This is a genomic window from Elusimicrobiota bacterium, assembly GCA_041660185.1.
GTDB lineage: Bacteria > Elusimicrobiota > Elusimicrobia > 2-01-FULL-59-12 > 2-01-FULL-59-12 > JBAZWU01.
This window is the reverse complement of record JBAZWU010000012.1, coordinates 1-53,522: the sequence shown is the minus strand read 5'-3', so window position 1 is coordinate 53,522 and position 53,522 is coordinate 1. Positions and strand designations below refer to the sequence as shown.

Here is a 53,522-nt window from a genome sequence, read left to right as displayed (position 1 = left end):
CTCGTGTCTGCGAGCCACTATCGGACATCTGGCGCGCAAGCACGTGGGTACGTTGATGATGGGGCGTTCGCACGGCATTCACGGCGAACCGATCACCTTCGGCATCAAAGTGGCGGGGTGGTACACCGAGATGACGCGCGCACTGGACCGGCTGAAGCACGCGCGGGATGTGGTGCGGGTGGGAAAACTCTCCGGAGCCATGGGCACTTTTGCTCACCTCGATCCTTCCGTCGAAGCGTATGTGTGCCGTAAACTGGGGCTCAAAACCGAGCCGGTGGCCACGCAAGTCATTCCGCGGGACCGCCATGCGGAGTTCCTCTGCGAGCTGGCGGTGGTGGCGGCCGGGCTTGAGCGGATCGCTACCGAGATTCGTCATCTTCAGCGCACCGAGGTGCTCGAAGCTGAAGAACCCTTTACCAAAGGCCAGAAGGGCAGCTCCGCGATGCCGCACAAGCGCAATCCGATCGCGAGCGAAAACCTCTGCGGCCTGGCGCGGCTCATCCGCAGTTATGCGCAGGCTTCTCTGGAGAGCGTGGCGCTCTGGCATGAGCGGGACATCAGCCACTCTTCCGTGGAACGCGTTAATCTGCCGGATGCGACGATCCTTCTGGATTTCATGATCACCCGGTTGGATAAAGTCTTGTCGGGGCTGCAGGTCTATCCCGAAAATATGAAGCGGAACATGTCCAAAACCGTGGAAATCATCGCGTCTCAACGGATATTGCTCGCGCTCGTGGACAAAGGCTTGCGCCGGGAAGACGCTTACCGGATCGTTCAGGATTATGCGATGCGGGCCTGGCAGAAGGGGTTGCGGTTCCGCCCGCTGATCGAAGCCGATGAGCGGATCACGCGCTATCTGGACCGCCGGGAACTGGATTCTTGCTTTGACGTCCGGCGCTATGTGCGGTACCAGCGGGAACTCCTGAAACGAGCCGGTCTTTAATCTCGGGCGGTTAGCTCAGCACCGTCCCCTGTACTCGCCGCCAGAGGCGGCTTATGGGTCGGTGCAGTCCCGTCGATATAGCTCGCTTCTGGCGAGCCATATAGAGGACGGGACAGCGGTTAGAGCACCGCTCTCATAGCAGACTTTCGGGCGGTTAGCTCAGCGGTTAGAGCACCTCGCTTACACCGAGGGGGTCAGAGGTTCAAATCCTCTACCGCCCAATTTTTTAGGCGACGGGTTCACCCGCCACAAAGCAGGCGGGTGAGCGCTCGAAATGTGGCGCTCAAATCCCTCACCGCCCATATGTCTCTCTATAAAATGCTTCCGGAGAAATGATTTTGACGCGAAGAACAAACGGTTTTACGTTGATCGAGTTGATGATCGTTGTGGCGATCATCGGAATCCTGGCCGCTGTCGCGATCCCGCAGTTCGTTAATATGATCGCGAAATCACAAGAAGCCACCGCCAAAGGACACTTAGGAGATCTGCGCAGCGCCATTTCGATCTATTACGCCGATAATGAGGGGCTCTATCCGCCGCCTTCGGCCACCGACACGGCGCTGAAAGACGCTCTCACATCCGGTCAAAAATATCTTTCCGCTCTTCCCACCATCACGCTCCCGGCCACCGCGAGAAATACGGGACACCCCGCCTCCAACAGTGAAGGAAACACGACGCAGGCGGCCTGTCCGCCTGTGGTGACGGATGTTCCAGATCAGATCTTTTATTACGATGCCGCCAATAATAATTGCTGGGGCCATGTCTATATCCACTGCACCCACGCGGATCTCGCAGGAAATGCCTGGTCGGGTTTTTAATTTTAGGAGTCGTATTAACAAAAATCGGGATCAATCATCGGGAGAGGAGATCGCCAACAGCATCAGCCACGGGATAGGCCTTTTGGCCGCTCTGATTGGAATTCCGTTTCTCCTTCAGCAGACCGCGCGAACCGGAGACAGGGTTTTTCTCGTAGCCAACTCCATTTTTCTATCAACGATTGTGCTCTTGTATCTCACCTCTACGCTCTATCACGCGTTGCCCAAGGGAAAAGCGAAACATGTTTTCCGGATTACCGAACACATCGCCATTTTTTATCTGATTGCCGGGACATATACTTCCTTCACGCTGGGCATCCTTCGCGGTCCATGGGGGTGGACGTTCTTTGGCCTCACCTGGGCCCTGGCTCTGATGGGCGTGGTCCTCAAACTGACTAGCGGCGTACGCCACCCTGTTATTTCAACGACGCATTATCTGCTGATGGGCTGGGTCATTGTGATTGCGGTTCGTCCGCTCTGGCTCCGCCTCTCGCACATGGAATTTGTTTGGATTTTTCTGGGAGGCCTGGCCTATACCGGAGGTGTTGTGTTCTACGCGCTCGATTCCCGTATGCGATACAGCCACTTCATCTGGCATTTATTCGTGATGACCGGAACGGTTCTGCATTATTTTGCTGTTTATTGGTACGCGGGGAGGGCCGTTTAGGAAAGGGATCTAATGCTTTTTTGTTCCTTGAAAATCAGCACGATATCAGGCATCCTTGGACTCGACAAGCTGGAAAACCGTTGAGGGAGGGATCATGAAGTCATGCCGGAAGCGTTGCGGGTGGTGGTTCGGATTCGGATTGGGATGCGGCCTGATCGGCTGCACCGCTTCGCAGGAACAGCTGGCCTGGCAGGTCGCGCGGGATTCCAACGCGCCGAGCGACTATGCCAATTACATGCGCCAGTATCCGAGCGGCGCCCACGCGGAGGAGGCCCGCTGGGAAGCGGTGCGGCGGACCGATACCGTCTCCGCCTATCTGGATTTTCTTCGCGCCAATCCCTCCTCATCCCGCAAGTCTGAAGTCGAAGAGCGGATCAGCGCGGCGACCGCAAAGCCCCTTTCCGTTTCCGACAGCACCGCCTACCTGGCTTATGTCCGCACGCAGGTGAAAAATCCATCGAAGAAAACGCTCGAACGCGCCGGGCAGGTTCGGGCGAAATTGGAGCCTTTGGAGTGGGACGCCGCGCGTTCCAGCGGCGACCTTCTCCAGCTGGTTTTCTTTCTGAGGAAATATCCGGCATCGTCTCACGCGGCAGACGCTCAGGCTCTGGTGATGGAGAAGCGTTTCGAGGCTGTGAGCAAAATGAGCCATCCCCTGGCTTATCAAGCCTTCCTGCAGTTTTATCCAAAGGGATCCCGTTCCGATGAGGCTCGCGTGCTTCTGGAGAAATCACAAGAACCTTCCGGTACCGAAGACCCGGGGGCGTTTGATCCGAAAGCCGCTCTCAAAGACGCGGCGGCCAAGGATCCCGCGCTGGAACGGCAGGGATGCTCCGTGATCCTGGCCAGCCGTATCCGGAAAGGGGGGGCGGATTTTGAGATCGATGCCTGGCGGGAGCATATGAATGGTTTGAGAAATAATGATTCCCCCATGCCGCCGGAGTGTGCGGGGCTTCCCGGGCTAACACTGGACGCCGAGAATAAGGCCGCGGCCGCGCGCGCGGCACGCCTGCTCCTTCATGGGCGCGAGGATCTCGAGGCCTTCGCCGGCCGCGTCAAAACGATGCAGGACCGGGCGGATCTCGTCAAGCGGTCGTCCAAAGCCGCCGATCAACTGGCGCAGCAGCTTGAATCCGACGAACTCTCCGAGGGAGTGCTCGGGGGTGGGGCGCTGGGAGGGGTTGACCTGGGCCTGGCGGAGAAGGGTTCGGCCACCGCCATGCGGGCCAAGGAACGTCTGGAGGTTTTGGCCGCTGCGGCGGCCAGCCACGCGGATACCTCCGCGAAGCTCCTCCGGACACAGGCCGGACAGGCCGATGCGGTCCGTTTCTATTTAATGTCGTTGCTGAAGGTTGAATCCTGATGGAGGTCCTGACCATGATTTTTCGACGTCCGATCGCGAGGGTTGTTCTTCTTCTGGCTGCTTCGCTGGTGTGCCCGCCTTTCCCTCTGGCGGCTGAGGAGACTCCTTATTTGACGGCCCCGTCCGGAGGGGATGCTTTGGCCGATCTTCCCGTACTGGATATCCAGGAACTCAAGAAGGAAGCCGACACGCTGCAACGCAAGGCTAACCTTCTGCGCGAAGCGGCGCAGAAGAAATACGCCGAAGCGAATCATTTGCGCCAGCAGGCGGGCGGCTACCGCGCGCAGGCGAACGCCACCACCCAGGCGGTGCAGGCGCGCGCGGCCGCGTCACAGGGGACCAACGAGCTGTTGGGCGGCCTGATGGGCATGCTGGGGGCGGTCAGTCCGATGCCGACGCCCAGCCAGAGCGCGACGCTGGGCCTGACGTCCAAGCTCATGTCGGCCAATCAAAACCTCGATGCCAGCAGTTCCGCCGAATCCCAGATGGCGGCCAGCCAGGGCGAGATGCAGGCGGAAAAAAACGCCGGCCCGCTTGAAATGAAAGCCCAATCCTACGAGGACGACGGCAACCGGCTCACGGCTGCCTACAACAAGCTTCAGAGCCTGGCGAACGCCCGGTTACTGCTTCTGATGTCCGAAGAACTGCGTAAGACCATCCTGCAGGACCGCGAGTATCTCGCTACCGCGAAGAAGCGCCTCTCGTAGTATGCCGCCTTTCCAGCGAGCCGCCGCCCGCCTGACGGGCCTCGTGCTTCTGACGCCGGTCCTCGTATCAGCGGAACCCGCGGGAGGCGAGCATGCCCAGGCCGATGTCCGTTGCGCCGCTGCCAAGCGTGCTGCGACCCAGGCGGCGGAACAGGATCGTCGTGCACGGGAGTTCGACCGGCAGGCGCAGCTCATCGCTCAGGAATCCTCCCGGATGGAACTGCAGATTCGCCAGCTCCGGAACGATCAGCAGCTCAAAGAAACACGGCTGACGAGCCTTCAGAAGCAGCTGCGGGAGTCGGCGCGGCAGACCGAAAGCGCTGTCCAGACCGCCCGGTCCCGCTTTGCCGCTTCGCGCTCGCAGGCCATGGACACCGGTTCCAGCCGCGCGCTGAATTACGTGGAGCGTGTGCTGTCGAGCCTCAGCCAGTTTTCCGGAAGTCTGGCGCGCTGCGCGGATACTCCCCAAAGCTGCAGCGTGCCGGTTTTGAACTGCCCAGCCCCGCCCGATGTGTCGGTCTCTCCGGGCAGCGGCCCCTCGAGTCAATTCATACGGGACGTGAACACCAGCAACAGGCAGTTCGTGAATGAGTATTATCAGTCCTGCGCGCAGGCGGGCCGCGCGGCCGTGCAAACGGTGCAGGAGGTGCGCGCGGCGCAGTCCGATCTTGAATCCGTTCGCCGTCGCCTCACTCAGGAGGAACAACGGAAACAGCAAACAGACCTGAAGCTCCGGCAGGCCCGGAGCCAGAGCGCGGCGGCATTGGCGGAGGCAAAACGTTTTACAGAAGAAGCCAAGCGCGAGTCGCAGGCGGCCGATGCGTTGATGAGCGTCTCGGATTATTGCCGGACGCCGACGGTGGATTACTCCGCGCGGCTCAAAGCCTTGCGCGACGCCGCTGACACGGCCGGCCGGAAGACCGACGAATTAATGAAAGCCCCTGGAAAGGATTCCCGATGATTCAGCGAAAGAGGCAGGTGCTCATGATTTTGGCGGCGGGTATTTTTACAACCGCCGGTGTTCAGGCGGAAAAACGGGGCATGGGCCCGCGAACGACCTACGAAAAATCCAGCGAATCAACCACCGGCGTCATTGATGCCGGCGCCGGATCCTGCCTCACGGCTGCCGAGGCGGGCGACGTCAAGGCCGTGATGGCGGCGTTCAAGCGCCACTCCCGCCAGGCCGAGGAACTCCGGAAAAGCTTTGTCGAAGAGAGCGACGCGCACACGAAACGCCAGGCGCACCTCGCGGAACTCGACCGGCAGCTGGCGGAAGCGTCCGACACCGAACGCGCCATCCTGCAGTCTCAGCCAAAATCGCCTCAAGTGGCGGAGGTCCGCGCGATCCAGTCTCAGCTTCGGAAACAAAAGGAAGAACTCGCGGCGTATGACCGCGCCCAGGAAGCGGCGCAGAATCGCCTCCTCAACGAGATTACAAAGGCGCAGCGCTGCGCCCGGGAGATCGCGACGAAGCGCGACGAAATGCGCCAGGGCGCCCTCGAGGAACAGCGGGGAACCGTTGAATGGCGCCGCAAAGGCAGCGGCAGCGGCTGGGACGTTCCAGCGGGTGAGGTGGTTCTGCACCCGGGAGATTCGATCCGCACACGGGAGGACGGTCACGTGCGGCTCCGTCTGCCGGATGGGAGCCTGATGGAGCTCGGGCCTTCGGCCGGGTTTACGCTTTCGGCGGATCCCGGCATTTTTGGAGAACAGCTCTACGGGAGCATCCTTTATAAGATCCAGCAATACATGAGGAAAATGGAAGTCCGCACCCCCGCCGCGGTCTGCGCGGTGCGCGGAACGGAATTCTCGCTCAAGACCAGTTCCGGGACAGCGACCCAGTTGACGGCGGTGGACGGCCATGTGGAGTTCACGGCGCGGCCCGGAGCGGCGGATGCCGCCCGGCAAACCGCCTGGTGGGCGGGTCTGGCGCCTTCGACAGCAGCGGAGTCGTTACCCGGCGGCACCTTCGCAAAGTTGGGAGAAGGCTCCGCGCGAGTGAAGCACCCCGGGGGTGTTTGGAAAACGGCCCCAACCGGCGAGCTCTTTAAAGCGGATGATCTGGTCCGGGCGGATGCGGCTCCGGTGGCGCTCGAGCTCTCCGGAGGAATCGCGGCCCTGTTGGCGCCGGGATCCGTTCTTCAACTGCGCCAGGATAAGGACGGCCATCCGCTCTACGGCCTGTGGCGCGGCAGACTCTATGGCCGGCGGCCGGCCGGGACCGCAGGCCCCGAACCGACCTTTACGTCTCCGACGGCTGTCTGCGCTGTCCGTGGAACCGAATTCGAGTACCACGTCCCGGAAGCCGAGGCGCCGGAATTCATCATTTATGACGGAGCCATTGATGTGACGGCAGATGAAAAGCGTTTTCAAAACCCGGAGCTCTTCCGGGCTTGGTGGGAGGACTAGTATGAAATGGAAGCCCGTCGTTATTCTAGCCGCTGGCCTGTTGTTGGGAGGCTGCAGCTATGACAAGCAATTCGTCTACAAGCCGAACGCTGCGATCGCGGTCCGGCCGGAGATTCCGCTGAGTGTGGCGGTCTTCCCCTTTGAGGACGGGACGCCGGAGTGGAAACAAAAAAACTTCATGATCCCGATCGGCATCACCGTCTTTCATATGAGGCAAAACTACGCCAAAATGCCCTATATGTACACGGATAAAGAGCCGTTTATTTCACCGGAACGCTGGGCGCGTGATTTTGCCAGGGACCTCGCGGCCTCGGGCGCCTTCGGCTCGGTGCAGTACGCCGAAGGCGGGAAGGATCCCGGCGGGGAGCTGATCATCAAGGGCAAAGTACTGGAGGCCCTGATGGGTACGCGCTGGGTGGGCGTGGAGATCATTCCCTTTTATCTGTCGGCTTACTACCGGTACTCGGCCACGTTCCAGATGATCAGGCGTTCAGACGGGAAGGTCTTGTGGGAGCGCACGATCCGCCGGACCCATAAAAACCTGAGCAGCACGCCGACGGACGTGACCCCGATGCTCTGGCGCAGCATGTTTGGCGAAGCGGTCGCGGACCTCGTCAAAACGCTCCAGGAACGGCGATCGGACTGGTCGGACCTGAAGGTGTCGGCCCCGCCGTCCTCTGCCCCGGCCAACGAATCGGTGGAAGATATCCTGAAGAAACTCGGCAGCCAGTAAACGGAGAAAAGAGGAGAAACACCCATGAATTCATTCACTCATCATGACGCCCGCCGGCTTGTCCTGGCGGCCGCGGCTGCGTTCTTCCTGAATGGCTGCGCGGTGGCGCCGCCCGTGTCGAAACCTCCGGCAGCGGTCCAACCGGTTGAAACGCGCACGGACGAAGGGAAGGGCGGCGCTGCTCCGGCGGCTGATTCCCCATCAGCCAATGATTCCGTCGAACAAATCCTCCGCGAGCTCAAAGCGAAATAATATTCCGCCAGCACCTCGGGCGGGATCATCATCAGTAATCTCTAAAGAAAAAGGGGTCTTCTCTGATACTTTCCCTTTCCGTTGGGAGGCCCTCTTAGGTTATACTGAGCGCATGGCTAAACATCTTTTTTCCTCGATCAAGCTTGGACCTTATTCTCTTCCGAACCGCGTCGCGCTGGCGCCGATGACGCGCTGTCGCGCCGGGGCCGGGAATGTTCCGTCGGAGCTGGCCCCGCTTTACTACGGCCAGCGCGCGTCCGCCGGTCTGGTGATCACCGAAGCGACGCAAGTCGCCCCGCGCGGCGTGGGTTACCCAAACACCCCGGGCATCTACACCGCCGAGCAGGTGGCCGGCTGGGCGCCGGTCGTCGAGTCGGTCCATCATGCCGGGTCGCGGATTTTTCTGCAGCTCTGGCATGTCGGGCGCGTTTCTCACCCGCTCTTCCAGCCGAATGGGGAGCTTCCGGTCGCTCCTTCAGCGGTGGCGCCGAAAGGAGAGGTGCAGACACCGGAAGGCCTGAAGCCCTACGTGACGCCTCGGGCGCTGGAGACCTCCGAAATTCCGGGAATCGTGGAAGACTACCGCGTGGGGGCCCAAAACGCACTTATAGCGGGTTTTGACGGCGTCGAGGTTCACGGCGCCAACGGATATTTGCTGGACCAGTTCCTTCGCGATGGAACCAATCAGCGCGCCGACGCCTACGGCGGTTCTGTCGAGAACCGCGCGCGCTTCCTGCTCGAGGTGACGCAGGCCGTCCTCAACGTCTGGGGTCCTGACCGGGTGGGGGTGCGCCTGTCGCCGAGCGGTACAGCCAACGACATGCACGACTCCGATCCTGAAAAAACATTCGGTTATGTGATCGCGGCGCTGGATGCGCTCGAGATCGTTTATGTGCACCTGCGGGAAGGTTTGGAGGAAGACATCCGCCGTGGGGGGAGAATCATTCCGACCGCAGTTTTTCGGCCTCTCTTTCAAGGCGCCCTCATGGTAAACGGCGGCTACAACCGCGAACGCGCGGATGCCGTGATTGCCAAGGGCGAAGCCGAGCTGGTCTCTTTCGGCACCCCGTTCATTGCCAACCCGGATCTCCCGAGACGTCTCCAGATCGGCGCGGAACTGAGTGACGCTGATCCCGCGACGATTTACGGCGGCGGCGCCAAAGGCTACACCGATTATCCGCCGCTGACGGTCTCCTGACCCAATGGAATAGTGCATGTCACTGGATCATCGCATTCTTTATGGATTTGTCAGCATCGCGCTCCTCACCGGGGTGCTGGCGGCCACCAATACCCACCGGGCTGTCGTGGAGTTCCTCACCGACAAGGTGACCGCCAGGCTCTTGTTCTTTCTGGGGTTTATCCTTCTGATGGGATATCTGATCCTGCATACCGCGTACCGGCTGTTCGATCATGTCCTGACCGCTTCCCAGATGGTGATTTTGGAGTAGGTTGCTGGAGGGGGACTTCTGAGCAACTTGGCGGGGACGGCGGGATTTGAGTGCCACACAACAGGCACTCATCCGCCGGACGTGTGGCGGATGAACCCGTGATCTGGGGACTGTTTTGCGGGGACGGCGGGATTTGAACCCGTGGTCTCTGCCTTGACAGGGCAGCGTGTTAACCGAGCTACACCACGTCCCCGCAAAACAGTCCAAATATGGGATGGAAAGAACTTTTCCGCCACTGAGTCGTTGGCGGACCCGCCAAATTGCCTTACAGAAACGCTATTGTACCAGACTGTCCGGTTGAACGCGAAAAATTTGTTCGCCTTCCTTCGGTTGGCGTTTCCACCGGTTGTGCAGCCAGAGCCACTGTGCCGGATCTTCCCGGACCCATCGTTCCACGGTCTGCGTCATGACCGCGGTATCCTCGGCCACCGCCTGCCTGGAATCGGTTTGCGTGCTTAACTCAAACGGTGCTTCCCAAAAAATGTGAAGTTCCTCTCCGATCCAGCGGTTATGGACAGGGAGAACCGTTGCACCGGTGCGCCGGGCCAGAATGGAAGTAACCGGGACGGTGGCCGCCAGCCGGCCGAAGAAATCCACGAACACGCCTCCGGGTGCATAGTTCTGATCGATGAGAATCCCGAGAATTCCATTCGCCTTCAGAAGCCGGATGCCTTGCCGGAGCAGATGCTGACGGGGAATTAGAAAACCGCCGCGGGAGGATCGTACGTCAGCCACCAGACGGTCCAGCCGCGGGTTATCCAGCGACCGGTAGGCGATGGCCACGTGCGGGAAGCGTTTCAGGACATCATTGGCCATCATTTCCCAACAGCCGAAATGGGCGGTAAAACAGAGCACCCCCTGGCCGCGGGCCAGGGCTTCCTCGAGATAATGAGGGTTATGAGGAATTAACCAGGGGGGATTCAGGTTTTTCCAGCGGGGGATCCGCACAAAAACAGTGATCCCTTTGGCAAGATACCCGAGGGAGTTGTCCAGAAGGTGTTGGCGTTCCAGAAGCGATAGGTCAGGAAAAGAAGCGGCGATGTTCCCGTCAACCAGAGAACGGCGTTTCCGAAGGAAAAACAGCAGGAGTCTTAACATGCGGTGGCACAACACTTCAGCCCAGCAAGACGGCAGTGCCGCGATCAACTGGAATATAGCTTTAACCGGATAATACTCGAGACCAATTTGAAAAGATGATTTCGATCGCGCCATGGGTGAGACGGTATCATTTCGCTCGTCAGACTTCAATAATCGACGGGGAATCGTGTTATATTTGCGGTGTGTGAGGGAGTTTTCTATAATCAATTCCCAACAGACGTATCCTTCGTTCTCATAAAGTCATTAAAGTAATCCCGCGTCGGTTCGGCCCTCAATGATGCCGGTCATGAATTCGCGCAACGCTTTATGATTAGGATCGTGGCCAGTGGTTTCGCTCAGAAACTATAAAAAGGAGATTCATCCATGGGTGGTTTGTCATTTGCGAGTCCGTTTGAAATTAGGGCTATTTGGGTTGTTCTGGGCATCGCCATTACGGGTCTGGCTTATGCGTGGATTCTTCGTTCTCAGATGCTTAAGAAGGATAAGGGAACGGAAAAGATGCAGGAAGTCTGGAATGCCATTCGTACGGGAGCCAACGCCTATCTTCGCCGGCAGCGAAATACCATCATTCCTCTGATTGTTGGTCTAACGGTTGTCCTCTTTCTTTCCGTTTATGTCGTTCCACCCACCACGGAAGCGCTGGAGCGTTTTGCCGGGGTGGATCCGTACCGCGTCAGGATTTATATCGGTATCGGGCGCGCGGTGGCTTTTATTATGGGTGCGGTTTTCTCCTTGCTTGTCGGCCAGTTGGGAATGCGCATGGCGGTTGAAGGCAATGTGCGCGTGGCCTCGGCGGCGCGGCGGAGCTTTAAAGAGGCGCTTCAGATTGCCTACCGCTCCGGCACGATTACCGGCATGCTCACGGATGGTCTGGGCCTTTTCGGCGGCACCATCATCTTTATGATTTTTGGACTGGCGGCGCCGGATGCGCTTCTGGGATTTGGTTTCGGGGGGACGCTGCTCGCGCTCTTCATGCGTGTGGGTGGCGGCATTTATACGAAAGCCGCGGACGTCGGAGCGGATCTCGTCGGCAAAGTGGAGGCCGGTATTCCGGAAGATGATCCGCGCAACGCGGCCGTTGTGGCCGACCTGGTCGGAGACAACGTGGGGGACTGCGCTGGAATGGCCGCGGACATCTTTGAATCCTATGAAGTCACGATTGTGTCCGGGCTGATCCTGGGGCTTGCGCTTGTTTCGATCACCAAAGAGCTGAAGTGGATTATTTTCCCGCTTCTGGTTCGCGGCATCGGCGTGCTTTCCTCGATTATCGGAACCTACCTGGTTCGCGGTGGTTCGGATGACGAAAAAAGCGATGCCTTGTCCGCCATCAATAAAGGCTTTTATTCTTCGGCGGCCATTTCACTCGTGGCCTTCTTTATTCTCGCGAAGTACTACATGCACGAATGGCGGGCCTTCCTATCGGTGGCCGCCGGTATCCTTCTGGCGGTTTCACTCGATGAGTTGACCAAGTATTTCACGCATACGGCGCACAAGCCGGTGAAAGACATCGCCGCCTCTTCCCGCACGGGTTCGGCGACTCTTATTCTGAAAGGTCTGTCGATCGGGTTTGAAGCCGCGGTTTGGCAAACCGTTGTGATCGGTCTGACCGTGATGACGGCCATCCTGATTTACTGGGGCCAGCCGGTCGTCTATGTGCTTTATGGTGTAGCCATGACCGGCATCGGGATGTTGACGCTGACCGGAAACAACGTGGCGATGGATTCGTTTGGTCCCATCGCGGATAACGCCAATGGAATCGGTGAAATGGCTGGTCTGGAGCCCAAGGCGCGCCAGATCATGGCGGATCTGGATGCGGTGGGCAACACCACGAAAGCCATCACCAAGGGTGTGGCCATTGGTTCGGCGGTGATCGCGGCGGTTTCGCTCTTCGGTTCGTTCCTGACGGACGTAACCCAGGTGCAGGCACGGATGGGTGTTCCGGAAGCACTGCGCATGCTGTCTACCGGCATCCGCATATCGGTTCCCTCGGTTTTCATTGGGTTGTTGATCGGTGGTGCGTTGCCGTGGTTGTTCTCGTCACTGACCATTAATGCTGTGGCGCGTGCCGCCGCCCTGATTGTGGACGAAGTTCGCCGGCAGTTCCGCATTCCCGGTCTAATGGAGGGGAAAGTGACGCCGGATTATGCGAAAGTGGTCGGAATCTGTACTGTGGCGGCCCAGGGAGAGCTGATCGGGCTTGCGCTCATCACGGTTCTGACGCCGCTCCTCGTGGGCATGCTTCTGGGTGTTGAAGCGCTGGGTGGATTCCTCGCCGGCGCGATTCTTTCCGGACAGTTGCTGGCGGTATTTATGGCCACAGCCGGCGGGGCGTGGGACAACGCCAAGAAAATGATTGAAGACGGTAACCATGGCGGGAAGGGATCCGATTGTCACAAAGCCGCGGTGGTGGGCGATACGGTGGGAGATCCTCTCAAGGATACCTCCGGCCCGGCGCTTAACCCGATGATCAAAGTCATTAATCTGGTGTCCTTGCTGGCGGCTCCGATTCTGGTCCAGTATACCGGCTTCTCCATCGGCCTGGTCGTGACCTCGGTGGTGTTTGTCGTCGTGATCGGGGTCGCGATTCTGTCGTCTAAACGGGAGGCGACTGTATCTCTATGATGGCCAATCATAAGCTGCCGGTTTCTCCATCCGACGACAAGCGTTGGAAGTTGGTGGACGCCACCATGCGTCGGCATGGATACAAATCGCACGCACTGATCGAGACGCTCCATACGGTGCAGGAGTGTTTTGGCTACCTCGATGATGTCGCGCTGCGTTTCGTGTCCGGCAGCCTGCATGTGCCGCCCAGTCGCGCGTACGGCGTAGTGACCTTCTACCACTTCTTCACAATGAAGCCTCCAGGGGAACATACCTGCGTGGTCTGCATGGGGACGGCTTGCTATATCAAAGGCGCCAAAGCCGTGGTCGATGGCCTTCAGTCTCACTTAGGGGTCCACGCGGGTGAAACCACTCCTGATAAAAAGGTTTCATTTTTGACCGCCCGTTGCTTGGGATCCTGCGGATTGGCCCCGGCCGTTGTATTCGATGGGGTCATGAGCGGCAATGTCACGGCCGAAAAAGCCGTGGAACGAATTGAGAGATGGAAACAATGAAATGACTCCCGAAGAACTGCAAGAACAAGCTGAAAAACGGCGAGCGGAACAAAAGGATACCCCGCACCAGATTCGGGTTTGCGTCGCGGCCGGATGTATCTCGACTCAGAGCGACCAGGTCAAAGAGGCCCTTGTGAAAGGGTTAAGCCCGGAGCTCCAGAAGACCTGCCAGGTGAATGGGGTCGGATGTATGGGGCTCTGTAAGGAAGGTCCGCTCGTTTCCGTTGACGACACGCTGTACAAGGCTGTTTCGGCGGCTGATGCACCGGAACTGATCAACAGCTTGAGTCAGACGCCGGTTCAACGTCTCTTGTGCGATTCGAAGGCGCCGTTCTTTTCCAGGCAGAAGAAGATTGTTCTGGAAAACTCAGGAAAGATTAATCCGGAAGTGATCGAAGATTATATCGCGGCCGATGGTTACGTCGCCCTTCATAAAGCGCTTGCGGAAATGACGCCGCTTCAGGTCAATGAGCAGGTCACGATCAGTGGTTTGCGCGGCCGCGGCGGGGCGGGTTTCCCGACCGGTTTGAAGTGGAGCACCGTCGCTAAAGGGGCGGCCGGGCAGAAGTACGTTATCTGCAATGCGGACGAAGGCGACCCCGGGGCTTTTATGGACCGCAGCGTGTTGGAAAGCGATCCGCACCGGGTTCTAGAAGGGATGGCGATCGCCGGCTATGCGGTGGGGGCCAACCAGGGATACATTTATATCCGTGCGGAATATCCGCTGGCCATCCAGCGATTAAAACTGGCGATCCGCCAAGCAGAGCGGCTGGAACTGCTTGGGAAAAACATTTTTGGAACAACTTTCAGCTTTCATGTGGAGTTGCGAATCGGTGCCGGTGCTTTTGTTTGTGGCGAGGAAACAGCGCTCATCGCTTCTATCGAAGGCAAGCGCGGAACGCCGCGGCCGCGGCCTCCCTTTCCGGCCGAGTCCGGGCTCTGGGGACGTCCCACCCTGATCAATAACGTGGAAACCTTCGCCAATATCGCGCCCATCCTTCGCAACGGAGGGAGTTGGTTTGCCGGCATCGGCACGGAAAAAAGCAAGGGCACCAAGGTGTTTGCCCTGGCCGGAAAGATTACGAACACCGGTCTCATTGAAATCCCGATGGGGATTACGTTGCGCGAGATTATTTTCGATATCGGCGGGGGAATTCCGGATGGCCGGAAATTCAAGGCCGTTCAGACCGGGGGGCCGTCAGGTGGTTGCATCCCCGAACAGTACCTGGACATGCCCATCGATTATGAATCGCTGGCCAAAGCCGGATCGATCATGGGGTCGGGCGGGATGATCGTCATGGACGACACCTCCTGCATGGTGGATGTGGCCAAATTCTTTATGGAGTTCTGCATGACCGAATCCTGCGGGAAGTGCGTCCCCTGCCGGGTCGGCACCGTGCAATTGCATGGGCTCCTCTGCCGGATCACCGATGGAACCGCCACGATGGATGATCTGTCCCAACTGGAAGAGCTGTGTGATATGGTTCGGAGCACCAGTCTCTGCGGTTTGGGTCAAACCGCTCCCAATCCGGTGGTGAGTACGCTCCGGTATTTTAAAGAAGAGTATCTCGCGCATATTCAAGAAAAACGATGCCTAGCCGGGGTCTGTAAAATAACGGTTCCCCATGCCGCAGGAGTAAGCCGATGAGTCCTCTGAGCACCCTCACGCCGCGGGTTAAGACGTTAAAAATAAATGGGTTGGATGTCAGCGCCAGTGAAGGCGAAAAAATTCTCGATGTGGCCCGGCAGAATGGCATTCAAATTCCAACACTCTGTCAGCTGGACGGTTTAACCTCTGTCGGGGCCTGCCGGCTATGTTTGGTTGAAGTGAAGGGCACCCCCAAACTTCTACCGGCCTGCGTGACCTCCGTGGAAGAGGGGATGGAAGTCACAACGACTTCCGAGCGGCTGGTCAAATACCGTCAGATGATCCTGGAGCTCTTGTTTTCCGAGCGCAACCACATTTGCTCGGTCTGTGTCTCGAACGGCCACTGTGACCTCCAAGGGATGGCCCAGGCGCACGGGATGACGCATGTGCGTTTCCCTTATCTGTATCCCCAGCAGGGGGTCGACGCCTCTCATCGCCGTTATGTGATGGACCATAACCGATGCATTCTCTGCGCACGGTGTGTGCGGGTCTGCGATGAAATTGAAGGTGCCCACACCTGGGATATTCAGGGGCGCGGCGGGGACGCTTTCGTGATAACAGATTTTAATCAGCCGTGGGGGGAATCCCAGACCTGTACCAGTTGTGGCAAGTGCGTGCAGGTATGCCCTACCGGCGCGTTATCGGAAAAGGGTAAGTCGGTGGCCGAGATGACGAAAAAGAGAGAATTTGTCCCTTATCTGACGCTGATGCGGGAGGAGTTGTAATGGAACGGGCTCGGATCGCAACGGTTTGGCTGGATGGTTGTTCGGGCTGTCACATGTCCTTTTTGGATTTGGATGAAGCGTTGTTGGTGTTAGCGGACCGGATCGAGCTGGTTTACAGCCCGCTGGTTGACCAGAAGGAGTTCCCTGAGAACGTGGATGTCACGTTGGTGGAAGGGTCCGTAAGCAGCGTGGAGGATGAAGAGAAAATCCGCCGGATCCGCAGCCGGACCAAGATCCTTGTTTCGCTCGGCGACTGTGCGGTGACTTCGAACGTGCCCTCCATGCGTAATCCGCTGAAGCCGGAAGCTATTCTCCGACGGGCTTACATCGAAAACGTGACGGTCCAGGCGCAGATCCCGAATCAGGACGTCCCGCCGCTTTTGCCCGAGGCCCGGCCCGTCCATGAAACGGTCAAAGTGGATGTTTTCGTGCCCGGTTGCCCGCCCTCCGCCGGGCTGATCGGTTCGGTTTTGACGGAACTCTTGGAAGGACGCACCCCGGATCTGGCCGGGCAAGTGCGCTTTGGGTAAAACGATGACCCAAAAAATTGAAATCAATCCGGTTACCCGAATCGAAGGGCACGCTAAAATTACGCTGCATCTGGATGATCGCGGCAACGTGCAAAACGCGCGACTCCACATCACGCAGGTTCGCGGTTTTGAGAAATTCTGCGAAGGCCGGCCTCTTTATGAAATGCCTTCGCTCATGGCCCGGATCTGCGGCATCTGCCCGGTCAGCCATTTGCTGGCCTCCGCGAAAGCGTGTGATGCGCTCATGGCGGTGCAGATCCCGGAAACCGCTGTTAAACTTCGCCGGATTCTGAATCTGGGACAGATTATTCAATCCCATGCGCTGAGCTTCTTTCATTTATCCTCTCCGGATCTTCTCCTGGGAATGGATTCGGATCCAGCCCAGCGCCATATCTTTGGGGTGGCCAAGGTGAATCCCCAACTGGCCAAAGATGGGATTCGACTGCGCCAATTTGGACAGCAAGTCATTGAGACTCTCGGGGGGAAACGAATCCATCCAGCCTGGGTGGTGCCGGGTGGGGTGAATGAACCGCTTTCAGCCGAGAAGCGCGATCTGATCCTGGGGACCATGGCTGAGGTTTTTGGTATTGCCGAGCGGACGTTGGATTGGTTCGAGCCCGTTTTGAAAAAGTTTAAAGAGGAAATCGAGGTTTTTGGCAACTTTCCAACGCTCTTTATGGGGTTGGCCAACGCCGAAGGCACCTGGGAGCATTATGACGGCAAGATTCGCATCATCTATCCGTCAGGACAGGTGGTGGGCGATCAGCTGGATCCGGCGCGCTATCCGGACTATATTGGTGAAGCTGTTGAACCGTGGTCGTATCTAAAGTTCCCGTATTACGAGCCGAAGGGATATCCGGACGGTATCTACCGGGTGGGACCCTTGGCCCGTTTGAACCTCATTCAACAGACCGGTGGGCCGCGCGGAGACCGTGCCTTGGCGGCCTTCCAAGCGCTGCAGCCCGGTCCCGTCAGCAGTTCTTTTCATCAACACTTCGCGCGTCTGGTGGAAATCATCACCTGTCTGGAGGAAATGGAACGGTTATTGCAGGACCCATCCATTTTAAGCCCGCACGTGCGTGCGCATGCCGGTCCGAACGCATTGGAGGGGGTGGGCGTTTCCGAAGCTCCCCGCGGGATTCTTTTCCACCATTATAAAATCAATGAACACGGCCAGATCACCTGGGCCAATCTTATTATCGCCACTGGTCACAATAACCTGGCGATGAACAAGAGCATTCAGCAGGTTGCGCGCCATTTCGTGAAGGGGAAGAAGATGGCCGAAGGCATGCTGAACCGCGTCGAAGCTGTTATTCGTGCTTACGATCCTTGTCTCAGCTGTTCGACGCATGCGCTCGGAAAGATGCCCATCCAAATCCAACTGGTCGAGCCGACCGGAGAAGTGATCCAAACGCTACAGCGGAACCCATGAACGGGGCGCTCGTGATCGGTTATGGGAATCCCCTCAGAACCGATGACGGCCTCGGATGGCAGGCGGCCGCGTGCCTGGCGCAAGCCTGTTCCGAATCCGACGTTCGCATTCTGACCTGCCATCAACTCACTCCTGAATTGGCAGAGACGATCAGCCAGGCGGAACGGGTGGCCTTTATCGACGCTTCGGAAGGCGGTTCACCCGGCGAACTCGTTGTTGAACCCGTTCAGGCATCGCCCACGGAAAACACCATTCTGGATCATGCGGTGAATCCCTCGCGTCTTCTGGCGTACGCACGGCAGCTTTATCACGTGTCTCCTCCGGCTGTTGTGTTTTCCATCCGGTGCCATTCTTTTGAGTTAGGCGAAGGGCTTTCACCGGAGGTCTCGGCGGTCCTGCCGGTCCTGGTTTCGCGTGTTCAGCAGTGGCTGCGGAGTCCTTCAGGAGAATTTTCTCATGCATGAATTCCATTCCGTTAAATTGTTTATCGACGAGGTTGTTAAAAATATAACGCCGGGAAAAAAGGTTAGAGCCATTCACGTCCTCCGGAACGTCACTTTTGTCGAAGAAGCGGCCCGTTTAGCGTTTAACGTTCATTCCAAAGGAACGCCTTTGGAGCAGGCGGATGTCGTCATCGAACCTCTGAAGTCCGTTGCGAGTTGTTCCTGCGGATTCAAGGGCGAGGTTATTGCGGAAGGCGACGGGTCGCCGGTCCTGTGTCCCTCTTGTCAGAATCTTATTCATGTTGATCCGGGTGCGGAGCTGGAACTGGCCCAGATCATTTACGATGTGCGCCCCCGCTAAAAAAATATCCTCTTTTGAGCAACCGGTTGTTCAGCGTTTGCGCGTTTCCGTTCGTGGAGCCGTGCAGGGGGTTGGGTTTCGCCCGTTTGTGTATCGCCTGGCTGAAGAACTGGGGTTATTCGGCTGGGTGAACAACTCCCCTGCGGGTGTTTCGATCGAAGCAGAAGGGCCTCGCCCCGCCCTTCAATCTTTTCTGCTCCGCTTGGAAAAAGAAAAGCCTGTAAATGCCTTTATCCAGGGATTGGAATCCTCGTATCTGGACCCGCACGGGTATTGCGCGTTTCAAATTTTGCCCAGCACCGAAGAAGGCCGGAAGACGGCCATCGCGCTTCCGGATATCGCCACCTGCGCGGAGTGTCTGCGCGAGCTTTTGGATCCCTCCAACCGGCGCTACCGGTATCCCTTTATCAATTGCACGCATTGCGGTCCGCGGTTCTCGATCATTCAGGCGCTTCCCTATGACCGGGCGCGCACAACGATGCGCGCCTTTACGATGTGCCGGCTCTGTCTCGACGAGTATGAGAATCCGTCGGATCGCCGTTTTCATGCGCAACCGAACGCGTGTCCTGAGTGCGGTCCGCATCTCGAAGTCTGGGATGGCAGCGGAAAGAGGCTCGCTGAAAAGGACGTTGCTCTTGAGCGGACGGTTCAGGCACTCCGGGATGGAAAGATCGTTGCGCTTAAGGGCATCGGCGGTTTTCAACTTTTGGTTGATGCACAGGCTCCGGCCGCGATTCAGCGCTTGCGCGAGCGTAAACACCGGGATGATAAGCCCTTGGCAGTCATGTGCCCCACGCTCGAAGAAGCCCGGAAGTACGTCGAGGTTTCTCCTCTCGAGGAACGGGTGCTTAAGTCTGCGGAGTCTCCGATTGTTCTTTTGCATCGCCGATCGCACGCCCTGGAGGGGCCGGTAGCGCCGCACAATCCGAATCTCGGGATTATGTTGCCCTATTCCCCGCTGCATCATCTCTTAATGGCCGAACTGGGATTTCCGATTGTGGCGACGAGCGGCAATGTGTCGGATGAGCCCATTTGCATTTTCGAGCAAGAAGCCGTGGCCAAACTGGGTGGAATCGCCGACTTCTTTCTCGTCCATAACCGGCCCATCGCCCGGTATATCGATGATTCCGTGGTTCGCGTGATGATGGATCGGGAACTCGTCCTCCGGCGCGCGCGGGGCTATGCGCCCATGCCGGTTTCAACCAGGGAAGATTTGCCGCCGCTTTTGGCGGTGGGCGCGCATTTGAAAAATACCGTGGCGATAACCACGGGCCGGTCTGTGGTACTGAGCCCGCATATCGGGGACCTTCAGACCGCGCCGGCGCATGACGCGTTTCGTCAAGTGATTCAAGATCTTGAAGCCCTTTATGACGTTCACCCGGAGGCCGTAGCCTGTGACCTCCATCCGAACTACCTTTCGACGCAGTATGCTGAAAAGACCGGCCTGCCCGTGATCCGAGTGCAGCATCATTATGCGCATGCGCTTTCCTGTATGGTCGAAAATGAGTTGAAGCCGCCGGTCCTGGGAGTGTCTTGGGATGGAACAGGTTATGGGCTGGACAAGAGTATTTGGGGTGGGGAATTCTTACGAATCCTGCCGCAGGGATTCGAGCGCTTCGCCACCTTCCGGAGTTTTCCTCTTCCCGGCGGGGAAAAAGCCATTGAGCAGCCGGCGCGTTGCGCCATTGGGCTGCTGTATGAGATGGAGGGGGACAACGTCTGGAACCGGGGCGATTTGGCTTTTTTGAGGCTCTTTTCTGAATCCGAGAGAACCATTTTTAAGACGATGTTGAAGCAGCAGTTGAACACGCCGCAGACCTCGAGTGTCGGTCGTCTCTTCGATGCGGTCGCGGCGCTCCTGGCATTGCGGCAGGAAGCTTCTTTTGAAGGCCAGGCGGCTATGGATTTGGAGTTTATGGCCGAAGGATACCCTACAGAAGAGGCCTATCCTGTTATAATAGGTGCATCGCCCCTCCTGGTGTTTGATTGGGAACCGATGATCAGGGGAATCCTCGCGGATGTGAAGGCGGTCCATCCTGTCGGCCGGATTGCAGCCAAATTCCATAGCACGCTGGTGGATGTGATTGTCGAGATCGCCAAGCGTTCAGGCGAGGAGCGGATCGTGTTGAGCGGAGGCTGTTTCCAGAACCGGATTCTGACGGAGCAAGCGGTTCGGCGGTTGCGGGAAGCCAACCTTCGCCCCTACTGGCACCAGCGGGTCCCGCCCAATGACGGAGGTCTTGCGGTGGGGCAGGTAGCGGCGGCGGTGGAGTCCAGGAGAGATTCTTTATGTGTCTAGCGGTGCCGGGAAAAATTTTGACGGTTCAAGGCAGCGACCCCTACACGCGAACCGCGCGGGTGAGTTTTGGCGGTGTTGTGAAGGACGTTAACCTGGCGTATACGCCCGAGGCGAGTGTGGGGGATTATGTGATTGTCCATGTCGGGTTTGCCCTCAGCCGGGTGGATGAAAAAGAAGCGCAGGAAGTCTTTTCCTATTTGAAGCAGATTGACGAATTGCAAGAAATCCAAGGACCTGCGGCGGATGCGTTTATCGCCGCTGGTCCCGTCGAAAAAGAATAGCAAACGGGAGGAGTTCAATGAGTTCAGGTTCTCAGGTATCGAAAAAGCGCGATTTTAAAATTCTGGAGGGAAATGAAGCGGTCGCCTCGGTCGCTTACCGGCTGAACGAAGTGATCGTGATTTACCCGATTACGCCTTCCTCTCCCATGGGCGAATGGGCGGATGCCTGGGCCGCTGAGAACAAACCCAATTTGTGGGGAACCGTGCCGTTGGTCTACGAGATGCAAAGCGAAGGCGGCGCCGCCGGTGCGGTTCATGGCGCGCTGCAGACAGGGGCGCTGTCCACGACCTTTACGGCATCGCAGGGGCTCCTCCTGATGATCCCGAACATGTACAAGATCGCGGGCGAACTCTCTCCCGCGGTTTTTCACATCGCGGCCCGCTCACTCGCGGCTCACGCGCTCTCTATTTTCGGCGACCACAGCGATGTCATGGCCACCCGCGCCACCGGTTGGGCCATGATTTGCTCGAACTCGGTTCAGGAGGCGCATGATTTTGCTCTGATTGCGCAGGCGGCGACGCTGGAGTCGCGCGTGCCGTTCCTTCATTTTTTCGACGGGTTTCGGACCTCGCACGAAGTGTCCAAGATCAAAATGCTTTCGGATGACCATCTGCGGGCGATGATCGATGACCAACTGATTCAGGCGCACCGGGAGCGGGCCCTGACCCCTGATCGTCCGGTTCTGCGCGGGACGGCTCAGAATCCAGACGTTTATTTCCAGGCGCGCGAAGCCGTGAATTCGGTTTATGCGGCCTGCCCAGCGATCGTTCAGAAGGCGATGGATAAATTTGCCGCTGTGGTTGGACGCTCCTACAAACTCTATGAGTATTACGGGGCTCCGGATGCCGAACGGGTCGCCATTCTCATGGGGTCCGGCGCAGAAACCGCCCGCGAGACCGTGGACTATCTGACGGCCAAAGGGGAAAAAGTCGGGATCGTCAATATCCGGCTGTATCGTCCTTTCGATGGCCTGCGTTTTGTTCAATCCTTGCCCCGCACCGTCCGCTCGATCGCCGTATTGGATCGAACCAAGGAACCGGGTGCACTCGGCGAGCCGCTGCATCTGGATGTCGTCGCCGCGCTTCAGGAAGCCAAAACCAGCGGTGCGGTTCCGGCCAGCTTTAACCCGTCCATCGTAGGAGGTCGCTACGGATTGTCTTCGAAGGAATTCACCCCCGCCATGGTGAAAGCGGTTTTTGACAACCTCGCCAGAACCAGCCCCAAAAATCACTTTACCGTCGGTATTCAGGATGACGTCACGCATACCTCACTGTCGTATGATCCTGCTTTTTCGATTGAGCCGGATTCGGTGAAGCGGGCGATCTTCTATGGACTCGGTTCCGACGGGACGGTCGGTGCGAACAAGAACTCCATCAAGATCATCGGAGACAACACCCCCAATTACGCGCAAGGCTACTTCGTCTACGACTCCAAGAAATCCGGATCCACCACCATCTCGCATCTTCGTTTCGGTCCGCAGCCGATCCATTCGACGTATCTGGTCACCAGCGCGAATTTTATCGGCTGCCATCACCCGAACTTTCTGGACCGTTATGACATTCTTAAAGACCTTAGCCCCGGGGGGGCGTTCCTTCTGAATACGCCGTATCCCGCCGATCAAATCTGGGATCGTTTGCCGCGTATCGCTCAGGAACATCTCATTCGCCAAAAAGCGCGTTTCTACATCATCGATGCCACCAAGGTGGCGCGCGACAGCGGAATGGGGGGACGCATCAATACCGTGATGCAGACCTGTTTCTTCGGTATTTCTGGTGTTCTTCCGCGTGAAGAAGCCATCCAGCAGGTCAAGGATGCCATCCGGTACGCTTATGGAAAGAAAGGCGATGATGTTGTTGAAATGAACCTTAAGGCGGTGGACAATACGCTTGCGCATCTGCGCGAGGTGAAGATCCCCGCTGGCGTTACGAGCGCGGCCAACCTTGCCCCGGCCGTGCCAGCCGAGGCCCCCGAGTTTGTCCAGAAGGTCCTGGGACCCATCCTGGCCAACCGCGGCGATGAATTGACGGTCAGCCAGATGCCCTTGGACGGGACTTTTCCTACGGCAACCGCTCAGTGGGAAAAGCGGAACGTGGCTCAAGAGATCCCGGTGTGGGACACCGCGGTCTGTATCCAGTGCAACAAATGCGTCATGGTCTGCCCGCACGCGGTCATCCGGGCGAAGGTGTATGACGCCGCCCTGCTCGAAAAAGCGCCGACGACTTTTAAATCGCGCGACGTTATCGACCGGGCTTTCAAAGGCATGAAGTACACGCTCCAGGTCGCGGCCGAAGACTGCACCGGTTGTGCCCTCTGCGTTGATGTGTGTCCGGCCCGGAACAAATCCGAGACCCGGCTCAAAGCCATTAACATGCAGCCGCAGGCTTCGCTTCAGATTCCTGAGCGCGAGAATTGGAATTTCTTCCTGACGTTGCCGGATATGGACCGACGGAAGATCGATCCCTCTCGCATCAACCAGCAGCAACTTCAGCGCCCGTTGTTCGAGTTTTCGGGTGCTTGCGGCGGCTGTGGCGAGACCCCCTACGTGAAACTTCTTTCCCAACTCTTTGGCGATCGGGCGATTGTAGCCAACGCCACGGGTTGCTCGTCCATCTATGGCGGCAATCTCCCCACAACGCCCTGGGCGCAGGACGCCTCCGGGCGCGGTCCGGCCTGGTCGAATTCCCTCTTCGAAGACAACGCGGAATTCGGACTCGGGTTCCGGTTGTCTCTCGATAAGCAGCGGGAATACGCAGAAGAGCTTCTCAAGCGCTTGTCCGGCGATCTGGATGGGGCGCTTGTGAGCGCGCTTCTGGCGTCCAAGCAAAAGGATGAGGCCGATATTTATGAACAACGCCAGCGCGTGGTTGTGCTGAAAGAAAAGCTGGCCTCTATTAATAAACCAGAAGCCAAACGGTTGCTTGAACGGGCCGATCTTCTGGTCAAGAAGAGCGTCTGGATCGTCGGAGGAGATGGTTGGGCCTACGACATCGGGTTTGGCGGCCTGGACCACGTGCTGGCCAGCGGTAAGGACGTGAACATTCTGGTTCTGGATACGGAAGTCTACTCGAACACCGGTGGACAGAAGTCCAAGGCCACGCCGCGGGGCGCGGTGGCGAAATTCGCCGCCGGTGGAAAAGACTCACCGAAAAAGGATCTTGGATTGATCGCCATGACGTACGGCAACGTTTATGTGGCCCGGGTGGCGATGGGCGCGCGGGATGAGCAGACGTTGAAGGCGTTTCTGGAAGCACAGGCGTATCCAGGGCCTTCGATCATCATCGCTTACAGCCACTGCATTGCTCACGGGATCGACATGGAAACCGGGATGCAGAACCAGAAGGCCCTCGTGAACTCCGGACAATGGTTGTTGTACCGCTACAACCCGGAGCGAATCGAACGGGGCGAAAATCCACTCGTTGTGGATTCGAAACCGCCCACCGTCAAGATTGAAGAGACCCTCTACCGGGAAAACCGCTTCAAGATGCTGACTAAAAGTAAGCCCGAGGAAGCCAAGCGACTGATACAGCTGGCTGAAAAAGATGCGAAACGGAGTTGGGAGCAGTATGAATACCTCTCCAAAATGGTCTATGCACCTCCCGCTCCAGCCCCGAGCAGTCCTGCGGGAACAGCCGGGACAGAAGGGAAGGCCAGCTAATGGATCTCTCAACGACTTACCTCGGCCTGAAGCTTCGAAATCCTCTGGTCCCGGCGGCCTCTCCGTTGTCGGATGATCTGGACAATCTCAAAAAGATGGAAGAGGCCGGTGCCTCGGCTATTGTCCTGCGTTCCCTTTTTGAGGAACAGTTAAAAGCGGAGCGCGACGAGCTGTCCCATCATCTGGATTCAACGGCCAATCTCCACCCTGAAGCGGAAAGTTATATTCCGGAACCCGTCCAAGTGGTCTTCGGGCCAGAAGAGTATCTGGAGCATATTCGCAAAGCCAAGCAGGCGGTCGGGATTCCGATCATCGCCAGCTTAAACGGTTGCTCGAAGGGTGGCTGGGTCCAGTATGCGCGTCGTATCCAGGAAGCCGGTGCGGATGCGTTGGAACTGAACATCTATTCCATCCCAACGGATATGACGCTTTCTTCCGAGGATGTAGAAGCCGAAGCCATCGCGATTGTGGAGTCGGTCAAAAAGGCGGTTAAGCTTCCTCTGGCGGTGAAGCTGAGCCCGTATTACAGCAACATGGCCAACATGGCCAAACGAATGCAGAAAGCCGGAGCCAACGCGCTCGTGCTTTTCAACCGCTTCTATCAGCCGGATGTGGATCTGGTTGATTTGGAGATGCGGCCTCGAATCCTCTTAAGCACGCCGCATTCCATGCGTCTGCCCATGACGTGGATTGGTATTTTATACGGTCGCGTGCCGGTTGATTTGGCCGCGACAAGCGGTCTTTATACACCCGAAGATGTGATCAAAATGATCATGGTCGGGGCGAATGCCACCATGCTCTGTTCGGTTCTCCTTTCTCACGGAATTAAGGAGATCCAAGTCCTTGAGCAGGGACTGAAACGGTGGATGGAAGAGCATGAGTACGAATCCGTCCAGCAGATGCGCGGCAGCATGAGCCAGCAGAAATGCTCAGATCCGTCTAGTTTTGAACGGTCCCAGTATAGGCGTGCCGTGCTGAGCTACCGACCAAAAGCTTAACAAGCCGTCATCTTCTGCGGCTATCCCTTCGTCATCCCCCGCGGGTTCTGGCGGGGGAACCATCCTTGCCGTGAGGTCAGGTGTTCCGACAACCGCATGATGGATTCCCGCCTACGACCGCGGGAATGACGAAAACGGACGAATATGCAATACATCGACGAATACCGTGATCCGGAAGCGGCGCGCACGTTAGCCCGTGAAATTACCCGTGTCGTGACGCGGCCCTGGACAATCATGGAAGTCTGTGGCGGTCAGACGCATGCCATTGTCCGGTTCGGGTTGGATGAGCTCCTTCCTAAAACGGTTACGCTGGTTCACGGGCCGGGATGTCCGGTCTGTGTCACGCCGCTCGAAATTATCGATAAAGCCATTGCGATTGCTGCCCGGCCCGACGTTATTTTCTGTTCCTTCGGGGACATGCTCCGCGTCCCCGGCTCTTGTCAGGACCTCTTCTCGGTCAAAGCCACCGGCGGGGATGTCCGGATCGTTTATTCGCCTCTGGATGCGCTCCAACTCGCCCGCCAACACCCGGACAAAGAGGTTGTATTTTTTGCCGTGGGTTTTGAAACCACCGCCCCGGCGAACGCCATGTCCGTCTTTCAGGCGAAACGAGAAGGGATCAAAAACTTTTCGCTCTTGGTCTCTCATGTGATTGTCCCGCCGGCGATTGAGGCCATCCTGTCGTCTCCTGACAACAAGGTCCAGGCGTTTCTGGCGGCCGGGCATGTTTGCGCGGTTATGGGGTACACCGAGTATGAGCCGCTCGCTAAAAAATACCGTGTGCCGATCGTGGTCACGGGTTTTGAACCGCTCGATATTCTCCACGGTGTGCTCCTGTGCGTCAAACAGCTGGAAGAAGGGCGGGCCGTGGTCGAAAACCAATATGTACGCGCGGTTCGCCGGGAAGGAAATCAGCCGGCCCTGATAGTCATGCAGGACGTTTTTCAGGTGGTTCACCGGAAATGGCGTGGAGTGGGGGAGATTCCAAAGAGCGGACTTGGATTATCAAAGGCGTATGAGGCCTTTGATGCGGAGAAGCGTTTTGATGTAGTGGGTGTGACCGCCAACGAATCCCCTGAGTGCATCAGTGGTTTGATCTTGCGGGGCGTGAAAAAACCGAAAGAGTGTTCGGCCTTCGGAACCCGCTGCACGCCGGAGCACCCGCTCGGTGCCACCATGGTCTCCTCCGAAGGCGCCTGCGCCGCCTATTACCGTTACCGGAAGCCGTCGAGTAAGCCGTCATCCCCGAATGACTCTGTCGGGGATCCATCATGCCGTGCGACGGTTTGTATGGATTCCCCGCCAGTGGCCGCGGGGAATGACGATCGGAAGTCGGATGAATAATTGCCCTCTTCCTATCAGTAATTATCCCAACATCCTTCTCGCCCACGGAGGAGGGGGAAAGCTGATGCGCCAACTGATCGAAGGACTGATCATCCCGGCTTTTTCCAGCGGCCAGACGTTCCAGCGGCATGACGGGGCGGTGCTTTCCATCGGAAACACCCAAATCGCTTTTACGACGGATTCGTATGTTGTCCATCCTCTCTTTTTCCCGGGCGGGGACATCGGGAAACTTGCGGTGCATGGTACGGTGAATGATCTGGCGATGTGCGGCGCTAAGCCCCTCTATCTTTCCTGCGGGTTTATTCTGGAAGAAGGCCTTCCCATGGAGGTTCTCTCCCGCGTGGTCGCGTCCATGCAGACCGCGGCCCAAGACGCCGGTGTTCAGCTCGTGACGGGTGATACCAAGGTTGTTGACCGTGGAAAAGCCGACGGTCTTTACGTCAATACCGCTGGAATTGGCGTACTTGAGCACAACCTGTCGATCGGACCTTCCTCGGTTCAGCCGGGAGATGGCATCCTGATCAACGGGGATCTGGGCCGGCATGGCATCGCGATTATGGCGGTCCGGGAAGGCCTGTCCTTTGAAAGCGCGATCGAAAGCGATACCGCGCCTCTTTGGAACCCTGTGAAAAAATTGTTGGACGCGGGAGTAGAGATCCACTGTTTGCGCGATCTCACTCGCGGAGGATTGGCCAGCGCGCTAAACGAAATCGCCGAAGATGCGAAACTTCAGGTTTCCTTGGAAGAAGCTCCAATTCCCGTGCATCCCGAGGTCCAAGGGGCCTGCGAGATTTTGGGGCTCGATCCGCTCTATGTGGCCAATGAAGGACGTTTCTGTGCGTTTGTGAAAGCCTCAGACGTGCCGCGTGCACTCTCTGTTTTGCAGACAGAGCCGTCCGGTACCAAAGCTGCGGTGATCGGGAAAGTCGAGAAAAGCCCGTCCGGCTCCGGCCAGGTCACGATTAAAACACGCCTCGGCTCCACCCGCCTGCTCGATCTCTTGAGCGGGGAGCAGCTCCCGCGCATTTGTTGAAAAAATTCTGAAAAAAATTCGTAGTGGGAAAATTTTTTAAAAAAATGTATAAAGTACCTTAATCCGTGGAAGTGGCAGAAAAGAAACTGAGTTTTATGCTTTCACTCTCCCGGCTGGACTCTAAAAAATACGATAGAAACCTTGTTCGAACCGATAACGATCAATAGGATATGACGTCCAATAGAACACAACACACTCCATCGAGAATGGACGGCAGAAAAAACTAACGATGGAAAAATTTGTCATTTTAAAGAAGACGGACCTCGCCGGGTTTTTAAACAAGCTCTCGGATCGTTTCGACGTCTTTGTCCCCGTCAAAAAACAAAACCAACGTTTCTTCCAAAAATATACGGCGGTCGCGGACAACCTGGTGATCGGAGAAGTCCGGCCTTTTGAGCCGCTGAAGGCGTTTTTTTCGCGGGCCCGGGAGCGGATTGCGGAAGGGTTCAGCTCCGACAACCCCACCCCCCGTAAACCGCAGGCCATTGTGGGCGTCAAGGCCTGCGACCTGAAAGGTCTTAAGATTCAGGACCACGTCTTTAAAAACCATGGGTTTCCAGATCCCTTCTATAACCGAAACCGCGTAGACAATCTGATCATCAGTGCCGACTGCACCTGCGCGATTGATACCTGTTTTTGCCTGGCGGTTGGCGTCAAACCCTATCCCACCGAAGACTTTGACCTGAACCTGTCACTTCTCGAAGACCGCTTTCTGGTCGAAGCCGGTTCGGACAAAGGGAGTAACTGGCTGCAGCAGCACGCCTCCTTATTTAAGAGAGTCACCGACAAAGATGTTCAGCTTCGGGATGAGCAGCGGGTCCGAGTTGTTCAAGCGGTTGAGCAGAACCTGAAGACCCATGAGGTCCCGAACCAGGAGCGGTTCTCCGGCATGATCGAACGGAATTTCGCCTCCGGGATATGGGAAGACGAAGCCAAGACGTGTGTGGAATGCGGCGCCTGCACCCAGATCTGCCCGACGTGTCACTGCTTTCTTCTTTATGACCAGAAGGAAGGCGACACCTTGATGCGGTCTCGCGTGTGGGATTCCTGCATGCTGAAGGATTACGCCCGGGTAGCCGGCGGCGCCAATCCCCGGAAGCGGCTCTGGATGCGGCTGCGCAATCGATTCGAGAAAAAATTTGATTTCTTCCCCAAGGTAGCCCAGGTTTATGCCTGCACCGGATGCGGCCGCTGCATTACCGCGTGTCCCGCGAAGATCGACATCCGGCGGGTCTTAAAACGATTGGTTAATGAGGTCAGCCGTGTCTGAGATCATGAACCCCTATCAACCGATGCAGGCGGAAGTTTTAGACGTCATTCCGGAAACAACGACGATTAAAACCATCCGCTTCCGGCCGGAAAAGGCCCTCAGCTTTCGTACGGGACAGTTTGTGGAGCTGACCATCCCCGGCGTCGGGGAAGCCCCTTTTACGCCTTCGTCACGTCCGGCGGTGGCGGACGTTCTGGAAGTCAGCGTGATGCGGGTGGGAAAAGTCACGGAGAAAGTGCATCAACTCAAAAAAGGGGACGTCATCGGTGTGCGCGGCCCTTTCGGAAACGGTTATCCCCTGGACGAATTTAAAGGCCGGGAAGTCCTGGTGGTCGGCGGCGGATGCGGTTTTGCGCCCTTGCGCAGCCTCATGTATTCCTTCTTCGATTTGAGCGGGCAATTTAAGCAGTTGTATTTCCGCGGAGGGTGCAAGACCCCGGGTGATTTTCTTTACCGGAAGGAAGTCGAGGGTTGGGCCAAACGATCCGATCTCAATCTGGATCTGACCGTGGACAAAGGCGACGAAAGCTGGAAATGGAACGTCGGCGTGGTCACCACCATTTTTGACAGCGTCAAGATGGACTACGCAACGGGGGTCGCCATTGTCTGCGGCCCGCCCATCATGATGAAATTTGGGGCCAAAAAGCTTTTGGAAATGGGATTCAAAGAGGAAAATCTTTACCTCTCGATGGAGAAGAACATGTCCTGCGGGGTCGGCAAATGCGGCCACTGCCGGCTGGGGGTCTACTACCCCTGCAAAGACGGGCCCGTGTTCCGGTACGACAAGATCAAAAATTTTCATGAAATCTGGGATTGATCGGATGCTTTTGTGACCACGAGCGCTGAAGAACTCCATCATGGCCAGCTGGCCGCGTCGCCTGTGAAAGGGGACGATCAACGGTTGTATGTGGATCTCGACAAGTGTGCTACGGGGGAGTGCTCGACGTGCGAGATTCAGTGCAGCTACTATTATCACACCCAGAAGCCGGGCAACAACGGGATTGTATCCATCGCCGAGTTGGCCACTTACGCGCTGGTTTGCCGCCGCTGCGAAGAGCCCCACTGCGTCAACGCGTGCCCGAAAGACGCGCTGGAACAGCAGAAGGATAAAGGGAATATGCTGGTCCGCCATGCGCTGCGCTGCGTCAGCTGCAAATCCTGTTCGCACGCCTGCCCGTACGGAACGATTTACCCGGAGAATGTCCCTTTATTGATTCATACCTGTGATTATTGTCTGGATCGCCGGGGTCAGAAGGGAGAGCCGCTCTGCATCAAGAGCTGCCCTCACGGCGCGCTCAGCCTCAAAAGCGGATCCATAGCGCTCGATGAAAACACCTTTTTGGTGGGAGACCATCTCATCGTCCATTCAACGCATTGGAAGCGGGAAAAAGCATGATTCCGATTCTCTATTTTCTAATCCTGGGGTTCTTCATGACCGCTGTGATTGGCTTGTTGGCGAGTGGGATCGACCGGAAGGTGACCGCGCGGGTTCAGTACCGGGTCGGGCCGCCCCTCTGGCAGCCCTTTATTGACCTGGTGAAACTGCTCGGTAAAGAGAATCTGGTGCCGGCCGGTGCTTCGCGGATCACCTTTTTTTCGGCACCCCTGGTCGGCTTGGCCAGCGCCGGAGTGGTCTCGACGCTTTTGTGGCTGAACAATTGTGCCCCTTCACAGACCTTCGGAGGGGATCTGATCGTGGTGTTGTATCTGCTGACCATCCCTTCGATCAGTATCATGATGGGTGGATTTGCCTCCCGGAGCCCCTATGCCAGCGTGGGCGCTTCACGCGAGATGAAGGCCATCCTGAGCTATGAATTGCCGTTTGTCCTGGCGATGGTGGTGCCGGTGATTAAGACCGGTTATTCCTTCCGTCTGGGAGACATCATCAACACACAGGCGCAAAGCGGTGCGATCGCGGGGAACCTTTCAGGTGTTTTAGCTTTCGGGGTGGCGATCCTCTGCATGCAGGCCAAACTGGGACTGGTTCCCTTTGATATGGCGGAAGCGGAAACTGAGATCGTGAGCGGTCCTTTGGTGGAGTATTCGGGCGCGGCGCTCGCGGTTTACCGGCTGACGAAGAGCATGCTTCTTTTTGTGCTGCCGTTTTTTTTGATCATGCTCTTTCTCGGGGGAGTTCGGGGCGGCCTCGATATCCTCTGGGGGGCGCTCAAATACGTCGGGTTGGTGGCCCTGATCACCGTGATTCGCAATACCAATCCGCGGGTGCGGATCGATCAAGCGATTCGATTTTTCTGGGGACCGGTGACGTGGGTTGCGGCGGCAGCCGTTGTCCTGGCGATGGTGGGGAAATAAGATGGGTGCCAAATTGACCGCTTTATTGAAATCGCCGTGGGTGTTCCACCTTTCGACCGGCAGCTGCAACAACTGCGACATCGAAGTGCTGGACTGCTTGACGCCGCGTTTTGATATTGAACGCTTCGGGATGCTTCTGGCGGGCAGCATCAAGCATGCCGATGTTCTGCTCGTGACCGGTTCGGCCAACCGCAAATCCATGGAGCGCGTCAAAAAGCTCTACGACCAAGTGCCGAAACCGTGTTTGGTGGTGGCCATCGGGGAATGCGCGCTGTCCCGGGGATTGTTTATCCAAAGCTATAATTGCCCCGTCCCGATCGATAAGATTATCCCGGTGGACGTTTACATCCCGGGTTGCCCGCCCCGGCCGGAAGCGATCATCGCCGGTGTCGTGAAGCTGATTGAGAAGGTGAAGAATGCGTCGTAAATGGCAGACGGAAACGAGGCCCTAATGACTCGGGAAGCGGTTCTCAAGGATTTAAGGGAAAAATTAGGAGGCGATATCCTTTCGCTCGTCGAAAAATCACCCAAACGAATTTATGTCGACATTAAGCCCGACGCGATTCGGAAATGGGTTCTTTATCTTCACAAAGATTTAGGGGCGCGTTTTAATATCGCTTCCGGAGTGGATATGCGTGAGCACATGGAAATCCTCTACCACTTCACGTTGGAGGAGATCAATGTGGTGATTTCGCTTCGGGTGCGGTTGGAGAAGTCGCATCTGTCGATCGATTCCGTGACGCCGCAGTTGGAGGCGGCCAACTGGATTGAGCGCGAAATCCACGAGCTGCTGGGGATCGAATTCAAAGGGCACCCCGATATGCGAAGACTGCTTCTCCCCGACAACTGGCCGAAAGATGTATATCCGTTGCGCCAGGATTATAAAGAGTGGGATCCGGAAGCGATCCGGGACAGGGGCGTGTAATGGTTCGAACCATTGTCCCCATCGGACCCTATCATCCGCTCCAGGAGGAGCCGGAGTTTTTCAGCTTGACCGTGGATGGCGAACGAGTGGTGGACATCGACGTTCACCTCGGGTACAACCACCGCGGTATTGAAAAACTGTCGGAGATGAAAACGTTCGATATGTCCACCTTTGTGGTAGAGCGGATCTGTGGGATTTGCTCGACGAGCCATCCCTTCGCCTTCACCCAGGCTGTGGAGGACATCTTTCCGATGGAAGTCCCTGAACGGGCCAAATATATCCGGACGATTATCGCTGAAGGAGAACGGGTTCATTCGCATCTCCTCTGGCTGGGCCTGGCGGGTCACTTTCTCGGGTACAACACGGTGTTCATGTGGGCCTGGAAGCTTCGAGAGGAAATCCTGGATGTTATGGAGATTCTCTCCGGCAACCGGAACAACTATGCCATGTTCCGGCCCGGCGGGGTCCGGCGCGATATCAAAGCGGACGACATCCCCATTGTGTTGAAGAAAATCGATTCGATTCTGCCCACCCTGGACATGCTCCGCAAGGCCGTGATGGATGATCCTGTTCTGCATGCCCGCACCAAGGGGATCGGTGTTCTGTCCCGGGAGGATGCCATCCGTTACGGCGCGCTCGGACCGACCGCGCGGGCCTCGGGGATAGCCCGGGACCTCCGAAAAGATTGCGCCTACGCCGCCTACGATCAAGTGGAGTGGGACATGATCGTTTGTCAGAATGGCGACGTGTTCGACAAACTGGTTGTGCGCGTGCTGGAGACTTTTGAATCCGTCAAAATCCTGAAGCAGTGTCTGACACGCCTGCCGCCCGGCGAGATTGATGCCAAGATCAAGAGCATCCCGTCCGGAGAGGGGATCGGGCATATCGAAGCGCCGCGGGGGGAGTGTTTCCATTATGTCCGCAGTGATGGCACCAACCGGGCCGTCCGCCACAAAATCCGTGCCCCCACGTTCATGAACCTTCCGACGTACAAAGCGACGGTGGTGGGACAAACGATTTCGGATGCGACGATTATTCTGGCGGGCATCGATCCTTGTTACTGCTGCACCGAGCGGCTGGCGGTGCGCAACCTGAAGGGTACCCAGCTCTACAGCGGGGAAGACCTGGTCCGGCTTTCGCAGGAAAAAACGCAGCGGCTCCGAAAGGAAATGGGAGTGGAATGAGTCTTTTGATCCCTTATTTTAGAAGCGATCCCCTTTCCCTTTTTATCGGCGGGTTCGTCTTGTTCTTTTTTGCCCTGACGGTTCTCTACTCGGTTGGATTCCTGCGCGGGCGCTCGGGATTGGGCCGTTATTACGCCTATGTCATTTTGACGCTCGTGGCCTCTCTGGGAGCTGTTTTTGCCGACCATTTGATTGTCTTCATCGTTTGCTGGGGATTCCTCGGGTTTCTACTGTATCTCTTAATCCATTTCGGCCGCCGGGAACGGACTCCGGCCACGGCCAAGAAGGCCTTGATCATCGTTGCCGGCGCTGATGTCCTGATGATTCTGGGCATCGCCCTCCTCTGGCGCCTGACCGGATTTCTGCGGATGAGCGATATCCATGTGGCTTTGACGAGCCGGTCCGCCATCGTGGCCTATTTATGTCTGGCTTCCGGCGCCCTGGCCAAGGCGGGCTCGATGCCCTTCCACTCCTGGGTTCCGGATACCGCGGAGGACGCGCCCATTCCGGTGACCGCCTATCTTCCGGCGTCCTTGGATAAACTTTTGGGGATTTATCTCCTGGTCCGTCTTTCACTCGGTTTGTTTCAGATGACGCCGGCCATGAACACGTTGCTCATGACCGCTGGAAGCTTGACCATCGTGGCGGCCGTGATGATGGCGTTGGTTCAACATGACTTGAAGCGATTGCTGGGCTATCACGCGGTCAGCCAGGTCGGCTACATGGTTTTGGGAATCGGCACGGGAAATCCGGTGGGCATCGCCGGAGGATTGTTTCACATGCTGAATAATGCGATCTATAAAAACTGTCTTTTCCTGGGTGGCGGTGCCGTTGAGAAAAACGCGGGGACAACCGAATTGGATAAGCTGGGAGGCTTGGCGCGGGCGATGCCGGTGACCTTCGGCGCTTTCCTGGTGGCGGCGTTGGCCATTTCCGGGGTTCCTCCTTTGAATGGTTTTGCCTCCAAGTGGATGATCTATCAAGGGATCATTGAATCGGCTCGTACCGGCAGTCCGCTGGGCCTGGTTTGGCTTGTAGCGGCCATGTTTGGAAGCGCCTTGACCCTGGCCAGTTTTATGAAGGTTGTGCATGCTGTTTTCCTCGGACAGCCCTCGGTGGAACAGCAGCAGCGCAAAACGCCGTCGGCCGAAGTCGGCCTCTCGATGCAGATCCCGATGGTCACGCTGGCGGTCCTATGTCTCCTTTTTGGTGTATTTGCCGCGTCCTTACCGTTGCGAATGTGGATCTTCCCAAGCCTGGGATCTGCGGTGGATTACCCGGGAATTTGGAACGCTGGTTTGACCACCGTCCTTCTTGTCGTTGGAATGCTTGTGGGTCTTCTCATTTATTGGGTCGGCACGATGGCCAAGACGCGGGAAACCGCCATCTTTACGGGTGGAGAAACCGTGGAAGAGTATCCGGAAATGCGGGTGTCGGGCACGGAGTTCTACCACACGATCAGCGAGTGGGGCTGCTTAAAAACCATTTACGGGTTGGCTGAAAAACGGCGGTTTGATCCGTATGATCTTGGAGTTGAACTCACCCTGAGGGTCAATCGGTTGATGCAGTACCTTCACAATGGAATTTTGCCGACGTATCTGTCATGGGGGCTGTTCGGCGCAGCAATTCTGTTCCTCTTTCTAATGGGATAGCGGATGATTGAACTTTACACCTTGTTGGGCTTCATGATCGTGGCGGCGCTCATCGCGATCGAGCTGAAGGACCTGCTGTCTGCGGTGGTCTCCGTCAGCGCGGTGGGCCTGGGGCTATCGATGGTCTTCCTGATTCTTAAAGCCCCTGATGTGGCCATCACCCAGCTGGTGGTCGAAATCCTGTGCCTCATCATCCTGATTCGTGCCACCATCCGGAAGGATCTTCCGTTTTCAACCTCCGGCCGCTGGTTGTTGAACACCAGCATCACCCTGGTGTTTACCGTGATCTTTTTGACGGTGGCTTGGAAGGCTTTGGCGGAACTGCCCAAGTTTGGATACCCGGTTCCTCGCGTGTCTCTGACTTACCTCCAGGAAGGCTTGGCCCAGACCGGGGCGACCAATCTCGTGGCTGCGGTTTCAATGAATTACCGGGTCTATGACCGGTTGGGCGAGATGACGGCTTTACTGGCGGCTTTGGTGGGTGTACTCACTCTGCTGCGCCGGAACGGAAAATGGATCACCGGGCGTGTCACAGAGGAGGAAGAAGAATGAAGATGGTGACAGGTCCAAGTCTGTCGCGCGTGGTGAGGACCGCGGCCCGCTCCGTCGTGCGGCTGATGTTCCTTTTTGGTTTTTATATCGTCTTCCATGGCCCGATCACGCATGGCGACGGTTTTGCGGGCGGGGTGATTATGGCGCTTGGGTTTGTTCTCCTCATGGTGGTCTTTGGAAAGGATGAAGCGTTTCGGATCCTGCCGCGTTCGGCGACCCGGATTCTGGCGGCCAGCGGGGCGCTGCTTCTTTTGGCCGTCGGGGTACTCGGATTGGGTCGTGAAGGCCATTTCTTCTTTAATTTTCTTGGGAAAGGCAGCCCTTTCCAATACTGGAGCGCCGGCATCATCCCGCTCTGCAACTTGGCCATCCTGCTCATTGTGACGGGCGCGTTGTTTGGGGCCTTTGCCGCGCTGATGTTATTCCATCTGGATGCGGAGAAAAAACCATGATGGTCTATTGGCTTTGCCTGGTTCTTTTCTGCATCGGTCTCTATGGCGTGGTGCGCAAGCGCAATGTCATCAAGATTGTTATCGGACTGATTATCTGCGAGTACGCCTCCAACCTGCTTTTTATCCTGGTCGGTTACCGGATGAATGGACGGGCGCCTGTGCTGTCCCCGGATATCCCCATTGAAAACATGGTGGATCCGTTGCCGCAGGCCATGGTGTTGACCACGATCGTCATTGGTGTGGCCACCACGCTTCTCTTGGTGGCGCTGGCCCTGCGTCTCTACGAGAAATACGGCACCTTCGACATTACCAAGATCTCGGAGCTTAAAGGATGACCGCGACTCGACTAATTCCGTTTTTTGTTGTCTTGCCCCTGGCCGGGGTGTTTCTCATTATGCTCTTCGGGTGGAAACTACGGAGATTCTCAGAGGGGACCACGTTGCTGGTCACCCTCAGCTTGCTCGCCTTGTCGTTTTTTTCTATCGGCGTGCAGCATGCGCAGTCCACGCTGGTCCATTTCTCCGGAGGATGGAAGCCTCCGGCCGGCATTCTGTTGGTGGAAGACGGCTTAACGGTCTTCATGCTCGTGACCGTGCATCTGGTGGCATGCTGCATCGTTCTTTTTGCGATCTCGTATATGAAGAAGTACACATCGCCCGGGAAGTTTTACGCGCTTTTCCTGATGACCCTCTCCGGCATGAACGGGATCCTTGTGACCGGCGATCTCTTTAATCTTTTTGTATTCCTTGAGGTCTCGTCGCTCTCCGCCTGTGCGCTCGTCGCCTTTGGGACTGAGCGACACGAATTAGAGGCCGCCTTTAAGTACGGCGTCATGAATACCCTGGGCGCCGCCTTTGTTCTTTTGGGGATCGCGTTTCTGTACGCCTACTGCTCGACGCTCAACATGGCTGACATGGCCAAAGTCATCGCCGAGAAGGGGGGCGGCCGGGTGGTCCCTATGGCCGCTGTGCTGTTTATCATGGGTTTTGGCCTCAAAGCGGCACTCGTTCCCTTTCACGCCTGGTTGCCGGATGCACACCCCTCCGCACCCGCGCCCATTTCAGCGATGCTCTCCGGGCTCATCATCAAATGCCTTGGTGTCTATACCCTTTTCAGGGTCCTATTTTGCGTGTTGGGCATGACCCCCATGCTGCGTTCGGTTCTGCTCTTTTTGGGGGCTCTCTCGATGGGAGTCGGGGCATTCTCAGCGGTAGGGCAGTGGGATATTAAGCGACTTCTGGCCTACTCGTCCCTGAGCCAGATCGGCTACATCGTCTTCGGTATCGGGTTGGGGACTCCCTTGGGAATTCTTGGGGGCCTTTTGCACCTGTTTAACCACTCGGTAGGAAAATCCCTTCTATTCCTGACATCGGGGGCGGTGGATTACGCCACCGGGACGCGTGATATGCGCAAGATGGGCGGTCTGTCTCAGCGGATGCCGGTGACGAGCGCTACGGGAATGATCGGCGCCATGTCCATTGCCGGGGTTCCTCCGTTCGGGGGATTTTGGAGCAAATTGCTCATCATTTTTGCGGCTGTTCAGGCCGGGTATTTCGGCTACGCGGCTTGGGCGGTGCTGGCTGGTGTGGTGACGATGGGATATCTGGCCAAGGCGATGAAGCAGACCTTTGCCGGCGCATTACCTGAGAGTCTCCGGCAGGTCCAGGAGGTTCCTCTCTTGATGCGGTGTGCGATGGTGATCCTGGCGATCTTATGCGTGGGGGGAGGATTGCTGCTTCTTCCTGGAATTCAGGAAGCGTTTCTCCGGCATGCGTCGGAGGTTTTGCTGAATGGGTCTCTTTACGCCAAACTAATCGGATAAAACGGAATGTTGAATAGACGAATCATCCTTTTCTCAAGTTGCTACCTGGTCTGGTGTCTGTTGAACTGGATGCCGGGATGGCAGGCGCTGCTCTTGGGCGTGCCGGTGGCGGCGCTCGTCGCCTTCATGACGGAGGGCCTCCCCATCACGCAGCCCAGCCGTTTATTTCTGCAGCCCGCGCGGCTTTTCACGTTCTGTTTCCGTTATTTCCCTTATTTCTGGTGGGAGAGTTTCAAGGCCAATTTGGACGTGGCCTACCGCGTTCTTCATCCGCGCCTGCCGATCCGCCCTGGAATCATCCGGATGAAAACAGAAATCAAGTCAGACATGGGGCTCACGATCCTGGCCAACTCGGTCTCCTTAATGCCGGGCACGACGACGGTGGACATCGATTCGAAAAAAGGGCTGATTTATGTGCACTGCATGACGGTCTCCGAAACCGACGCCGGGCAGCGGACCAGGCTCGTGGTGCAGCGCTTCGAATCCATGCTCAGAAAAGTTTTTGAATAGGCGAGGGGTACGATGAAACAGTGGCGTTGGTGGATGGGTGCGGGGATTCTGGTGGGGATCGTGGCGATGATCGTGCTGCGGCCGCTGCCTTTTCTTTTTTACCCAAAGCTTTCGTTGGCCCCGTTTTTCGGGCGGGCGCTGTACATTCTTATTCTGGCCAGCCTCTTGTGCCTGTACCGGGTCGCACGCGGGCCCACCGGCGCGGATCGTATTGTGGCGGTCGATTTACTGGGTGTGATGATCACCGGCCTCTGTGCCGTGCTGGCGATTACCACGCGGCGCACGTGGTACCTGGACATCGGCATCGCCTGGGCGTTGCAGAGCTTTATTACCGTGTTAGCGCTCTGCAAATTCCTGGAAGGGAAGGACTTCGATGATTGAGTGGTTGGGTTTCATTTTTGTCGCCATCGGCCTGGCTTTTGACATCTTCGGGTGTATCGGTCTGGTGCGCTTACCTGACCTTTACCTCCGCTTGCAGGCCGGGACCAAGTGCGTTACGCTGGGCACCTGTAGTATCCTTTTCGGAACCTTTCTCATTACCGGCCCCCTGGGCGGCGGCGTGAAAGCCCTTCTCTGCATGTTGTTTATCGTTTTGACCAACCCTGTAGCCGCGCACGCGATTGCCCGCAGCGCCCACCGCGCCGGGATTAAGCTCTGGGAAGGGACCGTGGTCGATCACTATTCTGAGGACAAAAAATGAAATGGCCTAAACTGAGGGAACTCTGCGAGGCGGTCCGGGCGGTGATCGTCGGGCCCTATACGTCCTCTTTTCCGAAGAAACCGTTTCAGCCGCATCCCAACTTCCGTGGCCAGCCCAAATTCCACGCCGAGAAGTGTGTGGGATGCCTGGCCTGCGAGCAGGTCTGCCCGGTGAACGCCATCGCCCACGAAGACCGCGTGACCACTGGAAAAGCCGTGCGGACGATGATTCACTACTCGGACACCTGCATTTTTTGCGGTGAGTGCCAGGCGGCCTGCATCGCGGACCACGAAGGCATTAAGTGCTCGACGGATTGGGAGCTCTCCTTTTTTGACCGCAAGACGCAGTCCTTTGAGACCATCGAGAAAGAACTGCAGCTTTGCGAGATCTGCGGCACGGTGATCACCGGCAAGGACCATTTGAAATGGATTGCCGAGAAAATCGGCGAGCTCACTTATTCCAGCCCGACGCTCTATGAAGCCCGCTTGCAGAGCCTGGGGATTATCGATGACAATCTCAGGGCCGCGGCCAAGGACCAGGGCCGTGCGGACCGGATGAAGATTCTCTGCGCCCCTTGCCGAAGAGAAACCACCCTCACTGCCTAGTCACGGCCTCGCGGGGCCTAAAAAATCTTATGGAAATTCCCTGGACGTCCGTTCTGAAAGGAAAGGTCGTTTTGCTCGGCATCGGGAACATTCTGCGCGGCGATGACGGCTTCGGCCCGTACCTGATGGCACGGCTCGAGGGCCGGGTCGGCGCCATCTGTATCGATGCCGGAACAGCTCCTGAAAATTACCTCGGCCGCATCAGTCGGGAAAATCCCGACACGGTTCTTTTGGCCGATGCCGTTCATCTGGACCTGTCGCCAGGTCACTATGCGCTTTTAAAAAAAGAGGACATCGTGAGGAGCGGTTTGACCACCCATACGCTATCGCCCCATTTATTCATGGAATGTCTGCAATCGCGCACCACGGCGACTATTTATTTATTGGGTGTCCAGCCGCAAACCACGGCTTTCTGCGAAGAACTATCCGAACCCATGCAGAAGGCGATCACGCAACTGGCGGCGGACATTCAAGAGGCCCTTCATGCATGAAACCCATCTCATCGAGCCGCTGATCAAAGGCATCGCCGAGCACGCGCGCCAGGAAGGCGCCACCTCCGTTCGCAAAGTGAGGCTCAAAATCGGGCAGTTCATGGGAATCCAGGAGAATTCCTTCCGGGAGACGTTTGCCGTGCTGGCCAAGGGAACCCTGCTGGAGGGCGCCGAGCTCGAAATCACGTTTTTCCCGCCCTCTCGCATCGAAGTCCTGTCTTTTGATGTGGAATAAACGCATCGCATCAAACCGCTCAGCGGTTTTCTGCGCTCGCTGGATTTCCTGAGCGGCGAACAGCTCCCTCGTGTTGGCTAACCGTTTATGAGTTGTGAGGATCAGCCGAAGAATCTTCCTGGTATTCCAAGCAGGTACAACCTTCTCGCTGGCAGAAACCCTGGAAGGGGTGATGGTCAGTGCGGTGGTGGCCGCAAACACAAAAGTTTTCCATACATTGAGGATCACGGATGAATGTTACGGCACGATAGAGGCGAGGTAAACTTACGATGTCAATTCAGATGTCCGAAACGAGCTGTTTTTACAGCTCGTTTCGCTATTTTATAATCACCAGTTTCCCGCGGGTTTTCCCGCCACTGCGGCCCAGGCGGACTTCGTGCGTGGCCGAAGTGGCGGTCCGCCAGCGCCGTAATGGCGGATGCCCTATCACCGAATGACCACTACCTTGCCACGCACTCGCTGCCCCTGGTTGTTGGTAATCACGTAAAGATAAATCCCGCTGGCCACCTTGTCTCCGGAGTCGTTCTTCAGGTCCCAGATCACCGAACCTGAAGGGGCGTCGAGCGAACGAATGTGTCGGCCGCTGGTGGTAAAGATCTTGACCGTGCTGCCAGTCGTCATCTGGTCAAAGGTGATGCCCGTGGCGACACGATCGCCTCGCCAGGGATTAGGGTACACCCGAATGGTGTTCGAGATAGCCGATTCGGGTAAGGGAGGAGGCGGCGGATTGCCTCCGGGTGGCGGCGGGGGTGTGTAGCCGGAATTATATTCATAAGGTCCGATGTCATAGGCCGGACCCTGCGGGCGAAGAAGACCATCATAGTCCATGGAAACGATTGAATTGACCAGTGAAGAACCTGCGTCCATGGCTGGACTATCGGATTGGAGATGAAAATCCTTCGTAGGAAAATTATAAAAATGCGGGTCGGAATTTAAAGCGGATGTATCCCAGACGGGCGGCGCCCCATTGCCACACCAAAGATTGTTGCTGCTGGATACGGGGTCAATACTTCCAGGAACCAGGTACTGCGCATAAGTTGTGCCGTTTGAATAAAAAATATTATTCCGTATATAAACACTTCCATCCAGAATACTCAAAAGGCCGGAATCTGATTCGTGAGGGCTGTACCCACTGTCATAAACCAGATTATTGTAGAGATAGACGGATGCGTTCCGATTGCTGCTTATCAGTATGCCAGCATAAGACGTTTGACCGTCGAGGAAGTCCGGCCCTTTTGCGGTGTTGTAAATAATATTGTTGTAAACATTAAAAACGCCCTGCGTGTTTTGATTGATATTAATTCCATTTCCTCTTAAGTTATAAATGACATTATCATGAATGGACGCGTTTTCGATGTAACCCTCTCCTGAGAAAAACTGGATTCCTCTATTGGCCGTTGAATCTCTTATCGTATTCCAGCCGATTTCGAAATCTGAAGCAACTGTGCCAACCTCATTATTGTCGATATAAATGTTGTGATATAACTTCTGGGGCTCGGATTTGCCGATATTGTAAAGTTCATTTCCCAGTATTCTTAATCCGCTGCCATTTCCTTCAATCGCCGCGCTGGCTCCATCTCCACTTGGCGCGGTAAGGGTATTCCCGATGATTCTCCATCCATAGCCACCCGGAAGAACCGAGCCGTTTGAGGTCAAATGAAACTGCGAGATCACCCAATATTTGCCAAGATAGCCGCCTGCTCCGCCGGTCACCCAAAGACCAATACCTCTTTCAAGCGAAGGGCTCCCGATGTTAACCGTAGCCCCTGGATACGCTATTAATGCTTTTGGATTAGCGGCTGTTCCATGAGAACCCAAATTGACCGCTGCATTGTCAGTGTCCTCTGTTGTCTGACTTACGCCATTTTCCACATAAACAATATCGCCGGGGATTATTGTGTTCTTGGCATGAATAATAGTTCTCCAGGGATTCTCATGGCTTCCAATGTTGCTGTTACTGCCGTCCGTGCTGACAAAATAAATATTTCCGCTTCTGACGGTAAAAGGAAGAAAATTGGATGATCCATTTGAATTGGTGACAACGATATTCCCGGTCTGTGCGCTGACGCCGAGCTGGAATGATATTTTCGTGTCAGTCCAAATGGGATAATTACTTGCGGGTCCTCCACCGACGGCAACATAACCTGTTCCCCTGGTTGCCCCGAAACCTTTACCCCAAATCGTTACGAATGCGCCTCCGTTATTTTGCCCACCTGTATTAGGCCCGGAGGTCAGATCGGAGTAGAAAAGAGCGGGTGGCGCTGCAAAGCTCAATGAACACAAGGAGATAACTAATGCAGCAATTGAAAAAGAGGTTCTGTCGATCACATTCAACCTGTTCAAAAGCATGTCCTCCGGGTAAATAGCTCTTCAATAATCACTACTTTATGATCACCAGTTTGCCTTTGGTTTTCTGCCCCTGGTTATTGGTGATTACGTAAAGGTAAATCCCGCTGGCCACCTTGTCACCGGAATCATTCTTTAAATCCCATCCGGCCGATCCGGCGGACGTGTCCAGCGTTCGGATCCAATGTCCGGACAGTGTGTAAAGCTTGAGGGTGCTATTGGCCGTCAGGTTGTCGAAGGTCACGGGAAGTCCCTGATGGCGGTCGCTCCGCCAGGGGTTGGGGTACGCTCGAATACTGCTCAGCGGTGTCGTTTCGGCGAGGGGGAGAGGAAGCGGGGTATCCCCGGGCGGCGGTGCCGGCGGAGGCGGCACGTAGCCGACGTTGTACTCGTAAGCGCCGATGGCAAACTGGCCGTTGGACGCCTGAGGCCTAGGCACGCCGTCAAAATCGGCTGTTAATCCGCCGATGGTGACTCCAGCACCGATGGCGGGACTTAGGCTCTGCAGGTGGAAGTCATATCCGGCTTCGTTAATGAATGACGGATCAGAATTCAGCTGTCCGCTTGCCCACGAAGGAGGAGCACCATTTCCGTAAAAAAGGTTGTTTGAAGCAACGATGGTCGGGCTGAAACTGACATCCGAATACGCCTTGGTATTGGCTGTATAGAAGATATTATTTCTGACGTAGAACGTATTGGTGCGGGAAAAATCTATCAGTGCGGTCAAATATTCAGTCCCGGCGGTATAAATCGTATTGTTATAAAAATTGACAGTTCCTGGGGATTGGGACTGTAATCTTACCGGGAATCCGACATAGGAACCGGTGCTGGTAATATCAAAAATGACGTTGTTGTAACAATTCGCTGAAATGACTCTGTCGGCAAAATTTATGCCGCCTCTGCCGTGATTATCGTGAACCCTGTTATCGTGCACGCTGACATTCGTAAAATCATCGTAATCGGAAAAGCCACCCGCATGAAACTGAATATTGTATCCGGGATAACCGCTATCCGAAGCCATTAGATCGAACGTGTCGCACCAGGCTATTTCGTAGTTATCACCGCCTGCGGTCATGTAAACCAGATGATCCAGCGATGTCCAGCTTCTCACGTGATGGACTTGGCAACCTAAGATCTTTACGTTATCGACAGGCCCGGCACCTCCTACACCGATCTGCGAAGCGCCGCCGCCGGCTTGAGCAGAAAGTAATTGATAATTCTTGATGTCCAAATTAACAAACCGGACATTCTTAACCCTGTAGGTTGCGTCATTGGCCACACCATTCCAGCCCACCATCCCATGGTTGTTGTTGTTCCCGTCCATAATCATATTGGCGAAAACAATATTGGAGTTCAGCGCAGCATAACTGGTGTCATTCACATAATTGGCGACGAGATTATCGCCTCGCCACGTTACCGTTTCTCCTGGATAGCCGACCAGGCAATACGGTGCGCCATCATCTGGCGCGCCGCTTCCCCAGGGGTAAGAACCGCTCACGTAGAAAATATAACCGCTGTTGCCGGCTCCTTCATCGGTATCGGTGTACGTCCCGCCTCGCACATAGCAGATGCCGCCTTTGGCGAGAGATTGACGGACTTTGGTGAGATGCCGCCAGGGGTCGCTGATACCGCCTCCTCCTGCGTCATTGCCGCTGGTGGAAACAAAAGAAATGTTGCACGCACGAATGCTAAAGGGGATCCCGTTTGATGTCCCATCAGCCGTGGTGACTGTGATGTTGCCGGTGTTGGGACCCGCCCCAAGCTGGAAACTGATTTTGGAATCTGACCAGACTGGATAATTATCGGCTTGCCCGCCGCCGATCGAGACGGAACTGGCCCCTCGGGTCGCGCCAAAGTTCTTGCCGAAGATCGTGACATAAGCCCCTTTGTTATTCTCGCCGCCGGTCTTCGGTCCTGAGACCAGATCAGAGTAAAAAATGACGGGCAAAGCCGCGAAAATAGGGCTGCTCCATGAACTCAAAAGGAGTGCAGCGATTAGGAGTCGTTGTTTCATAAGTTCCCACTGGTCACCGTGTCGACTGAATCATTATCCAAATTCCAGCGCTTCGTGCCAAAAAAACAAGCGCCTTGATCAGGCGCTTGTTTGAGACAATGTTTGGAAGAGGTCCATGGATCGGCACCCGCGACGTTTACTTTGCCGGGCGATTGAAGCTTTCGTTGAACAGTTCCTGCAGCTGGTTGTATTCTATTTCGTCCGCGCTGGCCGGTATCCCGTGGGGCCGTTTCACGGATTCGTATTTGATCAGGTTCCGTTTGGCTTTTTCCGCTTCGCCGAAGCGGAAAAGGAGCGAGAAATAGTGGGTGTTCCCAAGATCTCCGTAGGGAGACCAGGCATAGGCGAATTCCTGTCCCCAGACTTCAAGCCCCAGGCCGGTCGTTAGCCCGGCCAAAGCACCCAGCTCGCTGAGGGTATCCGTCTTGTAGCCCGCCCTCAGGCTGATCATCTGCATGGGGTGCCACTCCGCCCCCATATGCCAGCTCGCCAGGCCTGTCCGGGAATATTCAAGCTCGCCGATCAGTCCGAGGCGCGGCGAGTGGTCGTAGGCGGCGCCGAGGTGCAGCGCGGTGGGCAGCGGGTCACCCTCCGACAGGAACGTCAACTTCTTCCCAATATTTGTTACCGTGGCTGCGGCGGTCAGATTCTTGCGAATCTGGTATAAGGTTCCGAAGTCTACGGCGAAGGTGTTGGCGCTCACGTCAGCGAGATTGGCGTTAATCAGCTTGCCGGTAACCCCGAGAGACAGGCGGTTCGTGAGGGCCTGTCCGTAAGCGAGATTGTAAGAAGCATAGTGGCTGGAAAACGTGCCGGCGGAGGTCGCGTCCGGATTCATCGCATCCATATCCCCTGTTCCCAGATACTGGATTGAGGCGCCCAGGGAGCGGCCTTTGCGGAGGGGATAAACGACGCTTAGAAATTCGTAGTGGATAGATTCCAAGTAGGACAGGTGCTGGCCGGCGAGTTCCGGGCCTTCCAGGAAGCCGAGTCCGGCTGGATTCCAGACCGGGGCGTAGGCATCGGTTGCCAGAGCGCTGTAGGCGCCGCCAAGCGCCGCGGGGCGGGCCCCGACCGGAATGTCAAAAAATGAGGCGCCTTCTGTTCCGGAGGATGCAAAGGAGCGACCCGAAAGAGGGAAAACCAGTCCCAGGATTAACAAAAGCTCTGCAGAATGAAGCTGCCACCGCTTTTGAGTATACATGGTCGTCTACTCCCCTCCAGTTGAAGCATGCACCGCCTCCCGACACTAGAAGGATAAGGTCTGAATATTGCTAACAAATAGCAATTGTATTGCGGTTGTGTTAACTGGTTACTGTACCTAAATCGATCCACGTTAACATTTTGTTTCCTAACATGGATACACACTTCCGTCAATAGTATTATTAATTGGTGTTAACTCATGGAGGAAATAGTGAGAATTGTTTGTCCGTTTACCGAGCTTATTTTATGACAACCAGTTTGCCCTGCGATTTTTGCCCCTGGTCGTTCGTGATCACGTAAAGATAGATTCCGCTGGCGACCTTATCGCCGGCGTCGTTATCCAGGTTCCATTCAACCGAGGCGGTAGAGGTGTTTAGCGTCTTGATCCAGTGCCCGGACAGAGTGTAGAGCTTAACGGTGCTATTGGGGGGCAGGGAATCGAAGGTTACCGGATAACTCTTATGTTTGTCGCTGCGCCAGGGGTTCGGATACACCCGGAAGGTGTCTAAATCAGAAGCCTTCAAAGTGACATGCTCACTCGCGGCATTGGAGGGCAGGGGGAGTGATCCGGCGATCAGCGATACACCCAGCAGAAGCGCGACTGAAAAGCGTTTAGCGAGGTTCATTTTGGATCCTGGGTTCAGGGGCGGTTACCGTTTCTTCGCCATGTGGTCGAAGCCTTCGTTCAACAGCTCCTGCAACTGCTCGTATTCGAATTCGTCGGAGCTGATCGTTTTCGCGGTCCCGTGGGGCCGTTTCACTGACTGGTATTTGATCAGGTTCCGCTTCGCCTTTTCCGTTTCGCCGAAGCGCATCAACAGCGAGAAATAATGCGTGTTGCCCAGGTCCCCGTACGGCGACCAGGCATACGCGAATTCCTGTCCCCAGACTTGAATCCCCATGCCGGCCGTGAGTCCGGCCATGGTGCCCAGCTCTTTGAGCGTATCGGTCTTGTAGCCGGTGCGCAAGCTGATTGTCGGCAAGGGGCGCCACTCCGCGCCCATGTGCCAGGCGGCCAGGCCTGTGCGGGGGTAAACGAATTCGCCGGTCAGCCCCAGGCGCGAGATGGGATCGTAAGAAGCTCCCAGGTGCAGGGCCATCGGCAGTGGGTCACCGTCCGACAGGAAGGTCAGCCGGTTCCCGATATTGGTCAGTGTGGCGGCGGCGGTCAGGTTCTGGCGGACCTGGTATAAGGATCCGAAGTCTAAGGCATACGCATTGGCGCTCACATCCGCCAGTTTGGCGTTAATCATCTTGCCGGTGACCCCGAGAGAGAGGCGGTCGGTGAGGGTCTGACCATACGCGAGATTGTAAGAGGCGTAGTGGCTGGAGAAAGAACCAGCCGGGGTAGCATCGAGATTCGTGCCGTCCATATCGCCGGTGCCGAGATACTGGATCGAGGCGCCGAGCGAACGGCCTTTGTGGAGGGGATAAACGAAGCTCAGAAATTCATAGTGGATGGAGTCTATATAGGAAAGGTGCTGTCCGGCGAGTTCAGGGCCTTGCAGGAAGCCTAGGCCGGCGGGATTCCAGACCGGGGCGTAGGCATCGGAGGCCAGGGCGCTGTAGGAGCCGCCAAGAGCAGCGGGGCGGGCGCCGACCGGGATATCAAGGAATGAGGCGCCCTCAGTCCCGGAAGAGGCATAGGACGGACCCGAAAGGGGGAATACAAGTCCCAGGATTAACAAAAGCGTTATAGGATAAAGCCGGCCCCTCTTTTCAGTGTTCATCGTCTTCTGCCTCCCAGTGAAAGACTGGCAACTGCTTGCCATACTAGAAGGGTAATACTTGAATATTGCGAACAAATCGCGATTGTGTTTCGGTGGTGTTAACTTTTTGCAGTGTTTGAGTGGATTTTGGGGACCATTTAAAAGATCATGCGTAGATACGTTACCGTCTGAGGAAGTGTCAAGCCGTGTAAATATTGTGGAGTTATGAGCGGGATTATTTAATGACCACCAATTTCCCCCGGGTCTTTTGTCCCTGGTTGTTGGTGATCACATAAAGGTAGATCCCGCTGGCCACCTTGTCCCCGGCGTCGTTATCCAGGTTCCATTCCACCGAAGCGGTAGAAGTGGCCAGCGTCTTGACCCAGTGCCCGGACAACGTATAGATCTTCACGGTGCTGTTGGGGGGAAGTGTGTCGAAAGTCACTGGATGTCCCTGGTGTTTGTCTTTGCGCCAGGGATTCGGATATATCCGGATCGTGCTCAAATCAGACGCTTGCAAGGTGATGCGCGCGCTTGCCGTATTGGACTGTTGCGCTCCGTTCAGCGCCTGCACCGTCAGCTGATAGCGTCCCGGAGCCAGGTTCAAATCCAGCAGGTGCAGTTGTGGGCTGGTTGTCGGGACCGAGGCTTTGGCCAGGCTGGCATTCTTTCGAGGGGATGCTGTGGCGACAAGCGGGTTGATGGTCCAATTAAAACCCGTAGCGGCGGCGCTGTAGGTAAAGTTTAAGGTGTCGTTGGCCAAGAACGTCTTGCCATCGAGTCCCGAGAGATCCGGATCCGGCAGGGGGGATACCGGAGCCGGGTTGACGGCGATGGAACCATTGGCCATGTTCGTCAAGCTCTGGGTATCTGTCACAACCGCGCTCAAGCTGTAGCTACCGGTCGGAACACTCGACCAGGTGTAGTTTAGTAAACCGGAAGACGGGTTATTGAAGGTGGTCAGGACGGTGCTGCCGTTCAAAAGCTGGACCCGGCTCAAGGCAGCGGTGCCGGAAGTCACCCGGACCTGCCAGAGAACAGTAGCCGGGGCGGTGTAGGTGGCCCCAACAGCGGGGCTGATGAGCTGGATGGTGGGGGGGCTATTGAGACTCACCGTGACTTGAGCGGTGCCGCTGTGGCTGGATGCTGTAGCGGTGACGGTGTAAGGACCGCCGGCTGAAAAACCAGCCGTAAAGAGGCCAGAGCTGTTGATGCTGCCTCCGCCGGAGACGGTCCAAGTAAAGGTAGGTTGGGTGGTCAAAGCACGGCTGAACTGGTCTGAAGCTGTAGCACTAAAGGAACGAGTAGTATTGACGGCCACGGTGGCGCTCACAGGACTTACGGCAATACTGTTCACGGTGGCGCTGACGGTTACGCTTACGGAGGAAGTGACGCTCAAGCCGCCAGCATCCCGGATGGTGGCTTGAAAGGTGTAGGAGCCAGCGCGGGTAAAAGTCGCGGTGACGCTCTTGGCGGCATTGGTACCGTTACGGTTGTAGGTGACAGCGGCCGGAGGCGTGCCGGTGGTGGCCCAGGTGTAGGTGAGATTCGCTTCGCCGCCGTCATCGGCACCCAGGACGGAAAGAGTGGCGGTCGTTCCGGTGACCGGGCTTGGGGAAGCGGAAGCCGCGGTAGCGACGGTTGGAGCCGTGTTCGAGCTGCTTTCGCAGATGTTCGAAGGACATGGATTGCCCAAGTACTCCCATATATAGTGCGTCAAACCTTTTGAAATGAAGCCCCGGCTGCTGTTATTGGTTGTAGGTGTGTAGCCTGCCGGCGGATTCAACTGTTCAGAGAACACGGAAGCGATGGAATCCTCATACGGCCAGGGCCAAAGCGATTCGCCGGTAAGTTGGTTATATCCGGTTTCTCCCCAGCGTGTGCCAGAGACCCCGTAGCGATAAAGAATCGTGGCCCCTACGGTCGCTAAGTCTGACCGCGGGAGATAGTGGAGAGTCACATTATTTGTAATCGGATTTGATCCCGTGGCTTGTCCTGCCGGAAAGAAGGCGTTGCTAGTGATAGACGTCCAACCGTAATCGGTTCCGTCCGCCAGTGCGCCATTGGAATAAAACAGCGTTTGAGTGAGGTTTCGGGTCGTCCCGCTGTCCTCGTTGTAGTAGCCGAATGGAGCCGCTCCGATCGTACAGCGATTGATCGTGTAATACCCTCCTGCGGAAGCGTTGGCGCGAATCCCTGCCACTCCGGAACTATGGACATCATAGACCACCGCATGTTCGACGCTCGTGTCGAGAGCAGAAAGTTCACGAACGAACATCCCAGCGTAACCCACGTCTTCATTGAGAACAATGGTGCCTTGGAAATGGACGTTGGTCGCGTTCTTTGGGTTGTAGAAACCACCGTACTTTTCTTCGCCGCCGTTGCTGCTCGGCCGCTGACCATCCATAGCGATACAGTTTTGAAAGTAGGCATCCCGGGCATTATTCCCGGCGTTATTCCCGTAGAAGCAAAAAGTCGCTTTCGGTTGAGCGGTATTGGCAAAGTCCATGCGTCCCACACAGCGGCGAAAGATATTTCGTCCGGTGGCCGCATCCGCGCTGCCGGCAAAGAATCCATAACGGGCCGCCCCGACGCCTGCCGCATCTTCAACGAGGTTGTCATATCCGCCGAGCACATACCATCCGCCATAGGCATCTACATGAGAGCGTTTCACAATCGTGCGTGTGACTTTGTTGTTGTTGGATTCAATATCCACGACATAGGACGGCGATTCCTGATTGAGCATTTCGTAGATGAACCCATCGACGTGTACATATTGAGCCCGTTCGATCAAAACAGGGGCATCGTAGTAGTCGAGTCCCTGGGTCCACTTTAGACGGACCCCGAATGGGGATTCCGCTTGAATCGTCGTGAACTGTTGGACGGTGCCGCTGGGAATCACGGCGCTGGCGTGATCATTCACCAGCATCCCCGCCCGGTCCGTATAGGTGCCGTTTCGAACAATGAGTGTATTGCCGCCCTGCATCACGGTCAGGGCTTTACTGATGGTTGCGAAAGGCTGCGCTAGGGTCCCGGGGTTTGTGTCGTTCCCGTTCACGGCAACATAATAGGTTGTCGGCGAGGATCCTTGCTCGCAGATGCCGGCTGGGCAGGGGTTGCCCAAGTATTCCCAGATATATTTAGTTAAAGTCTGGCCATCAGCACAAAAACCTCTGGCACCATCCATGACAGGACTTCCCGTGTAGGCTGCTCCGGTATCTTTATGGAAAGCGCGGCAAGCGGTTCGGATGACCCCTTCGTTCGGAAACGGCCAAAGCGGATCAGTTGTTAATGAATTCCATCCCGTTTCACCATACAGAGTGCCATCCACACCCATTTTGTAAAGGATTTCGGCTCCGATCGGAGTCCCGCCTTGCCCGGCGGTTTTAAGAGCGTACCCTGTTTCGATCCGAGTCATATATTTAAGTCCATTTGCCAATGGGTTAATAGTTACATCATGACTACCCATTGCCGTGGCTATATCCCTTGTATTCCCATGGAAACAGTTATAGTCTTCAGCCGTCAGAATTCCGGAATTGTCCAAGGCATAGGAGCCACTTCCTAATGAATTAAACCCATAGAGGATTGAGTTGGTAAAGCGGGCATCTTGATTCTCATTCTGTATCGCCTGAGAGTAGCTACTGACTCCAAGCGTGCAATGAGTTGTTGTTACCGGTCCTGTGCCGTACTCGAAGGCAAGAACGATCGGAGAATAACCTCTTGCGGCTCCCTGATATTGAGTACCCCACACAACACAGTTTTGAAGAGAGATATTTGAGACAGGACTCTCTTCAAAATAAAAGCCCATCCCTTCCATGTTGAGAGCAATGCAGCCTTGATAGTCATAATGGTCGCCGCCATTGGCATTAAAAAACCCTTTTAAACCGTTGTAGGTGTAGGAAGGCTGGCTGGTGATATCCTTCCCGTCTATCGCGATACAGTTCTGCCAATATACATGGTCCACATCATACGCATTGAAACAGGAAATCGGTTCCGTCACATTTGAAAAATCCCACCGGACCAGGCATCGGCGAAAGACAATGTTTCTTGTCGTGCCATGACCCCCCACTTCAAATGCATATCTGCCACCACCGTAAGAGAAGCATTCTTCAAACAAGACATACGTCGAACCGATGCCGCCTTCCGCTACAAAAGAACTGCCGGGGCTGTTCCCTGTGCCCGCAATCCCATCGGATGAGCAGCGGATAATTTTAATGTGATCGGAATCGTGCACCCAGAAATGATTAACGCCTCCCGTAACATTTCGGACATTAAATCCCTGGATTTGAGCATAACTCACTCCATCAACAGTCGCTGGATACTGTTCGGATCCCGGTGTCCCCATGGTATTGTCAAGAGTGACTCCAAAATCCGTTTCGGCGAGAATTTTTGTGTAGGCGCCGGCCGAGCCATTGGGGATACCGTAAATTCTATTGCTTGCCCCCGTGTAAGTGCCGTCTTTTACGTACAAGGTGTCTCCCCCGGCCATAAGCTGAATCCCAGTCGAAATATATTTCTTTGCTGTAGACCAGGATAATCCATTGCCTGTATCATTCGGACGAAAGCCGTCCACATAAAAGGTGGCGGCCCGGAGGGAAGATGGGGCTAACTGAAAGGCGAACATCAAGAAGCAACAGGTTAAAGGGCGCAGAAAGTTGTAACTGTAGGGGCGCACCGCTGTGCGCCCGGATATTACATCGACAGAATGCATCGGCCTAAGGGCCGCATCATATGTAATGACGGTATCCGGATGGCGGGCGCACAGCGGTGCGCCCCTACAATTCTCATTGACTATCATTATTTTATGACCACCAATTTGCCGCGGGTTTTCCCGCCACTGAGGCCCAGACGGACTTCGTGCGTGGCCGAAGCGGCGGTCCGCCAGCGCCGTAATGGCGGATGCCCTATCACCGAATGACCACTACCTTGCCACGCACTCGCTGCCCCTGGTCGTTCGTGATTACGTAGAGATAAATTCCGCTGGCGACCTTGTCCCCGGCGTCGTTATCCAGATTCCATTCCGCCGAAGCGGTGGCGGTGTTCAGCGTCTTGATCCAGTGTCCGGAGAGCGTATAGAGCTTCACGGTGCTGTTGGGGGGCAGGGTATCGAAAGTCACTGGGTGTCCCTGGTGTTTGTCTTTGCGCCAGGGATTCGGATATATCCGGATCGTGCTCAGATCTGAAGCGAGAAGTGTGATGCGCGCGCTCGCGGTGTTGGACTGCTGGGCTCCATTCAGC

At 56.3% G+C, this 53,522-nt stretch carries 51 protein-coding genes and 2 tRNA genes; 44 read left to right on the top strand and 9 right to left on the bottom strand.

The window, feature by feature from the left end; genetic code table 11:
* The 12 genes from purB to WC859_09410 form a co-directional block, all read left to right on the top strand.
* Positions 1-943, top strand: a 943-nt coding sequence (gene purB, locus WC859_09465; protein ID MFA5976372.1) for an adenylosuccinate lyase, incomplete at its 5' end; no start/stop codon positions are given.
* 148 nt (positions 944-1,091) lie between these two features.
* Positions 1,092-1,164, top strand: a tRNA-Val gene (locus WC859_09460).
* 111 nt (positions 1,165-1,275) lie between these two features.
* Positions 1,276-1,761, top strand: a complete 486-nt coding sequence (locus WC859_09455; GenBank protein MFA5976371.1) for a type II secretion system protein — start codon at positions 1,276-1,278, stop codon at positions 1,759-1,761.
* Complete coding sequence (locus WC859_09450) at positions 1,742-2,425, top strand: hemolysin III family protein (protein ID MFA5976370.1); 684 nt, start codon at positions 1,742-1,744, stop codon at positions 2,423-2,425. The genes WC859_09455 and WC859_09450 overlap by 20 nt, the downstream gene beginning before the upstream one ends.
* A gap of 94 nt (positions 2,426-2,519) precedes the next feature.
* Entirely contained in the window at positions 2,520-3,788 is a 1,269-nt protein-coding gene (locus tag WC859_09445) for a hypothetical protein (protein ID MFA5976369.1), read from the top strand.
* A gap of 14 nt (positions 3,789-3,802) precedes the next feature.
* Positions 3,803-4,495, top strand: a complete 693-nt coding sequence (locus WC859_09440; GenBank protein ID MFA5976368.1) for a hypothetical protein — start codon at positions 3,803-3,805, stop codon at positions 4,493-4,495.
* 1 nt (position 4,496) lies between these two features.
* Positions 4,497-5,456, top strand: a complete 960-nt coding sequence (locus WC859_09435) for a hypothetical protein (GenBank protein ID MFA5976367.1) — start codon at positions 4,497-4,499, stop codon at positions 5,454-5,456.
* Positions 5,453-6,904: a FecR domain-containing protein gene (locus tag WC859_09430; GenBank protein MFA5976366.1), complete on the top strand. Its 1,452-nt coding sequence runs from the start codon at positions 5,453-5,455 to the stop codon at positions 6,902-6,904. Before WC859_09435 ends, WC859_09430 begins: the two co-directional genes overlap by 4 nt.
* 1 nt (position 6,905) lies before the next feature.
* The gene (locus WC859_09425; GenBank protein MFA5976365.1) at positions 6,906-7,637 is read left to right on the top strand and encodes a hypothetical protein; all 732 of its coding nucleotides are present in this window, start codon (positions 6,906-6,908) and stop codon (positions 7,635-7,637) included.
* 24 nt (positions 7,638-7,661) lie between these two features.
* Positions 7,662-7,889: a hypothetical protein gene (locus tag WC859_09420; protein ID MFA5976364.1), complete on the top strand. Its 228-nt coding sequence runs from the start codon at positions 7,662-7,664 to the stop codon at positions 7,887-7,889.
* Positions 7,890-8,001: 112 nt separating this feature from the next.
* Positions 8,002-9,087 (top strand): alkene reductase, encoded by a 1,086-nt coding sequence (locus tag WC859_09415; protein MFA5976363.1) that lies wholly within the window; start codon positions 8,002-8,004, stop codon positions 9,085-9,087.
* 16 nt (positions 9,088-9,103) lie between these two features.
* Complete coding sequence (locus WC859_09410; protein ID MFA5976362.1) at positions 9,104-9,337, top strand: hypothetical protein; 234 nt, start codon at positions 9,104-9,106, stop codon at positions 9,335-9,337.
* Between the two features lie 118 nt (positions 9,338-9,455).
* On the opposite strand, the gene WC859_09405 is transcribed toward WC859_09410, so the two are convergent.
* Both WC859_09405 and WC859_09400 read right to left on the bottom strand, forming a co-directional pair.
* Positions 9,456-9,530: transfer RNA gene (locus WC859_09405), tRNA-Asp, on the bottom strand.
* An 83-nt stretch (positions 9,531-9,613) separates the two neighbouring features.
* Positions 9,614-10,549, bottom strand: a complete 936-nt coding sequence (locus tag WC859_09400) for a lysophospholipid acyltransferase family protein (GenBank protein ID MFA5976361.1) — start codon at positions 10,547-10,549, stop codon at positions 9,614-9,616.
* A gap of 249 nt (positions 10,550-10,798) precedes the next feature.
* Here WC859_09400 and WC859_09395 point away from each other — a divergent pair, with 249 nt between their 5' ends.
* The 32 genes from WC859_09395 to WC859_09240 all read left to right on the top strand — a co-directional run bounded on the left by WC859_09395 (position 10,799) and on the right by WC859_09240 (position 41,012).
* Positions 10,799-13,057 (top strand): sodium-translocating pyrophosphatase, encoded by a 2,259-nt coding sequence (locus WC859_09395; GenBank protein MFA5976360.1) that lies wholly within the window; start codon positions 10,799-10,801, stop codon positions 13,055-13,057.
* The gene (hoxE, locus tag WC859_09390; protein ID MFA5976359.1) at positions 13,054-13,551 is read left to right on the top strand and encodes a bidirectional hydrogenase complex protein HoxE; all 498 of its coding nucleotides are present in this window, start codon (positions 13,054-13,056) and stop codon (positions 13,549-13,551) included. Before WC859_09395 ends, hoxE begins: the two co-directional genes overlap by 4 nt.
* A 1-nt stretch (position 13,552) precedes the next feature.
* Positions 13,553-15,199 carry a NuoF family protein gene (locus WC859_09385; protein ID MFA5976358.1) on the top strand — a complete coding sequence of 549 codons (1,647 nt, stop codon included), beginning with the start codon at positions 13,553-13,555 and terminating at the stop codon, positions 15,197-15,199.
* Complete coding sequence (hoxU, locus tag WC859_09380; GenBank protein ID MFA5976357.1) at positions 15,196-15,924, top strand: bidirectional hydrogenase complex protein HoxU; 729 nt, start codon at positions 15,196-15,198, stop codon at positions 15,922-15,924. Before WC859_09385 ends, hoxU begins: the two co-directional genes overlap by 4 nt.
* Positions 15,924-16,454, top strand: coding sequence for an NADP oxidoreductase (locus WC859_09375; GenBank protein MFA5976356.1), 531 nt, complete (start codon positions 15,924-15,926; stop codon positions 16,452-16,454). The genes hoxU and WC859_09375 overlap by 1 nt, the downstream gene beginning before the upstream one ends.
* 4 nt (positions 16,455-16,458) lie before the next feature.
* The gene (locus WC859_09370) at positions 16,459-17,886 is read left to right on the top strand and encodes a Ni/Fe hydrogenase subunit alpha (protein ID MFA5976355.1); all 1,428 of its coding nucleotides are present in this window, start codon (positions 16,459-16,461) and stop codon (positions 17,884-17,886) included.
* Complete coding sequence (locus tag WC859_09365; protein MFA5976354.1) at positions 17,883-18,350, top strand: hydrogenase maturation protease; 468 nt, start codon at positions 17,883-17,885, stop codon at positions 18,348-18,350. Before WC859_09370 ends, WC859_09365 begins: the two co-directional genes overlap by 4 nt.
* On the top strand, positions 18,343-18,690 hold the full coding sequence (locus WC859_09360) for a hydrogenase/urease maturation nickel metallochaperone HypA (protein MFA5976353.1): 348 nt from the start codon (positions 18,343-18,345) through the stop codon (positions 18,688-18,690). Before WC859_09365 ends, WC859_09360 begins: the two co-directional genes overlap by 8 nt.
* Positions 18,674-20,989: a carbamoyltransferase HypF gene (gene hypF / locus WC859_09355; protein MFA5976352.1), complete on the top strand. Its 2,316-nt coding sequence runs from the start codon at positions 18,674-18,676 to the stop codon at positions 20,987-20,989. The genes WC859_09360 and hypF overlap by 17 nt, the downstream gene beginning before the upstream one ends.
* Positions 20,980-21,270 carry a HypC/HybG/HupF family hydrogenase formation chaperone gene (locus WC859_09350; GenBank protein MFA5976351.1) on the top strand — a complete coding sequence of 97 codons (291 nt, stop codon included), beginning with the start codon at positions 20,980-20,982 and terminating at the stop codon, positions 21,268-21,270. The genes hypF and WC859_09350 overlap by 10 nt, the downstream gene beginning before the upstream one ends.
* 17 nt (positions 21,271-21,287) lie before the next feature.
* Entirely contained in the window at positions 21,288-24,926 is a 3,639-nt protein-coding gene (gene nifJ, locus WC859_09345; GenBank protein ID MFA5976350.1) for a pyruvate:ferredoxin (flavodoxin) oxidoreductase, read from the top strand.
* On the top strand, positions 24,926-25,924 hold the full coding sequence (locus WC859_09340; GenBank protein ID MFA5976349.1) for a dihydroorotate dehydrogenase-like protein: 999 nt from the start codon (positions 24,926-24,928) through the stop codon (positions 25,922-25,924). Before nifJ ends, WC859_09340 begins: the two co-directional genes overlap by 1 nt.
* A 144-nt stretch (positions 25,925-26,068) precedes the next feature.
* The gene (gene hypD / locus WC859_09335; GenBank protein MFA5976348.1) at positions 26,069-27,268 is read left to right on the top strand and encodes a hydrogenase formation protein HypD; all 1,200 of its coding nucleotides are present in this window, start codon (positions 26,069-26,071) and stop codon (positions 27,266-27,268) included.
* Positions 27,261-28,301, top strand: a complete 1,041-nt coding sequence (gene hypE / locus WC859_09330; GenBank protein MFA5976347.1) for a hydrogenase expression/formation protein HypE — start codon at positions 27,261-27,263, stop codon at positions 28,299-28,301. Before hypD ends, hypE begins: the two co-directional genes overlap by 8 nt.
* Positions 28,302-28,530: 229 nt before the next feature.
* Positions 28,531-29,571, top strand: a complete 1,041-nt coding sequence (locus WC859_09325; GenBank protein MFA5976346.1) for a 4Fe-4S dicluster domain-containing protein — start codon at positions 28,531-28,533, stop codon at positions 29,569-29,571.
* Positions 29,564-30,388: an FAD/NAD(P)-binding protein gene (locus tag WC859_09320; protein ID MFA5976345.1), complete on the top strand. Its 825-nt coding sequence runs from the start codon at positions 29,564-29,566 to the stop codon at positions 30,386-30,388. The genes WC859_09325 and WC859_09320 overlap by 8 nt, the downstream gene beginning before the upstream one ends.
* Before the next feature lie 12 nt (positions 30,389-30,400).
* A complete protein-coding gene (locus WC859_09315) occupies positions 30,401-30,967 on the top strand; it encodes a 4Fe-4S dicluster domain-containing protein (protein MFA5976344.1) in 567 nt (188 codons plus the stop codon).
* The gene (locus WC859_09310; protein ID MFA5976343.1) at positions 30,964-31,884 is read left to right on the top strand and encodes a complex I subunit 1 family protein; all 921 of its coding nucleotides are present in this window, start codon (positions 30,964-30,966) and stop codon (positions 31,882-31,884) included. Before WC859_09315 ends, WC859_09310 begins: the two co-directional genes overlap by 4 nt.
* A 1-nt stretch (position 31,885) precedes the next feature.
* Positions 31,886-32,311, top strand: coding sequence for an NADH-quinone oxidoreductase subunit NuoB (gene nuoB, locus WC859_09305; GenBank protein MFA5976342.1), 426 nt, complete (start codon positions 31,886-31,888; stop codon positions 32,309-32,311).
* Positions 32,312-32,809, top strand: coding sequence for an NADH-quinone oxidoreductase subunit C (locus tag WC859_09300; protein MFA5976341.1), 498 nt, complete (start codon positions 32,312-32,314; stop codon positions 32,807-32,809).
* A complete protein-coding gene (locus WC859_09295; GenBank protein MFA5976340.1) occupies positions 32,809-33,993 on the top strand; it encodes a nickel-dependent hydrogenase large subunit in 1,185 nt (394 codons plus the stop codon). The genes WC859_09300 and WC859_09295 overlap by 1 nt, the downstream gene beginning before the upstream one ends.
* Complete coding sequence (locus WC859_09290) at positions 33,990-35,645, top strand: proton-conducting transporter membrane subunit (protein ID MFA5976339.1); 1,656 nt, start codon at positions 33,990-33,992, stop codon at positions 35,643-35,645. Before WC859_09295 ends, WC859_09290 begins: the two co-directional genes overlap by 4 nt.
* Positions 35,646-35,648: 3 nt before the next feature.
* Positions 35,649-36,197, top strand: a complete 549-nt coding sequence (gene mbhE / locus WC859_09285; GenBank protein ID MFA5976338.1) for a hydrogen gas-evolving membrane-bound hydrogenase subunit E — start codon at positions 35,649-35,651, stop codon at positions 36,195-36,197.
* Positions 36,194-36,649 (top strand): MnhB domain-containing protein, encoded by a 456-nt coding sequence (locus WC859_09280; protein MFA5976337.1) that lies wholly within the window; start codon positions 36,194-36,196, stop codon positions 36,647-36,649. The genes mbhE and WC859_09280 overlap by 4 nt, the downstream gene beginning before the upstream one ends.
* Positions 36,646-36,984 carry a sodium:proton antiporter gene (locus tag WC859_09275; protein MFA5976336.1) on the top strand — a complete coding sequence of 113 codons (339 nt, stop codon included), beginning with the start codon at positions 36,646-36,648 and terminating at the stop codon, positions 36,982-36,984. Before WC859_09280 ends, WC859_09275 begins: the two co-directional genes overlap by 4 nt.
* The gene (locus tag WC859_09270) at positions 36,981-38,471 is read left to right on the top strand and encodes a proton-conducting transporter membrane subunit (protein ID MFA5976335.1); all 1,491 of its coding nucleotides are present in this window, start codon (positions 36,981-36,983) and stop codon (positions 38,469-38,471) included. The genes WC859_09275 and WC859_09270 overlap by 4 nt, the downstream gene beginning before the upstream one ends.
* 6 nt (positions 38,472-38,477) lie before the next feature.
* The gene (locus tag WC859_09265; protein ID MFA5976334.1) at positions 38,478-38,981 is read left to right on the top strand and encodes a Na+/H+ antiporter subunit E; all 504 of its coding nucleotides are present in this window, start codon (positions 38,478-38,480) and stop codon (positions 38,979-38,981) included.
* 12 nt (positions 38,982-38,993) lie between these two features.
* Positions 38,994-39,362: a cation:proton antiporter gene (locus WC859_09260; protein ID MFA5976333.1), complete on the top strand. Its 369-nt coding sequence runs from the start codon at positions 38,994-38,996 to the stop codon at positions 39,360-39,362.
* Positions 39,355-39,681: a monovalent cation/H(+) antiporter subunit G gene (gene mnhG, locus WC859_09255; GenBank protein MFA5976332.1), complete on the top strand. Its 327-nt coding sequence runs from the start codon at positions 39,355-39,357 to the stop codon at positions 39,679-39,681. The genes WC859_09260 and mnhG overlap by 8 nt, the downstream gene beginning before the upstream one ends.
* Entirely contained in the window at positions 39,678-40,286 is a 609-nt protein-coding gene (locus WC859_09250) for a 4Fe-4S dicluster domain-containing protein (GenBank protein ID MFA5976331.1), read from the top strand. The genes mnhG and WC859_09250 overlap by 4 nt, the downstream gene beginning before the upstream one ends.
* A 29-nt stretch (positions 40,287-40,315) precedes the next feature.
* The gene (locus WC859_09245; protein MFA5976330.1) at positions 40,316-40,777 is read left to right on the top strand and encodes a hydrogenase 3 maturation endopeptidase HyCI; all 462 of its coding nucleotides are present in this window, start codon (positions 40,316-40,318) and stop codon (positions 40,775-40,777) included.
* On the top strand, positions 40,770-41,012 hold the full coding sequence (locus WC859_09240; protein MFA5976329.1) for a hydrogenase maturation nickel metallochaperone HypA: 243 nt from the start codon (positions 40,770-40,772) through the stop codon (positions 41,010-41,012). Before WC859_09245 ends, WC859_09240 begins: the two co-directional genes overlap by 8 nt.
* A gap of 426 nt (positions 41,013-41,438) precedes the next feature.
* On the opposite strand, the gene WC859_09235 is transcribed toward WC859_09240, so the two are convergent.
* From WC859_09235 to WC859_09205, 7 genes are all read right to left on the bottom strand, one after another.
* Positions 41,439-43,355 carry a choice-of-anchor Q domain-containing protein gene (locus WC859_09235; protein ID MFA5976328.1) on the bottom strand — a complete coding sequence of 639 codons (1,917 nt, stop codon included), beginning with the start codon at positions 43,353-43,355 and terminating at the stop codon, positions 41,439-41,441.
* A 37-nt stretch (positions 43,356-43,392) separates the two neighbouring features.
* Positions 43,393-45,372 carry a T9SS type A sorting domain-containing protein gene (locus WC859_09230; GenBank protein ID MFA5976327.1) on the bottom strand — a complete coding sequence of 660 codons (1,980 nt, stop codon included), beginning with the start codon at positions 45,370-45,372 and terminating at the stop codon, positions 43,393-43,395.
* 136 nt (positions 45,373-45,508) lie between these two features.
* Positions 45,509-46,576 (bottom strand): PorV/PorQ family protein, encoded by a 1,068-nt coding sequence (locus WC859_09225; protein ID MFA5976326.1) that lies wholly within the window; start codon positions 46,574-46,576, stop codon positions 45,509-45,511.
* A 238-nt stretch (positions 46,577-46,814) separates the two neighbouring features.
* Positions 46,815-47,201, bottom strand: coding sequence for a T9SS type A sorting domain-containing protein (locus tag WC859_09220; GenBank protein MFA5976325.1), 387 nt, complete (start codon positions 47,199-47,201; stop codon positions 46,815-46,817).
* A gap of 24 nt (positions 47,202-47,225) precedes the next feature.
* Positions 47,226-48,305, bottom strand: coding sequence for a PorV/PorQ family protein (locus tag WC859_09215; protein ID MFA5976324.1), 1,080 nt, complete (start codon positions 48,303-48,305; stop codon positions 47,226-47,228).
* Between the two features lie 214 nt (positions 48,306-48,519).
* Positions 48,520-52,755 (bottom strand): T9SS type A sorting domain-containing protein, encoded by a 4,236-nt coding sequence (locus WC859_09210; GenBank protein ID MFA5976323.1) that lies wholly within the window; start codon positions 52,753-52,755, stop codon positions 48,520-48,522.
* Between the two features lie 436 nt (positions 52,756-53,191).
* Positions 53,192-53,522: T9SS type A sorting domain-containing protein (locus tag WC859_09205; GenBank protein ID MFA5976322.1), on the bottom strand; the 331-nt coding region annotated here is incomplete at its 5' end.

Coding starts and splice junctions, on each gene's coding strand:
- WC859_09455 (MFA5976371.1), top strand. CDS start 1,276: ATGATTTTGACGCGAAGAACAAACGGTTTTACGTTGATCGAGTTGATG.
- WC859_09450 (MFA5976370.1), top strand. CDS start 1,742: ATGCCTGGTCGGGTTTTTAATTTTAGGAGTCGTATTAACAAAAATCGG.
- WC859_09445 (MFA5976369.1), top strand. CDS start 2,520: ATGAAGTCATGCCGGAAGCGTTGCGGGTGGTGGTTCGGATTCGGATTG.
- WC859_09440 (MFA5976368.1), top strand. CDS start 3,803: ATGATTTTTCGACGTCCGATCGCGAGGGTTGTTCTTCTTCTGGCTGCT.
- WC859_09435 (MFA5976367.1), top strand. CDS start 4,497: ATGCCGCCTTTCCAGCGAGCCGCCGCCCGCCTGACGGGCCTCGTGCTT.
- WC859_09430 (MFA5976366.1), top strand. CDS start 5,453: ATGATTCAGCGAAAGAGGCAGGTGCTCATGATTTTGGCGGCGGGTATT.
- WC859_09425 (MFA5976365.1), top strand. CDS start 6,906: ATGAAATGGAAGCCCGTCGTTATTCTAGCCGCTGGCCTGTTGTTGGGA.
- WC859_09420 (MFA5976364.1), top strand. CDS start 7,662: ATGAATTCATTCACTCATCATGACGCCCGCCGGCTTGTCCTGGCGGCC.
- WC859_09415 (MFA5976363.1), top strand. CDS start 8,002: ATGGCTAAACATCTTTTTTCCTCGATCAAGCTTGGACCTTATTCTCTT.
- WC859_09410 (MFA5976362.1), top strand. CDS start 9,104: ATGTCACTGGATCATCGCATTCTTTATGGATTTGTCAGCATCGCGCTC.
- WC859_09400 (MFA5976361.1), bottom strand. CDS start 10,549: ATGGCGCGATCGAAATCATCTTTTCAAATTGGTCTCGAGTATTATCCG.
- WC859_09395 (MFA5976360.1), top strand. CDS start 10,799: ATGGGTGGTTTGTCATTTGCGAGTCCGTTTGAAATTAGGGCTATTTGG.
- hoxE (MFA5976359.1), top strand. CDS start 13,054: ATGATGGCCAATCATAAGCTGCCGGTTTCTCCATCCGACGACAAGCGT.
- WC859_09385 (MFA5976358.1), top strand. CDS start 13,553: ATGACTCCCGAAGAACTGCAAGAACAAGCTGAAAAACGGCGAGCGGAA.
- hoxU (MFA5976357.1), top strand. CDS start 15,196: ATGAGTCCTCTGAGCACCCTCACGCCGCGGGTTAAGACGTTAAAAATA.
- WC859_09375 (MFA5976356.1), top strand. CDS start 15,924: ATGGAACGGGCTCGGATCGCAACGGTTTGGCTGGATGGTTGTTCGGGC.
- WC859_09370 (MFA5976355.1), top strand. CDS start 16,459: ATGACCCAAAAAATTGAAATCAATCCGGTTACCCGAATCGAAGGGCAC.
- WC859_09365 (MFA5976354.1), top strand. CDS start 17,883: ATGAACGGGGCGCTCGTGATCGGTTATGGGAATCCCCTCAGAACCGAT.
- WC859_09360 (MFA5976353.1), top strand. CDS start 18,343: ATGCATGAATTCCATTCCGTTAAATTGTTTATCGACGAGGTTGTTAAA.
- hypF (MFA5976352.1), top strand. CDS start 18,674: ATGTGCGCCCCCGCTAAAAAAATATCCTCTTTTGAGCAACCGGTTGTT.
- WC859_09350 (MFA5976351.1), top strand. CDS start 20,980: ATGTGTCTAGCGGTGCCGGGAAAAATTTTGACGGTTCAAGGCAGCGAC.
- nifJ (MFA5976350.1), top strand. CDS start 21,288: ATGAGTTCAGGTTCTCAGGTATCGAAAAAGCGCGATTTTAAAATTCTG.
- WC859_09340 (MFA5976349.1), top strand. CDS start 24,926: ATGGATCTCTCAACGACTTACCTCGGCCTGAAGCTTCGAAATCCTCTG.
- hypD (MFA5976348.1), top strand. CDS start 26,069: ATGCAATACATCGACGAATACCGTGATCCGGAAGCGGCGCGCACGTTA.
- hypE (MFA5976347.1), top strand. CDS start 27,261: ATGAATAATTGCCCTCTTCCTATCAGTAATTATCCCAACATCCTTCTC.
- WC859_09325 (MFA5976346.1), top strand. CDS start 28,531: ATGGAAAAATTTGTCATTTTAAAGAAGACGGACCTCGCCGGGTTTTTA.
- WC859_09310 (MFA5976343.1), top strand. CDS start 30,964: ATGATTCCGATTCTCTATTTTCTAATCCTGGGGTTCTTCATGACCGCT.
- nuoB (MFA5976342.1), top strand. CDS start 31,886: ATGGGTGCCAAATTGACCGCTTTATTGAAATCGCCGTGGGTGTTCCAC.
- WC859_09300 (MFA5976341.1), top strand. CDS start 32,312: ATGGCAGACGGAAACGAGGCCCTAATGACTCGGGAAGCGGTTCTCAAG.
- WC859_09295 (MFA5976340.1), top strand. CDS start 32,809: ATGGTTCGAACCATTGTCCCCATCGGACCCTATCATCCGCTCCAGGAG.
- WC859_09290 (MFA5976339.1), top strand. CDS start 33,990: ATGAGTCTTTTGATCCCTTATTTTAGAAGCGATCCCCTTTCCCTTTTT.
- mbhE (MFA5976338.1), top strand. CDS start 35,649: ATGATTGAACTTTACACCTTGTTGGGCTTCATGATCGTGGCGGCGCTC.
- WC859_09280 (MFA5976337.1), top strand. CDS start 36,194: ATGAAGATGGTGACAGGTCCAAGTCTGTCGCGCGTGGTGAGGACCGCG.
- WC859_09275 (MFA5976336.1), top strand. CDS start 36,646: ATGATGGTCTATTGGCTTTGCCTGGTTCTTTTCTGCATCGGTCTCTAT.
- WC859_09270 (MFA5976335.1), top strand. CDS start 36,981: ATGACCGCGACTCGACTAATTCCGTTTTTTGTTGTCTTGCCCCTGGCC.
- WC859_09265 (MFA5976334.1), top strand. CDS start 38,478: ATGTTGAATAGACGAATCATCCTTTTCTCAAGTTGCTACCTGGTCTGG.
- WC859_09260 (MFA5976333.1), top strand. CDS start 38,994: ATGAAACAGTGGCGTTGGTGGATGGGTGCGGGGATTCTGGTGGGGATC.
- mnhG (MFA5976332.1), top strand. CDS start 39,355: ATGATTGAGTGGTTGGGTTTCATTTTTGTCGCCATCGGCCTGGCTTTT.
- WC859_09250 (MFA5976331.1), top strand. CDS start 39,678: ATGAAATGGCCTAAACTGAGGGAACTCTGCGAGGCGGTCCGGGCGGTG.
- WC859_09245 (MFA5976330.1), top strand. CDS start 40,316: ATGGAAATTCCCTGGACGTCCGTTCTGAAAGGAAAGGTCGTTTTGCTC.
- WC859_09240 (MFA5976329.1), top strand. CDS start 40,770: ATGCATGAAACCCATCTCATCGAGCCGCTGATCAAAGGCATCGCCGAG.
- WC859_09230 (MFA5976327.1), bottom strand. CDS start 45,372: ATGAAACAACGACTCCTAATCGCTGCACTCCTTTTGAGTTCATGGAGC.
- WC859_09225 (MFA5976326.1), bottom strand. CDS start 46,576: ATGTATACTCAAAAGCGGTGGCAGCTTCATTCTGCAGAGCTTTTGTTA.
- WC859_09220 (MFA5976325.1), bottom strand. CDS start 47,201: ATGAACCTCGCTAAACGCTTTTCAGTCGCGCTTCTGCTGGGTGTATCG.
- WC859_09215 (MFA5976324.1), bottom strand. CDS start 48,305: ATGAACACTGAAAAGAGGGGCCGGCTTTATCCTATAACGCTTTTGTTA.